We start from the raw sequence: 48,509 nt of genomic DNA on the forward strand, positions 1-48,509 counted from the left end.
CCCGGCGGGGCAGCGCGGACATGCAACGCATGTCCGCGCTGCCCCGCCCCGGCACAAGCGTTTGTCCTGAAAGCCCGCCTCTTGTCCAATTCCACCGACATCGACGCTCTGATCGAACTGATGGCCAAGCTGCCCGGTCTCGGCCCCCGTTCGGCACGGCGCGCGGTACTGCATCTGATCCGCAAAAGAGCGCTGTTGCTGACACCGCTGGCGGACACATTGGCGATTGTCGCGGAAACTGCACGGGAATGTCTGAATTGCGGTAATATCGGCACCACCGATATCTGCGATATCTGCCGTTCGGAAAAACGCGCCAATGGCGAATTGTGCGTGGTCGAGGACGTGGCCGATCTGTGGGCAATGGAGCGATCCGGCGTGTTCAAGGGGCGCTATCACGTTCTGGGCGGCACCCTGTCGGCCTTGGATTCGATCGGCCCGGACGAGTTGCGCATTCCGCGCCTGGTGAACCGGGTGGCCACAGAAGCCGTCAGCGAGGTGATTCTGGCGCTGAACGCAACCGTGGACGGGCAGACCACGGCGCATTACATCGCCGACCAGCTGGCAGGGCGGGTGCGCCTGACATCGCTTGCCCAGGGTGTGCCGATCGGCGGCGAACTGGACTATCTCGACGACGGTACGATCTCTGCCGCGCTGAACGCGCGCAGGGATGTATGACCGCTGGGATCTGACATCCTGATGTGCTGTCCGAGCCACGATGGGCATGGCTGGCGTTGCCGGTCCGTTTCCAGCCGGACCCGGCGCAATCGACAGGGGCTCTGGACGAGTTTGCGAAAGTATAGTTGCAGCGCCGTTTGGACCTGTCCCGGCTTCGGGCGCGGGAACTCAGATCAGGTCGTGGCCTGCTCTGTCCATTGATAGTCGGTTTCATTTTTCCAGAGCGTCAGCATGGGCACGGCGATTTTGCCGGCCGTCGCGACCGCCGCCTTGCGGAAACCGCGCCGTCCGGCCAGTCGCACGGCCCCGCTTTTCAACCGCCAGAAGCGTTTCACCCGGTGGCTCACGCATGACCCCGACGCAAGCAATAGCCCGCGCATCGCACCGTCACCGCATTTCGAGACGCGCCCCGACCAATCCCCCGCGCCAGACTTATGCCGCCTTGGCGTCAGCCCAAGAAAAGCGCCCACATCCGACGTCCGGCTGAACCGACCGGGATCATCAACCAGAGCGACGAAGCTGCGCGCATTGACCGAACCGACACCGGGGAGTGTCATCAGGCGGCGCGCGACAGGATGGGCCATGGCCCGCAGAACCGGGTCGGATTCGCCTGCTGCCGCCAGCTGATCGCGGAACGCCTGCCTCTGTCGCCCCTGGCCAATGCCGATCATACGGATGCCGAAGGTTTTGAGGACGCCACGGATGTGACCTACGAGGTCCTTGCGCAGCCGGATCAACCTTTCACGGGCACCGACAAGGCACCGCGGCCGGCCGGCCTCTGCGCTGCGGATATGCACCGCAGTAAACCAGCCGGTTCGGGCGCGCTGCGCCACCCCTTCGGCATCGGCGGCGTCAGACTTGTTGAGCCGGTCCGCAAGGCGCTTGCGCGCATCGATGCAGGTGGCCGGGAGCCCGAGCCGCGTCATTCCGCGCTGCGGCCGGATCGACCGCATCCCACCCTCATGCACGATCCGGCGCGGTATGAGCGACCGGTTTCGAAACCAGCCTGCCACCCCCTCGGGATCGGACGGGCAGGCACCGTGCGCGATCGTCTGGCCATCACGATCCACAACACAGATCGACATCTCTTTCAGCGAAACATCCAGGCCCGCATCGTGTTCCATAGGTCGTTCGCCTCACGGCTTTTATCCGCGAGGCCGACATACCGGACCGCGTTCGCCCCCGGAGAGCGGCCGCCGCAATCCCACCATGTCTTGTGAAGACCACCTTCCCCGGGCGCAGCCCGCCACCGTAAACCATTGCGATTGATGAAGATAACTCCGCTCAAAACGCGTCTGTCATCGACCCGAGGCTTGCCGTGGGACTTGGGAAGGAAAGGCGCCAGACGCGCCCTCTGCGCGTCCGTCAGCCGGAAAAGATCAGACATGTTCACCGCTCGCTTTTCAAACCGTGACTCACGCGGCCAGACGAAAACCAATGAGGCCTGGGTCAAGAAATTGCGGGCGTTCCATGTTCCCGGCGCTCAACAGGGGGCAAATTCGGCCAGGGTCCGCAAGTTGTGCTTGAGACCCGGTCGGACACGGCCCTGGCCAAATCGGGCAACGGCGCCGGGCCGGCCTTGGTCCGTTCGTGATTGCCGGCGACATCGGCAATTGCGGTGTTCCCGGGCACTTCCGGAGCGAAAACGGCATGCGGGCTCGCCATATCCGCGTTCGCATTGCACAATCCGGATCTGTTTGGGGGCACTTGTGGCGGCGACTGCAGCACCACAAGCTACGACAGGAAAGCTGGTGCGGGCCGTGCGGCGACGACACCTCTGGGACTGACCTTCGGTGAAACTTGGATGCTGGAGGACGAATATGCGCCAGGCACCCGCATTGGCGCCTTAACGCCGGTCTTTCGGACAGCCGGCGGCCATGACATCCGTTCAAAGGGGCATTCGTGCCGTTATTCCCTGACACCGCTTCACCCCGGACGCCGGCCCGCCGCCTGTCGGCAACGGGCCCGTTAATCCCAGAGCGGCGCGCACCGCATCAAACGCGAGGCTGATCGTCGTCCTCGTCGTCCTCGCTATCACCTGCCGGCAGGTTGAAGAAGCTGTCGGCATCCACGATGCCATCGTCCTTGTCTTCCTCGTCGTCGCCGTGATCGACCACATCCATCGACCCGCCGAGAGTAAAGGTTTCCAGCCCCTCGATGGCGGTCGGGATCTTCGGTTCGGTCTCCATGCCCAGCGACTGCTCGGTGCTGACCAGCTTGCGGCGCTCGTCATCGCTCATGACCACGCCCTCGGCGGCCTTTTTGGCGGCGGCCTTTTGCACGGCGGCGTCCAGCTCGGACTGTTTGCACAGCCCCAGCGCCACCGGGTCGATGGGCTGGATATTGGCAATGTTCCAGTGCGTGCGCTCGCGAATGGCCTGGATCGTCGGCTTGGTGGTGCCGACCAGCTTGCTGATCTGACCGTCGCTCAGTTCCGGGTGAAACTTGACCAGCCACAGGATCGAGGCCGGACGGTCCTGACGCTTGGACAGCGGTGTATAACGCGGCCCACGGCGTTTTTCCTCGCCCACCGCGGCAGCATTGAACTTCAGCTTGAGCTTGTGCAGAGGATTGGCCTGGGCGTTATCGATTTCCTGTTGCGTCAGCTGGTTGTTGGCAACCGGATCAAACCCCTTGACCCCGGCGGCAACGTCGCCATCGGCGATGCCCTGCACCTCGAGTTCGTGCATGCCGACGAAATCGGCAATCTGCTTGAAACTGATCGTCGTGTTGTCGACCAGCCAAACGGCGGTCGCCTTGGCCATGATCGGCTTTGCCATGCGCTTTTCTCCTATCTCCAAATGGCCGACAAATCTTTCCCGACGCCTGCCGGAGCAGGCAGCCTTGGCGTGCAAGGCGGGTTACCGTTGTCGGGGAACTTGCGCTCTATATAGTCAGCAGGACACCATAAGGGAAGAGCCGAATGCATCGCCTTGTTTACGTGCTGATCTTGGGCCTGTGGGCAGGAACCGCCCAGGCCCGGGACGACAAGGCCGGTCAGTTCGACTATTATGTGCTCAGCCTCAGTTGGTCGCCCAACTGGTGTGCGGTCACGGGCGATGCGCAACAGTCGGACCAATGCGATACACGGCACGATCACGGCTGGATCCTGCACGGGCTGTGGCCGCAATTCCACCGGGGCTATCCCTCGTATTGCCGCACCGTCGAACGACCGCCCTCGCGGAGCATGACCGCCGGCATGGCCGACATCATGGGCACTCCGGGTCTGGCGTGGCACCAGTGGAAAAAACACGGCACCTGTTCCGGGCTGTCAGCGGCCGCCTATTTCGAGCTGTCGCGGCGGGCCTATGGGTTGATCACCCGCCCCCGCGTCTTTCGCCAGCTTGACGAAACCGTGCGCCTGCCCGCGGCGGTGGTCGAAAAGGCGTTTCTGCAGGCCAATCCCGGACTGACCCCGGACATGCTGACCATCACCTGCAAGAACGGCCACATCCAGGAGGCCCGCCTGTGCCTGTCCCGCGCTTTAACGCCGGTGCCCTGTGGTCAGGACGCGGTGCGCGATTGCAGTGCACGGGATGCGATCCTTACGCCGGTGCGATAAGCTCAGAACTGGCCGTCCTGGCATTTGCGCGCATAATCCAATGCCTTGGCCGACCCGGAAAGATCGATCGCCATCACCGGCTGTCCCGCCGGGCTGTAGACAGTCATGCCGGCACTCTGGGCGATCGACCGGATGAACGCGCGATCCTTGAAAAAGACCCCGGCACCCGGCACCTTGTTCAGGTAAAATCCTGTCGCCACGGCAGGATAGCTCTTGCCGTCCAGCTCAAACCGGATGTCATAGGTCTTGCCATCCTCGATCTGACCCCAAGCATCGTTGAAGACCACGAAATAACCACGGTTCTCGGTGGCGTCATAGCCGATACGGACCACCGAAAGATCCTCGTACACGGTCTGGATCAGACAGCCATTGCCAAATGACGGGTCCATCATCACGTTCCAGCCGGACACGAACCCCTTGTCGATCAGACCCTGTGCGCCGGCCGATCCGGCCGCCAGAAACATCGCTGCCGCCGTCAGAATGCCAGTCAGGGTTTTCATCGCCGCTCTCCTCTGATGTGGCCGTTTCCTGCGGCCGGTCCGGTCCGGATATCACGGGTGCCGGTCCATGCCCACCGGGTTGCCGGCCCCTTTCGCGCCAATCTCGCCCCGCCTGTACAAGCGGCAGAAAAAAATCGGCCCTTGCAGGGGCCGATTTCTGAATGTCTGTATGTGGTCGGGTGCCAATCAGGCCTTTTTACGGCGGCGCAGCGCGGCGATGCCCCCCAGACCGGTCAGCAGCAGCAGGCCCGCAGCAGGCACCGGCACGGCAGAAACCGTCACCAGATCCTGACCGCTTTCCGAATCCAGGAAGGTGACCTGATATCCGCCCATGGCGGAACCACCATGCACGCCGCCCAGGAAATCATTGGCCGCAGCCAGAACGTCACCGCTGGCGGAATTCACTTTGAAATCTCCGCTGGTCAGATCGAAACCGTTATCGGAATCCTCGACGATTTCCCACAGCGCCAACTGGAAACCGGCGGCCGTGCTGGCATCGGAGATGCTGGAATACCCGGTGGTGAACAGCTTGTCGATATTCGCCACGACCGGGTTGGTGAACAGGGCGTTGTTAATCGTGTAGGGGCCGGGCAGACCATTGCTCAGGTTGTGGGCAAGGTCCACGCAAAACGCAACGAAATCGCCAAAGCCGGCATCGCCGGTCAAACGGAAGGCACCGGCACGGGCACTGATGGTGCGGGTGGGTCCGGTGACGTTGACGGCGCTGGACCAGTTCGGAGTTCCAAAGGCGCTCGAACCCTGCTTGGTCACGTTGACGGTGTTGGCGCTTGCCGCGCCCGCGCAGGATGCCGCGACGAAAGCCGCAGCCAGAATAGATTTTTTCATGATGAGTATCTTTCCCTTTAACGGCTGGAGCGGGCCAGCGCAGTCACTCACAAACACCCGACAAACATTGCCGGGTTCAGTTAGAGGTGCCACAGGTCTTTAACAGTTTCAAGAAAATTTTCCCTTTTCACGAACTTTACGTCGCGTTTTCATGGCATTGACAATGCCCTACAGCATGACTGTTGCCATTTCCCGACCAGTTCTCGGGAATTCCGCCGACAGTTTCCCGGCCATTCTCGGTTCTCCGGTTCTCCGGGAGTAAAGAGGGCCGCGACGCGGTCAATTGCCCGTTTCCGATGGCGCGCAATGCCAAGACGCCCGCCGCCATGCGCCCTCAAACTCCGGGCCACCATGTGGACCCGCCGAGCCGCCCGGCCTGAGCCCGCAAGTGCCGGCCAGCCTGCCCGGCCACGGCGAGCGCTGCCGCGCGCCCGTCAATCCGCGCAGGCGGCGGTGACGATGATCTCGACCTTCAGGTCGGCGCGGGCCAGCTTTGCCTCGCCGCAGGCCCGTGCCGGAGCATGCCCCACCGGCACCCAGGCATCCCAGACCGCATTCATCTCTGCGAAGTCCGCCATGTCGGCCAGCCACACAATCGCCTGCAACATGTCCTGCCGGGACGATCCGGCGCGGGTCAATAATGAGTCGACGCGTGACAGGCAATCTCGGGTTTGCTCGGCCACCGTGGCGCCGTCGCCGACTTGGCCGCACAGATACGCCACGCCGTTATGCTTGACGATCTTGCTCATGCGGGAACCGGTTTCGATACGTTCGATCATGTCTTGTCCTCTGTCAGCGTGCCGGGAGCTTGCGGGGCGGTCAGGGCCGCCAGTTCGCCCAACGTGACCGGTTTCAGCGGCGGGCGAATGCGGAAATATCCGGTTTCGTCCTGCGTGGCACCATTTGCCTCGGACAGCAAGTTGGTGACCGTCAATCCGCAATACCGCCCCTGACAGGGACCCATCCCGGCACGGCCAAAGGCCTTGGCCTGGTTCGGCCCGCGACACCCTCGCGCGGCCTGCCGGCGGATCTCGCCGGCCGTGACCTCTTCGCAGCGGCAGATCGTGGTCGTGTCCGCCGGGCGCAAGGCCTCTGGGGCGGGTGGATAGGCCGTGTCCAGAAACGGCCGGATCGCCCGCTCGCGATGCAGTGCCCGGCGCAATCCGACGGCTTGGTCATCCCGTTCCGCCAAGGTGATCCGACCCAGATCGCGGGCAATGTCCAATGCGGCCAGCCGACCGGCCACAGCCGCCACCGCGGCACCGCCAATGCCCGCACCGTCGCCCGCGACATGGACCGTACGCAGGTTGCTGCGGCCCCAGGCGTCGAGTTCTGGCACGAAACACGCCTGCTGCGCCTCCCAGCGATGGGCAATGCCGATCGAACGCGCGGCCTGTGTGTTGGGTACCACGCCGTGATGCAGCAAGACGGTCTCGCAATCCAGCCGATGCACGGCGCTGCCGGCGGTAAAGCGGACCGCTTCGGCGCGCTCTTTACCTTCGATCGTGATGCCGCTGACCCCGGTATAGCGGGGCACGCCGGCGCGACGGATTTCGCGCAGCATCGACACCCCCTTGAGCAGATACCGCCAGCCGCGCAGTGCACCGGCAACATGCCGCAGACCGCGCAATGTATCGGCGCGGGTCTGGGTCTCGACCAGCGCCACGGGCGGCACACCGGCCCGGACCATCTGGGCCGCGATCAGATAGAGCAGCGGCCCCGCACCGACCAGAACCGCCCGGCGCGGCAGGACGCCGGATTGCTTGAGCAGGATCTGCGCCGCCCCTGCGGTCATCACCCCGGGCCGCGTCCAGCCCGGCAGCGGCATCGGGCGCTCCAGCGCGCCGGTGGCAATCAGGATGTGTCTGGCCTGTATCGCGCCGCCGCCATCGCCGCCGGTATAGTGGATGCGGCAGCCCTCTTCGATCGCCCAGACAACGGCACCATGGATGTGATTGATCCTGTCCTGCGACAGCGCGGCGGTCAGGCGGCGGCCTGCCAGATAATCCGACCCCAGCAGATCGCCCCGCAGCGGGCCGACCCGGTCTACGTCGCGATAGATCTGCCCACCGGGCTGGGCCTGTTCATCCAGCAGGATCACGTTCAGCCCCGCCGCGGCAGCGGTATCGGCGGCGGCCATGCCCGCCGGGCCGGCGCCGATGATGACCAGATCAGTCTGCCGCATGGCGATTCTCGCGGTCGATACCGGGACGCGTCAGGCGCAGACCCGCACACACCTGCATCATACAGGCCTGCCGATTCACGCCCTCGTGCTGAACGAGACAGTCAAAACAGGCCCCCATCATGCAATAGGGTGCGCGCGGAGCGCCGGATACCGCAGTATGGCGGAACACCCCGACCCCGGCAGCCAAAAGCGCGGCGGCCAGATTTGCACCGTCGGGCAGCTGCAGATCCTGGCCATCAAAGCGGACCGGCACCAGCGGGCGGTTCTCGCCCAGTTCAAGAAATGGCGAATCGCTGTTCACTGAACACCTCCAGATCCGGGGCGGCGGGGCCGCGTTCCAGCCAGTCCGGCAGGAACCGCGCATGCGCCGCGGCCAGCGTGATGCCGCTGTGACAGGTAACCAGAAAGGCGCCGGGCATCTCGGAGCTTTCCTGATAGATAGGCAGCCCGTCGGGCGTGAGAATGCGCAACGCGCCCCAACTGCGCACGAGCTGCGCCCGGGCCAGTGCCGGATAAGCGGCGATCGCCTCGGCAGCGAGGCCAGAAAGGCCCGGCTGGCTGACCCCGTCATCCAGACCTGCCTCTTCGTTGGTGGCGCCGATCTGCACGCCACCCTCGTCGACCTGCCGGGCGATCAGCGAAGGGCGATTGATCAGTTTCGGCAGCTTTTCGGTAATCAGCACCTGACCGCGCTGCGGGCGGATCGGCGCCACAAAGCCCAGCTTTGGCCCCAGGGTCATGGCCCCCAGACCGGCGGACAGGATAACCCGGTCCGCCAAGACCCGGGCGCCGTCGGCGCAGGACACGGTAAAGATGTCGGACCGCGTGACGCCGGTCACGGTCTTGCCGGTCAGCACGCGCCCGCCCAGACGCCGGACATCTTCGGCCAGGGCACGCAACAGGCGCAGCGGGTTCACATGCCCGTCCTGGTGATGCAGGATCGCGCCAACGACCTTCCGTCCGATCTCGGGTTCCTCGCGGCGCAGCGCGTTGCGGCCCAGCACTTCGAACGGATAGTCCCCGCCCAGCTTGTCCTTGAGTACGCGGTATTTCGCGACCGTCGCCTCGAGCGTCGCCTCGGAGAAATGAAGATCGTAGCCGCCACGCTGTTCCAGCGCCAGATCGCTGCCGGTCGCGTCGCTCAGTTCGGTCGCGAACGCGGCCCAGGCGGCGGCGGATTGCTGGGACCAGCTGGCATAGCGCGGCTGGGCCATGCCCTTGGACTGAACCCAGACCAGACCGAAATTCCCCCGGCTGGCACGGAAACTGCCGTCATCACCATCCAGAAGGATGACGCGGCGCCCGCGTTTTAAAAGGCCCCACGCCACGGACAACCCGACAACGCCGCCACCGATGATTGCGTAATCTGCCTCCACGGAATGTTCCTTGTGTTGCGGGTTGACGGAATCCCGGCGGCAACGTGCCGCCGCCGGGCAGGATCGTGTCAGACCAGATTATTCGGCGATCTTGTCCAGAATGCCCTGGCCCCATTCGGCGCCGACATCTTCCAGAACCACGGGCCAGACCTCGGCGCGGACCTTTTCGGCCATTGCAGCCAGTTGTTCATCGGTCAGCTCGACCAGATTGGTGCCCAGTTCGTCCACCAGGCGCTGTTCCCATGCGCCCTGCTCTTCCTGAGCCACGGTCCAGCGGGTTGCCTCAAAGTCGATCGCAGCGGCCTTCAGAGCCTCCTGATCCTCGGCATCCAGCTCGGCCAGCGAGCCGTTCGAGATGATCATGTACCAGACCTCGAAATGCGTGTTCGCCGGCACATAGGCCTTGGTCACATCGCGGAACGAGGCATAATACCCCTCGGCCCCCGATCCGATGACCCCGTCGACGACCCCGGTCTGCACCGAGGTGAAGGCCTCGGAAAACGGGATCGGCGCCGGGATATAGCCCAGGGCTTCGCCGGTCAGCTGAAAGCTCTTGATGCCGGGCACGCGCACCTTGATGCCGTTGGACTGCGAGGGATCGCCGGGGCTGACCGGGTCGGTGTTCAGCGAAATGCCGCCGAAATAGACCGGATAGGCGGCCAGCATGGTGATGTCCTGGTTGGCATAAAGCTCGGCCATGGCCTGGCGCACGACGCCGTCCGGGCCATAAATCTTGTGCGCCTCCTCCCAGTTGCTGGCCAGAAACGGGAACGAACTGATCTGCATGCGGCGCTCAACCCCGGTGGCCGCCGGCTGGGTGGCCATGTCGATCGCGCCGACCGAGATGCGTTCCTGCACGGTGGTATAGTCACCCAGAGCCGAGGCCGCGAAGATCTTGATGTTCACATCGCCGCCGGTTGCCTCGGTCACCGTTTCCGAAAAGGCGTGCAGTTCCTTGTCGATGGTGGTGTCCTGGGGGCGCACGTGGCTCATCTTGAGGTCCGCAGCCGAAGCGACGCCCGAAAAGGCCAAAAGCGAGGCAGCGGTAGAGCAGAGCAGAAAACGTTTCATCGAAGTTTCTCCTGGTTGGTTCGTTTTGGGTGGGTTCAATAGCCGAACACGCGCGGCAGATAGAGCGAGAGATCGGGCCAGAGCGAGGTCAGAAACACGACCGGCACATAACCGGTGACAATCAACAGCATCGCCGGCGGGATGACCTTGGTCACCTTGACCTTGCCGATCCGGGCGCCGAGGTAGAGGATCGAGGCATAGGGCGGGGTGACACCGCCCATGGCCGTGTTGACCCCCATGATGGCCGCAAACTGGACCGGCGAGACACCGATGGCCTGCATTAGGGGCAGCAGCAGCGGCGCAATCAGGATGATGGCGGTCACGTCGTTCACCACCATGCCGACCAGAAACAGCAGGATATTGATCAGGATCAACAGGATAACCTTGTTGTCGGTGATCTCGAAGATCGAAGAGACGATGGCCTGAGGAATGCTTTCCAGCACGAACATCTGGCTCAGGATCATCGAGAACAGGATCATCAGCATGATCGCGCCCACTGCGGTCGAGGCCTCTTTGCCGGCCTGCAGAAAGCTCTCCCAGCGCAGACCCTTGTAGATCAGGAACCCGACGGGAATGGCATAGATCACGGCAACCGCGGCCGCCTCGGTCGGCGTCATGATGCCGCCATAGATACCGCCCAGGATGATCACCGGCATCAGCAGCGCCGGCGTGGCATTGAACCCACGCCGAGCGACCTCGCCGGAAAGCTCGCTGAAGGTCGGCTTGTCATCCAGAACCAGATCGAACTTTCGGCTCATCCACAGGTTCATCAACGAAAAATTGAACATGATCAGCAGGCCGGGACCCAAGGTGGCCAGGAAACAGGCCAGGATCGAGGTGTCGGTGACCCAGCCATAGACGATCATGGTGACCGACGGCGGTATCAGCAGGCCCAGGATCGACGAATTGGCAATCAGCGCGGTGGCGTATTCGCGGGGATAGCCGCGTTTCTCCATCTCGGGGATCAGCAGCGGACCGATGGCCGCAATGCCGGTCAGGCCCGATCCCGAAATCGCGCCGATGATGGCGCAGCTGACCGCCGCCACGACTCCAAGGCCGCCGCGTACATGGCCGATAAAGACGTTGACGAACCGCAACAGCGAAGCGGCGATGCCGCTTTCGGACATGATCGTCCCGGCCAGAACGAACAGCGGAATGGCCAGCAGAACCGGGTTGGACAATTGCTGGAACCCCCAGAGCATGTTGCCCTTCATGGTCACGTCGCCGGCGAAATACATCACCATCAACGCGCCGCCGAAACAATAGGGCAACGGCACACCCAGCGTCAGGAACAGGACCAGAATGGCGATGGCAAGCAGAGCGACTTCGATCATTGGACCTTCTCCCGACGCAGGCTTTTCAGGTGACGCCAAAGATGGCTGGCGGTGTAGAGCATCATCAGGGCCAGCCCGACGGTCAGGGCCACATCCGAATAAAAAGTGGGAATGTAGAGGGTCGGGCTTTCCTTCCAGACCCGCCAGGCATAGCGGGTGAAATCCCAGGCCCAACTGAGCAGCCACAGCCCGACGATCAGGCTGATCACCTCGCCGATGATCGCCAGGATCGTGTGCGCCCGGGTGGTGTCCAGAAAGATTTCCAGCACGTTGGCGCGAATATGGTTGTCCTCGCGCGAGGCATTCACGGCGCCCAGGATGTAGAGCCACAGGGTGGGATAGGCCATGGTTTCCTCAAGCCCCATCACCGGCACCTGCAACACATAACGGGTGATCACCTGCACGAACTGGCCAAAGGCCACGATGCAGATCAGCCCCGTCAGCAGGTATTTCGAAAATCTGTCCATCGCTTCCCCCCGCGCCACAATCCGGACGCCTGTCTATTCCTCCCATTTACAAGAGCATAAAATCAAATTAGAAAAACAGCTAAGTCCATAAGGAAATTTTATATGCCTGCGATGAACCTGACCTTTCGTCAGCTCAACACCTTTCGCGAGGTCATCCGCAGCGGGTCGATTTCACAGGCCGCGCGCCTTCTGGGACGCACCCAGCCTGCGGTCAGCGCGATGATCGCCGGGCTTGAGGCCGAACTGGGCTTTCTGCTGTTCCGCCGCGAGCATGGCAAATTGACCCCGACCCCCGAGGCGCGATATTTTTTCGAGGAATGCGAAGATATCCTGACGCGGCTCGAACGCACCAAACGCACGATGCGCGGTATTTCCCAGCTCGAGGCGGGCCGGCTGCGGATCGCCTGTCATCCGGCTGCGTCGGGCTTTTTCCTGCCGCGCGCGCTGACGGCGTTTCTGTCCGGCCGGCCCGGCATCGAGACCTCGCTGATGATGCGTTCGTCGGCGGTCATCGAAGATCTGGTGGCATCGCAGCAATTCGATGTCGGTTTCGCCGAGTCGCCAGCGCCGCGCACCTCGATCCGGCAACGCGATTTCGATCTGGAATGCGTCTGCGTCATGCCGCTGGACGATCCGTTGGCGACAGCCGGCACGATCACGCCGCAGGATCTGGACGGGGCCGATCTGGCGATGTTGTTTGCCGAACACGCGACGACCCGGCAAACCGTCAGCGCCTTTGAGGCGGCGGGCTGCTCTTTTCGCCGGAGATTCGAACTGCAGACCTATTTACCCGGCCTGCATTTCGTCGCGGCCGGTCAGTGCCGGATGATCTGCGACATGATCACCGCCCACAGCCAGCTTGATCGCGCCGAGGCCCCGCCCGGGATCGCGATCCGACCCTTTGCCCCGAGAATCGTCAACCCGGTGTCCATCCTGACCCCGGCCCATACCACGCAGTCGGTCGTCGCCCGGGCGTTCTGCGATCACCTTGCCGAGCAGATCGCACGCATGCAGCGCGAGATGCAGCACCGGCTGGCCCAGCGGGGCGCCACCGGTGGCCTTTCCTGACCTTTCGTCCGGCTCGCTTTGGCCCTCGATCTCATCCTCCATCCGACCGGCCACCGTCTCTGCTGCGTTTCCGCCCTGCCCCGCGCCGATGCGTGCCCGGAAAGCTTCGGGACCTTTTGGCGCCGCGCGCTGATACGGCGCGCCGCATGCCGAATGGGCTGAAAGACACCAGACGGCGGCATCCCCCCATTGTTGCATGGAGGCTCCGGTTTCGGATCGGGATCAGCCGCCCTGACCGGCCGCCTCGGCCCGGCGAAACTGCAGTTCCGGCGGCGCGTCGCCGAGCGGTGCAAGCTCGTGTACCATCGGCGTTCCATCCGCCAGCAGCCCGGACGCGTCAAAGTTCAGCCGCCGCCCCTGATGCAGGCGCGTCCAGCCCAGCAGGGCGCCATCATCGGACCATGAAAACCGGTCGCTCCAGTCCGCCGACCAATGCAGCACCGGGTCATAGGCGACACCGCGTCCCAGCGCGTCATAGTCGATAAGCTCTAGCCGCATGCGGCCATCCCGCCCGGCGCGGTACTGCCGGTGCTGATGCGTCGGAAAGCTGACCGAGACGATGGCCGGGGCACTGTCGCTGCGGCCGTTCCAGACAAAGACGCCGATATCGACCCGCGACGAGTCGCGTACCGTTTCATCGGTGGGGCCGCGTCGGGGCAGCACAAAGGGATCGTGCCAGCGCAGCGTGATGCGCGCACGCGCACCCCTCGCACCGATCGGTTCGATCTGCACCCTTTCAGGGTCACCGCGCAGCAGAACCCAGTCAAACCGCAGATCGCGGCCGTTCGGATCCTCGGTCGCCTCGGCGCTGATCAGCATTTGGCGCTGCCAGTCATAGCCGCGCCAGATCCGGGCAATGGCCGAGGGCGTGGTAAAAAGATGTTCGTCCCGCTGCGCCAGTCCGGCGCGCGTCTGGAAATCTTCCTGCAGGACCCGCAGGCGCACGACCGGCGGAATGTCTTCGGGGCGCAGTGCCGCAGCCTGTCCGATCATCCGCCCCGGGCGCAGCCATTCCGCCTGAAACACGGTCGGGTGGGCCAAGGCCGACAGGTATTGCGCGCGCGAACTCACCAGCGTCAGGTTCCGCCGCAGGATCATCTGCACCGTGGGCGCAACCAGCCCGGCCGCCTCGAGCGCCGTGCGCGTATCGGCGGGAAAGGCCGCCAGGGTCATCGCCACCGCCTGCAGAAAGGGCATGTCCGAATGCGACGAGCCCTGGCTGATGATCGTATAGGGCCAGTTGGCCGGGAAAAGATCGGTGGCGTCATGGTCGTGATGTTCGGGATAGATATAGATGCTGTTGGCGCGATAGTCGCGATAGGCCGCCGCAGCACCGCCATTCATCGTCATCGCCAGCCGCGCCTGGCTGCGCGGTTGCCGGCCCCAGGTCAGGGCTGTCGAGGAATTGCCGAAGACCAGGGCCGGAAACAGGATGCGCCCGGCCAACCCGTAATCCAGCCCCGCATCGATCAGGTCCTGATCATAGGTCAGAAAGGTCAGGTTGGGAAACATGTCCCGGGACAGGATCGAATGGCTCCGGTCGCGGTTTTCATAGAGCAATCCGCCAAACCCGGCGGAAATGCCGCGCGATACCAGCCCCTGCAACTGGCGGGCCGCGAGCGCCGTCAAACGGGGGTCGACCACCGGCAGCGCAGGATCGGCTGGCAACCCGGCGATATCCGGCGCGATCAGAGGACCAGAGCCAAGGCGCCGCAGGTCGCGTTCCGACAGGGTGACATCGGCGGCCCGGACCGTGTCGGCCGGCATCCAAACCAGCGACAGCACCAGCAGCACGCGTCCCACCCATGGCGATATCCCACCGCGGTCGCGGCGCGGCGCTGCTGGCGGTGTGGCCCCGGGATCGGTGCTGTTGCCCAGATCGGTCATGACAGAGTTGTGCCGCGAGCCGCCCAGCCGATGCAAGGGCCGCACCGGTGAATTCCGGCGCGGCACGGCCACGGTCGCTTCGCAAAAGGTGGCGGGTCGGACCGAAACCGGCTTGAAAACACACAGTTCTTTGCGCAACCCCTTGTCGTTTGCACGACCACGGGTCAAACAAATGACATGAACCGGCAGGACAAGACCGCGATTCGAGCCGAGCGCCAGCCTGCCGGGACCTGGTGGCCGGCGCTGGTCGTTCTGATCGTCCTGATCGTGACCTGCAGCGTCGAACTGACCCTGCAAGCCGCAGATCAGGGATGGATCGGCACGCCCCGTTGGCGCGGCCTTGCCTATCAGAACGGCGCTTTCTGGACCGGGTTGCTGGACAACTGGAAACCGAACTACAGCGCACAGCCCTGGCTGATGTTTCTCACCTACCAGGGATTGCATGCCAGCCTGGCGCATCTGTTGGGCAACATGCTGGTGCTGGTCCTGGTCGGCCGCATCCTGGTGCCCCGCGTCGGCCAGCTGTGGTTTGCCGCGATCTACCTGGTGTCGGGCATTGGCGGCGGGCTTGGCTTTGCCCTGCTGGCCGACAGCGCGCAACCGATGGTCGGCGCCTCGGGCGCGTTGTTCGGGCTGGTCGGCGCCTGGAAATGGCAGGATTGGTTTTTTACCTCGCAACAGGGTTTCAGCCGGAAATCGCTGGTGCTGGATGTGATCGGGCTGATCGTCCTGAACGTTCTGCTGTGGGTGGTTCAGGACGGACAACTGGCCTGGGAAGCGCATCTGGGCGGTTTTCTGACGGGATGGCTGGCAGCCACTCTGATCATCCCGCGCAAGGATTCGGGCAACGGCTGACAGATTCGCGCGCCGCCCGGTCCGGCAATCGCATTGTTGCGGCAAAAGGCGCAGTACTCACACTACTAAAGCATTGTTTCCAGAGTCGATACAGATTGTCGGAAAATCATGGTAAACATTTATACTTTAACGGTAATTACTTGAAAACCTCGCTTATCTATGCGCTATTTAGGTACACATGAACGCTCTCGAACGAAATGGCGTAGTACGTCGGAACACCAGGTAACGAATGGAATTGAGTATGTTTGAAGGACTGAAAAAACTTCGGTTGGCGGCCGCCGTCGCATTGGCAACAGTGGCGAGCCAGTCGGAAGCGCTGACAATCAAATTGTACGACGCCGGGTCGGACACGACTGTTAAGATCACCGACGGCAGCGCGCTGGACACGCTTGCAGAGGTCGGCAAGATCAGCACAGGGACCGTGTTCATCGGCGGCTCGTCGCTGCAGCTGTCCACGGCCTTTGTCAAGGATGCGGACGGAAAGTCCTCGCTGCGCATTACGGCGACGGACGTGGCCGCGTCTGATCTGGGCATTCTCAAGATCAACGTATTCCACGACGATTTCCAGGCAGCCGCGGCCAACCCGATGCTGTCCAACGTTCAATTCACGATGAACGCCAGCGATCTGTCGGACAACGGCAAGGTCAAGGGCATGGCGCTGGCGGGCGGTCAGGCCACCGGCCCCTACGAATTCATCGCCGCCACCAGCGACACGATTTCGCAAAAAACCATGGTCGCGCTGGACAACCCGTTCTCGATGCAGATCAACACGGTCATCTCCTCGGGAACGAACGTGACTTATGACGCGACGCTGGTCGCAGCCGTGCCGGTCCCTGCAGCGGGTCTTCTGCTGCTGACCGCGCTGGGTGGTCTGGGTCTTGCCCGGCGCCGCAAGGCTGCCTGAGCTCGGAGCGCATAATCCAAAACGGAAAGGGGCCACTGTGGCCCCTTTTTTCTGTGGCAAGCGCAGAAAGAGCATGCAGGCCCATTCCGGGCGGCTGTGCGTCCGCAGACCCCGGGTGAAACAGGAACTCATCCAGCTGATCGGCGGCATTTCTGACGCAAGCTTCGGCGGTTTTGGCTGCATGGGTCCTCAAAGAATACGCGACCCGGGGCGATGTCTAGCGGCTGACCTGCCACGGGATTTGTCCTCCACCGTCGATTAGAGCCCGCCCCAACTTGAGGACGGACAATGAAGCGAACGAGAGTCACGGACGAGCAGATTGCGGGTCAACGTTTGAACGACAGGCTCCATGCCTCATTCTGATTCACATGGGCCGGAAAATCAGCTAGATTGTTGGTGCGTCTGATACAAAGGGCCGGACTAAAACACCGAGCGCCCGCACCCGGCCTTGGATTCCCAGACCGCGGCTGACTACGCCCGAACCCTGATCACCGCAATCGCCCGCCCCGCCGCGCGAGATGAAAGCTCCGCGCGTCGGGCGATTGCTGAACCTGCGCCGATCGGCGTAAACACAAAACGGGCTCCGGTCGCGGCTGGATGAAAGTTCAGTGGCAGGTCACGGCAACGACGCTTCTGTGGGATGCGACGGCCAAGAAACTATCCTTAACGAGGCCAAAGGAGGGCGAAATGGTCTCCAACATCGTCCACGTTTCCAGGTCGTTGTTAGAAGCTGGAGTGATACCAATAAGATAACTGAAGTTCTGGTGCCCCCACACGGACTCGAACCGCGGACCTACTGATTACAAATGCCTTGGGCTAGACGCTAACCGTTTGTTGCCAAAGCATTAGTCTTCGAAGGCATTTGGCATTACAAGGATGTAACAAGTTTTCAGAAGCATCGCTTGCTTTGCTGGACCAAAGGCAATCATGGGACGCCGTTACAAAAAACCTAATTTTCGAACCGTCATGTCGGGCAACGTTACCGAAGAGGACGGGCGCGTCTACCTCTATGGCTCAGAGGAAGTTGGCCCAGTGCAACTAGAAAGCCGTTTTCACTTCTTCAAGTCCGAGTTGTCACCAGACGCGTGGGAACGTGTCCGGAAACGGCACAAGCTGTCAAAGAAGGTGAGGCACACCTGCTATTCTCACGGCGTGCGCAAAGGAGAAGGGCGCGGCGTTGGCCCGTGGGTGTCGCCGACGTTTCAAATTCAGTGGGCCTACCCACCGGAGAATTTCTGACCAATGTAATTTGTCGGTAGGACCGCACAAAGCGTTGAGCATCGCGGCATATTGTGTGCATATTGATGCTGAGGCACGATATGCAGCATGGACACTCTTTCTCGGCAAGAACGCTCGAAGCGTATGTCCTTGGTTCGCGGACGCGACACCAAGCCGGAAATGCGTGTCCGTCGCCTAACCCACGCATTGGGATACCGTTACCGTCTGCATCGTCGAGATCTACCCGGCAAACCAGACCTAGTGTTCGGGCAGCGGCGCAAGGTGATTTTCGTTCATGGTTGCTTCTGGCATCGTCACCCCGATCCCGTCTGCAAACTCGCACGCCTTCCGACATCGCGACTGGACTTCTGGTTGCCAAAACTGGAAGGCAACCGGGAGCGAGACGAGCGGAACAACGCGATGTTAACTGAGATGGGTTGGGATGTGCTGGAAATTTGGGAATGTGAGACTGCCGACGTGGATGCGCTGGCCAAGAAGATAAAAGGATTTCTGGGATGAGATCAGTCGAGTTGTTCGCGGGCGCGGGAGGCCTCGGGTTGGGGGTCGGCAATGCCGGGTTCACCCATGAGGCCGTCGTGGAGATTGATCGCTGGGCCTGTGACACGCTGGCCGAGAATACCGACTGGCCGCTCCACGGCTGGGACAAGGGCGACGTGCGGCGGTTCGACTACGCACCGCTCAAGGGCAAGGTGAACCTCGTCACCGGAGGCCCGCCCTGCCAGCCGTTCTCGATGGGCGGCAGGCATCGCGCCTTCCTCGATCCGCGCGACATGTTTCCAGAAGCTGCCCGCGCTGTGCGCGAGTTGCGGCCCGAGGCCTTCATCTTCGAGAACGTGAAAGGCCTCAAGCGTCAGGCATTCACGAACTACCTCGAATACATCCGCCTGCGTCTGCGCCACCCTGACCTGACGCCGCACGATGGCGAGGAATGGCTTGACCACCTCAAGCGGCTTGAGGACTACGAGACCAGCGGCGCAAGCGGTGGGTTGCTCTACAACGTCGTGATCCGCCTCCTGAACGCTGCCGACTACGGCGTGCCGCAGAAGCGTGAGCGGGTTTTCATCGTCGGTATCCGTGACGATCTCGCGACCGCGTTCCACTTCCCCGATGCCACACATTCGCAAGACGCGCTGCTTTGGGCGAAGTGGCGTAGCGGTGAATACTGGACGCGTCACGGCATCGCCCCCGTTCCGAACGAGCGGGAGCAGGCCCGTGCTGCGCGCTTGAAGGACAAGCCGCGCGAGTTGCCGTGGCAGACAGTGCGCGACGCCTTGCAGGACATTCCTGATCCTGAGTTCGACCCCAAGGAAGCGGCCAAGGTGGTCGATCATCGGTTTATCCCCGGCGCGCGTTCCTATCCGGGGCACACAGGAAGCCCGCTGGATGAACCAGCGAAGACCCTCAAGGCGGGCGTGCATGGCGTGCCGGGTGGCGAGAATATGCTGCGCCGTCCCGATGGTTCGATCCGCTATTTCTCAGAAAGAGAGAGTGCCCGCATTCAGACATTTCCCGACGATTTCCGTTTCCACGGATCATGGACGGAAACGATGCGGCAATTGGGGAATGCGGTGCCTGTTCGCCTAGCTGAGGTTGTTGCCAAATCAGTGCGGGAACAGATACTAAAGTCACATGAGAAAAGTGACGCCTTACAATCCCTTGGACAAGCAGCACCTAGCCGAAAGCGCGGCAGGCGCGCTGCTGAGGCAGGAACCTGAGGCGCTTCCACCAGAGCCGTTCGAGGGTGCGGGCATTTATGCCATATATTACCTAGGCGAATTCGACGCATACCAACCGCTTGCGGAAATCAATCGCGAGCGGATGGAAGCACCGATATACGTCGGCAAGGCCGATCCCAAAGGCGGTCGACGCGGCGGCGATTGGGACGCGCCCGCTGGTCCTGCTCTATCTGACCGGTTGCGAAAACATTCGACCTCGGTGACGCAGGCCGACAACCTCAACGTGAACGACTTCTGTTGCCGCTACCTCGTCCTAGACGATGTGTGGGTCAGGATGGCGGAACGGATGCTAATCTCGTGGTATCGCCCACTATGGAATGTCGTGGTTGATGGGTTCGGCAACAATGATCCCGGCAAACGCCGCGCGACTCAGTATCGGTCGCCTTGGGACATTCTGCACCCAGGTCGTCCTTGGTCAGTCAAGTTGGCCGAAGGCGAGACGACGGCAGACGACGTGCGCGCCAAGCTCGCCGCGCACTTCGACACCGTGAAAAATAAGTAGACCAACTCTAAGCGTCGCTTCTTCTCGAACGGTCGAGTAAAGTGTCGACCAAGAAACGAAGGTGACCAGCTGTGGAATACAAAATAAAGAAACAAATCGGGCAAGGGACATTCGGAATCGTCGAAGAGGCAACTGACGAAGTCGGTGAGCCATGCGCAATTAAGACGCTCAACCTAAATGCGTTCACCAAGGAACAGTCAGGCGACCTAAAGAAGCGCTTCGAGCGGGAAGTTCGATATCAGGCACAGATCGATCATCCAAATGTCGTGGAAATCATTGATCACAATTTAGACGACAAGACCCCGTGGTTCGTCATGCCGCTAGCGGATGGCAGCCTAAAAGACGACCTCGAAGCAGATAGGACGCTAGGCGGAAATCCTCAAAAGGCACTGTTTGATATTCTGTCCGGCTTGGAGGCCCTCCACAACAAAGGCTTCAAGCATCGTGACCTCAAACCAGCAAACGTTCTGAAATATGTCGATGACGAAGGTGAGGTCTCATACAAAATATCTGACTTCGGCCTCACGACCCCAGGAGCAGGCCAAACAACGACACTGACTGCCTCAAACATGGCGGGTGGAACGCCTCTATATGCCGCTCCTGAATGTGCAAACAACTTTAGGCGCGCAACTGCTCAAGCTGATATCTATTCATTCGGTGCAATATTGCATGATATATTCGGCGGTGGGGCCATGCGAGTACCCCATTCTCGGCTGACCCTCGGAGGGCCGATAGGTCCGATTGTCGAAAAATGCACAGAGTCGAACGCCCGGCGGCGATACCGTTCGGTTGCGGCGCTACGTGAAGCCTTGTTCGAGGTTTTGACAAATGAGGAAATCGAGTTTTACTCCGAGGAAGAAGAAGAGGTAGTAAAAATACTTCGGGAGAATGAAGAGTTAAGTGACGACCAATGGGATCGGGCATTCAATCTGATCGACGAAAACGCCGATAAAGGAGAATCGAATTACAACTTGATGCGCGCCATTTCTAGGCAGCACATAAAGCAATTGTTTGAAGTGGCTCCTGATATGGCGCAGGGTCTTGGCGAGGTATACTCCGACTTTGCAAAACTCCCGGGATTTGATTTTGATTATTGTGACATCATCTCCGACAAGGCACAGATCTTCTACGACTCAGGTGACCTGCAACTGAAAGCAATAATTGCTGTCGCTATGCTGGAATTGGGCACGAGCCATAATAGGTGGCGAGTGGAACGGCAATTCTTGAGAATGGCAGGTCCAGACATTAGTAATGCGCTGGCCGAGCGCATCAAAATTGAAATTGACGTCCAGTCAGTCAACTTCAAAGCGAGAATGAACCACATTGAATGGTCAATTGACGAAACACCCGAAGGCCTACACTCAATCCTAAGGAAGGCCTTGGAGGACGCATGAATTTCTCCTTCGCCAAATTCAGTCTGGGTGGCCCAAAGGGCGGAAACGACGATGACCTTTTGGAGCCATTCTCCAAAGGTGAAACAACATGGGTAGCAGTCGCCGATGGTGTCGGATCATCAAAAAACGGCGGGTTGGCGGCGCGAACATGCCTGAAAGTCATCCGGGAGAAGGCCACGGAAGAAGCGGACATGGACCTCCTTTTTCAACAGTGTTCAGAATCTCTTCGACGACTGTCCGACGATGAAGGCAATCTGGGAAAACTCAGTACTACCTTGACCGTTTTGGCGCTTAGAGATGGTCAGGCTACAGTCGGTCACACTGGCGATAGTCGAGTGACCCATTTTCGGGGTGGTGGTGTCATGGGCAGGACCAAAGACCAAACTGAAGTTCAGCGCCTTTTGGATGAAGGTGCATTGTCACCTCGTCAGGCTCAGCGGTATCCTCGGCGGAATGTCCTTTTGTCGTCGATGTCTTCTAAAGGTGACTACGAACTACTCCGTTCAAACTTCGTCGTCGAAACCGGGGATAGGATTCTGTTATCGACAGATGGCTTTCATTCCAAAATTCTGCGTAAAGAGATGGCGGGAGTGTCACAGAAGGCAGAAACTATTTCCGATTTTCTGAACCAGCTAAAATCTACTTTATTGGAAAGAGGTCTAGACGACGATGCAACGGTCGTTGGGTTAGAAATGCTGAACCCCTAACATTCTTTTCGATTGCCGAAATGAAGCTTACCTCACGGCCCCGCCCAGCAGCGCGTCGCTGACGCGGTTTGGTGGGCTGGCGGGTATGTCGTTGCCTGAAACATGGGGACGCCCAAGAGAGCCGCGAAAAAACCGGATCACTCGTTGAGTTCAACGGGCAATGACCGGCGCAGTTGAAGAGAGCACCAAGAGAGCGCGGGTCAGAACGGGGGTTTCGAGAAGTCTTCGGGCGAGGTCGGATGGCTTTCGGGTTCAGGTCTAGAGGTGTATCCGTAGTACCGTGCCAGTTCCTCTGGGATGTATTCGTGAAGGTCGAGAGCAAGGGCTTTCATGATCGTGTGTCGATCCTTCTTCCACTGCGACGTCCGCTTGGCTTTCGTTTTATCAGGCTCCACGTTACCGCCTAAGCCCGCGAGTAAATCAATCTGGACATGGTGACTGGCCTCGAATACCTCGCGCAGCTTGTTGACGCGGTTGAGCATCGCGGTTTTGCGTCGCCTGTCTTCTTCGGGGTCGCCTGTCAGGCCCCATTTGTTAAATCGTTTGCTGTCTGGTTCCATGTGACGAGCGTCGCACACAACCCAAGCGACAGCAAGGAGTCAGGCCCAGCCGTGCAGCCGATACGAGCCGCTGAGGGTCGTGTCCAGATCGGTTGCAGAAAGGTATGCGAGGGCCGTTGCGATGGCCCGGTCGGCATGGTGGCCTTTTCCACCTCCCTGCAACACGAGGTTGCCCGACGACGTACTGGCGAGTTCAAAGCTGGCGATCTCGTTGAGCAAGTCTTGCTTCCCTTCAAGGTCGTGGGCGACGGTGAGCGCGCCGGTCTCTAGGCCGACGGCCATATTTTCCAGAAGCATCGTTTTCGCAATCTTCACGTCCTTACCGCTGCGGGACATGTTCGCGCCTGCGGTCATGACAACGGCGTGATGCTCGATCCCTGCATTGTCCAAGGTGCTGCTGAATGGTGCGCCGAGGCCCGATGCGTCGATGGCGAGGGACCAGTGCGGAATCTGATTGAGACGCCGCGCGAGAAAATCGGCAAGGTCGGTGTAAGAGTATAGCTGGATGGTCTCTTGGAACACGACGGTGCATTTTCGCAATCCCAATTCCTGCTCGAACCCGCGACCCGTGAACTGCGGATAGCATTCGTCTCGGACCACCACGATTGCCGACGGATCGTTACGGCCAAGGTCCATTCCGACGTGGTGTTTCAGCCAGCCGTGAACGACCGTGCCATAGGCCGCGGGGTCGGCGTTCGATGGCAGGACAACGCGCCCGTCTTTCAGAAATTCGTACTGGGTCATGACAGCTCCAATGCGTTGACGTTCGGGTTGCTTGAGTTTTCGAGCGTGTCCCAAGACAAGAGCGGCGTGCCGCTTCCCACAAACTCGCACAGGTGTTCGCGCCGGAATGTGGTGTCTGACATGGTGGCTTTGTCGAAGGCGACTTGGGCCGCGCGTCGTGGGATGTCGATGGACCTCGCCATGATGCGGCGCACCTGCTTGTTGCCGGTCCACGTTTCATAGAAATAGCCGGTGCGCAGGTTCGGCGTAGACAACAGGAAGATGCGACCTGTCTCGCGCCTCATAGGGAAGAAGGCCGTCAGAGCATCGTCGTCGAGGAAGCACGCCTCGTCCGCAATGATAGTGTCCGCCGTCATCCCGCGTGCCTGATCGGTTGCAGGCACAACGATGATCCGGCCACCATGCGATGGGTGCGCCTCAAGTTCCGTCTGCGTCTGGCGCACGATGGGCGGGCAAAAGGGATCTGTGTTCTTGAATTCCAGGATCCGGCGGAACAATTCCGTCGATTGCCGCAGGCTGGGGGCCGTCAAGATCACCGTCTTGCCCTGCGAGAAATCGTCATAGCCGAGACCACCCGCAGAGGTCGATTTGCCCGACTGTCGCCCGCACAAGGCGAGCACCATTCGGTCCGCCTCGTTTAAACGCGGATCGGTGGACAGAAGCGTTTTCTGCCAAGGGTCCGGCTCACCGATAGCCAGACGGAACCGCTCGACCGGATCAAGGCTGACCGTCAGGCCTTGAAGGAAAGACAGAAGGTGCTGGTCCATTGTCATGGGCGTTCAGGACGACCCGGCCACCGCGTCGCGGGTTTCAGCATCCGTCGCGCGGCCAACTCGGACAGGAGTTTGACAACGATGGGCTGCGCGGAATCGAAGTGTTTGCGCACATCGCTCGGGCTTTCGAGATCGACCTTTTCGAGTTGGTTCACGATCCCGACGGCAGCTTTTGCAACTTGGGACGGCATTAAGCAGGCCTCCGGTCATCGACAAGGACGGGTTCCTGAATGACCCCCATAGCGTCCATCTCGTTCAGAAATTCGTGCTTCGCGGCTGGATGGTTGTTGAGCACTTTCAGAATTATCGAACGGAGTTGGATGAACTGTGGGCTTTCGTTCAGGTTCAGATGAATATCCATCTTCTTGTTCAGCTTGCCGTGCAGGTCGGCCAGCGACATGAGGCTCTGACGAAGCTCTTTCAGCGCGCCCAACTGCATCATGCGGTCTTCATCACCCTTGGCGGATTCCAGAAGTGCCTTTAGCTCACGCAGAACCCATTTGAGGTCTTTGTCGGTGTCCTCGCCAAACTCGTTGACGATGGCCGCGTGCTGCATTGCCGTTTTGACCTTGGCGTCGTGCATGGCGGTCGCGAGGATCGCCAGCTTTTCGTCTTCGGGAAGTTGGGTGATGTACCGGGCAACCGACGTATCAGAAATTCCAAGCTCTTTGCCCGCTTGGAACATCGACATGCGCCCAAGAACGATCTCCCGCGTGTAATGCTCCCGCTTTGCATCGGGGAGCATCGCCATTTTGTGCGGCTGAGTTTTCTTGCGCGGCGTGCCTTTCGGCGGACCGCGCTTCTTATGCACAGTCGGCACCGGCCCCTTTCCGGGCACCAGAGTGACCTTATTCATTGGCGACGATCTCAAGCGGCACGCCCTGTTTTTCGGCCAGAGCCTTGGCGTCGCGGTACGCCTTCACGTTTCGCGCATCGGACTTCTTGATTTTGATCGAGTCGCCGGGTTTGCGCCCCTGATACACGCCGTTGCCGTCGAGGCAGGCTTGGTATTGGCTTTCAGCGGCGGCGAGCAGCTTGCTGTGATTGTCGTCCGCTTTCTGCTTCGCGAGCTTGTCCAGAAGCTCGTCGTTCTTGGTGACAACGCCCTTGATCTGCGTTTCAACGGATTCCGTGATTTGGGGAAGGATCGCCTCTGCGATTTTCGGTGCGAGTGCGGCAATCAGGGCTTCTGCTTGCTGGTCGTTATCTGCCATTTCTGGTTCCTCGTGATTGGGGCGGGTCATGCCCAACCCGCCCCGTTTCCATCACAAGACCAGAAGGTTGAGCCTAACTCGCGTTCTGTAGATCGAATATCGGTGCTACGCCGCCGTTGCCGCAACCGGAGTATCAGGTACTCGATATGCGGCTCCATGTTTCTCGACTGTGCCCTTCTCAATCGCTTTGTTCAGGACTGTGCGGACCACGCCGTCGGAGAAGCCGGTTTCGTCAGACAGTTCCTTTACGGTGCGCGGTCGTTCCAGTAGCGCCATGACCTTGGGGCGCGCCTCCATGTATCGAACGCCTTGTCGCTTCGGTTTGACCTTGCGGCGGGTTTGCGCATCGGCACGTGCCTGTTTCTCACGTTCCCAAAGCTCGCGGGCCTCTGTGACGTGGTTCAGGGAACCACGCCCCTCGTAAACGTCGAGCGCCCTCGTATCGCCCTCCAAGACGCGCACAACACGTGACCGAACGTCGTCACCGTTGAACCCGATGGCGTCGCAAAGCTCCGTTCGCCGCTTCGCCCACGCGCCCGAATGGTCGGTCAGAAACCGCAAGGCTTCGTATCTCGACTTTCTCCCCTCAGCTTTATTGGACGCCAGCGTGGTGGGGCCAAACAGGTCCAAGATCGCGCGAGACAGGACGGCGTAGATCAGGAGTTCTTCGGGCGGCGTTCGTGAATTGTGCTGGCCAAAGTCGGGGTCGGTGAGCATCACGCAACCCCAGGCATCGGCAGCACGTTGTCATCCTCGTCGATAAGGTCGCGTTCATCGTCGAGGGCGCGGTTCACGTCCATTAGTTCGCCCTTCTTGAGGTTCATCAGGAAGGTATCGTGCGAGATCGCGCCAGCGGTGTATGCCTTGAGCAGGGCCGTGAGAATGGCCGGGTCCATCTGCGCGGTCACGAAGTCACGGTGCAGTTTGAAGACAACTTCGTCTGCGGTGCCGGGACGGGTCCATTCAGCGGCAAGGCGCAGGAGTTTCGTCAGACCGGCTTCGACCATGTTGACGCTGCTGTGAAGCAGGGAGAGTTCAGAGCGATGGCGCAGACGGGCCGTGTCGGTCGTCTCGTTGCGGCCTTTGCCGTCATAGACCATCCGTGCGCCAAGCGTCGCCATTTGGGCCGTGAGATCGTCGAGGGCCGTCTTTTGGGCGGCGATGCCAGCGCCCGTAAACTCGAGCATCCCTGCTTGCGCACCCTGAGGCAGAACCCAGAACGCACCGCTGCCGATTTGCCGCGGCTTGTTCTTCTCGTTGATCGCCCCGGCGACCCAAGGCGTCGGTTGGGACGTCAGGTAGAGCGACCAGTAGTAGTCGGCACTCACGCGCCAGTGCGCGAGGTTGACGTTCACGAGGTCGAGGAACGGAGGCTTTTCAACGTCGGCTTTCAGGTTGTAGGGCGACACGATCGCCGCCGGAATGTCGAACATGGGCGAGCCGTCGATTGTCGGCGTGATGTCTTCACCGATTTGCACCTCTTCAACGGTCTGAATGTCAGGGCCGTTGCGCTGCGATTTGACGTGGTAGCGTTTGACCGTATAGGCCGGGTCGAGTGTCAGGACGAGGTGCTGCTCGACGCCCGTGTCTTCAAGGTCGTGGTTGGTCTCGTGCAGCCGCAGGTAAGTCAGCTTTTGACGCCCGCCGACAAGTTCCTCTTTCCAGTCCAAGATCGACTCTGCGTCGAAGGTGGAAATGAACGGCGCAGAGCCGGGGGCCGCGCCGTCGGTCGGGTAGTCGAGCAGCATCGCATACCGACCAAGGGACAGGACTTCGCGCAGGGCGCTTTCCAGAAGCACGTCGAGCGAATGCCCCTCGAAGGTTGCCGCATCGCGCATTCCGGCGATCCGCTCGGGCAATTCCAAGACTGGCGCGTTCCGGGTGACAGCGCCGACCATACCGCGCAAGGTGCGCTCGGCAACCGCATAGAAGGATGAACCCTGAACATAGCGGGTGTATTGGGCAGTGGTCATACCTTCGGGTTCGGGCAGGTATCGAGCGCCTGCGTTTTTCAGGCGGTCTTCGCCAGCGATCACATCGCGGATTTTGTCATAGGCTTGGCGTTGCTCCTGATACGTGCGGTGCTTGATCTTGGTCATGTGCGCACCCCGCGCACGATCAGGGGCCACGGGATGTCGAAGTGGGCCGCATTGGCGACAACACGGATGCGGACGCCTTCGGGCGTTCGGTCAGCGATCACGCCCATGAGTTCGGCGCGCGGATGCAGGTCGTCGGATTTCGCGGCGGCGATGATCAATTGGTGGAGATCATCAGGAGGCAGCGGCACGTCCATGTGGAAGGCCGTGTGAATGTCTTCACCCAAGAGGCGGGAGCCGTGAGGCGTCGGCTGGATTGTGACGTGCAGGGGCATTCGATTTACTTTCTCTGTTTAGGTGTCGGCGGACAGGTGCGGGCTACCCGCCGACTTGCGAGCATAGTGAGAACATATCAGGAACGCGCGGCGGGCGTTCCCGGAGTTTCAGGTAGCGGACTGCGAAAAGCAGGTGGCGCGTATTGGCGGTTTGCGCAGGCTTGCAGAGCGCGTCAGAGACGGGCGGTTGTGGGGTATCGGGCATGACGGTGGGGCGCATGGGCAGGAACGCGTTGCTCGGGCGGTTTCGCTGCGGCTTTGATGCGGTGGCGGGGCACAGGGGGGATGTGCCCTGCGGGCGCGGTGGGAAAATCGTGGATTTGTGATCTTCTAAATGCGCCCGGGTCCGGGGATCGACGGCAGAGAAAGGGGGTGGTCGAGGCTAAATCGACGAAAACCTTGTAACATGCGGTGCGTTACAAGTCGCGAACGCAGAATGATGCTTTAAGTTCAATGAGTTGATTGGCTTGACCCACTGATAACCTATCAGTTGGGCTTGAGAGACGCCTCAAGGGGACGTCTTTCTGACAGGAGACAGGGCGACAGTGATGCACTGCATTGCGCGCGCGTGCGTATATGCAAGAAAATAATGATGCGAATGACCGCCTAAGTGCATCATTATTTTAATACAGATATATGTGCGCGCGCGAATAGACGCATCAAGAATACCGAGCGTCCTGCCTCAACGCCCCTGCCCCTATAACTCCCTTATCGTCACCTGCCATTACAGTCGGATACCGCCGCCCGCTGCCTGTATGATGCCACGCATCAACACCGCAACAGAGAGCACGTCTGACGTTCCCGAACCCAATCAAGAAGGATGACCCGAATGCCTTTTGACTTCCCACCGCGCACACCGCACATGGCTAAATACCTCGACGAGATAATTGCTGACGCGCAATCACGCTTCCAGCATTCCAAGCCCCAAAAACGGCCGGAGCTTGTGCGCGCTTGGATTTCGAACAATGTCCGAGGCGCAACGGCGCGTGCCGCCATGCTGCGCCTCGACGCTATCAGCTAATCGTGTAAGGCCCTCTTGGGCACTGTGGATCGTCCTGCTCAATCGGCTGCACAACATCTCTGAGCAGTTCACGGGGCGTTTCCACAGTGCCATCAACCATGGCAAATCCGAGCTTGATCGCCTTATCTCTGACTTCCGCATCGACGCGTGTGTCTAGATCGTCCGCATCACGCCACCGCCAGACGTATTCTGCGTATTCGTCAACGCGACGACCATCGACGTACTTCTTGGTCTTGTCGCGCAGGATTTCTTCGCCTTCCATTGCGTGGCGGGCATCACGCTTTACTTTGATCCTGACAACGCGCTCCGGTCCCGACAAGCATCGCAAAAACGGGTCCCATGCCTCGTGGCGTTCGAACTCGCAATCTGCCACCCATGCTGTCACCAGATAGTCGTCACAGAAGTTTGCAACTCCCAGTCGCCGACTTACTCGATCAGGTTTTGGGTCGTCAGGACGATAACGCGACCAACCGGCTTCCAGCCGCTCCTGATACTCGGGCAACCAATCGCTCTCTTCCATTTCCGTGAATGTGAATTGCTCTTGATCTGGTTTGGCCGGGTCAAACGAATTGTGCCCAGAATACTTGATGAAGTCATATTGCTTGAGACGCTTGAACTCGGCCCTTGCCGCGATTTCGCCTTCCTTGTCGAGCACATCCTTGACCCAAGTATCTATCATCTCCCGCGCGTGTTTCTTCTCGCGCAGTCGATGCTCCCAAGCGTCAAGGGCTTTCAGAGCTTTGTCACGCCATTCTACCGCGCGTTCGCGGACCTGCGGCCATGCTCTGGGTGTGCCTTCGCGTGAAAGTTGCGCCTGCCATGACGCGGGCTTGACCAAATCGGCCAGACCGAGGGTTTCATACCACCAGACGTTGGAGGCGTATTCGAGCGCCACCTTCCTGAACTCGTCGAACGTCTCAGGGATCGCGGGAGGTTCACAGTACGCCCTTGGCTCCTCGTCGATGGCACAATGCAAACCGACCAGCGTCTCAAATGTCGGGACACGCACCGTTTCACCTTTCAACCCGGCCCGTAGTGTCTCGTATGTCACTTTCTTCTGGATGCGCGGATGGTCCAGCGCGAACTTTTGTCCAGCCTCAACTGCTTTCGTGATCGACCCACGAAACACCCGCAGCACCTCGTCGCCGTCGGTGAATTGCTCGACGTCTTGTTTTGCCTCCTGATACTTCATCACCGATTCTCCTCGAGCCATGCGACCACGTCGTCGCGAAGGTATCGCACAACTCGGCAATTGGGCTGTGAATATGACGGTCCGAAACCGTCTTTGCGCCAGCGAAGCATCGTTTCATCAGACACGCCAAGAAACTCGGCGGCTTCGGCACTGGTCATTACCAGAGGTGGATTTGAACGGATCAAGTCCGCCCGGAGAGAGTCAATTTGTGACGCGATTTGGTCAATGGTCATGATTATAGGTCCTGTGATTGGAACCCACATGACCGAACCGCGTCTCCCGCTTCCTGAGTGGCAATGCCACTACTCTCACGCGTCGGCCTCACACCTATCCGGGTCACTACCTATAGGCATGGAGGTATTGGTGACTTCAATTTAGGCGGTGTTTCGGCGCAATTCAACAACGGAAGAAGGTGCTGCCTGAATTCGCTTTCTGATCGCCGCCGCAATCGCATTTGCCGCTGCCTTTTGTTCTTCATATGTCGGTTCGCCATAGTGGCCGAGCATCCGCAGGTCATTGTCGGTCATGGTCTGCTGCGCAAGCCACCTGTGAACGTGACGCGGCGCAACTTCCCGCGCAACGGTCATCCAGAAGTGGCGCATGTCACCCGGCTTCGTCAGAGGCAGTTTGTCCAGCACGTCTAGGTGGCCGCGAGCATCCCGGCGCACGACACGCGACGGGAACACCCAGTCGCAGTCATCATACCGAATTTCGTGAAGGCGTTTAAACAGCCAGAACACATCGTCCGCGAGAACGATGGTGCGCTCAACCTCCTGACGCTTGAGCCTGTCGAAGGTCACAACACCGGCGTCGAGATCAACTTGGTCCCACGTCAATGCGCGCAGCCCACGGCCACGGAAGCCCGTATACCAAGTGATCTTCCAACACAGGCGGATATGCTCATTATGGATTGCTTCGATCTCGTCCCAGCGATCCGCCCACGGGACATGCATGTCGAGTTTACCTGTCTCGACGCGCGACCGCATCTTGGTGCCTTCCAGAAGCGACGGGATCGGCAGGGCAAGTGCGCAGAGCTTGTTGATGAAGCGAACTGTGGCCCCGGCCACCGTTGCCGCAACATGGGCAGCGTTCGGGCGCGTGATCTGCACTGCATTCAGGTACTGATTGATCTCAAGGATCGGCAGCTTGTCCACATGCACGTCGGCCCACTGCGCCAGATGCTTGTTGAACGTCGCGCGGTAGTCTTTGGCAGTTGTCTTCATCATCCGCGCCTTGCCCGACTGCCTGCTTGTCGTGCGGTGTTCAATGAATTGTTCAAGCGCCTCGCGAAAGGTCGGCAGCGCGTTGGCCTGCTCGTCGGCCTCCTTCGCCCGTGTCTCGGCCTTGTTCAAGACGTCGCCTGACACGATGCCATGCGCGACAAGGCCGCGCTGATCCTTCGCCCATTTGCAGTGCGTCACCTTCGAAGCCCATTGGGCGAGCTTGACCGAGCGCACTTTGTTCGCTGTCGGGTCCCACTTGTTGACGTACCAAGTCTTGACGCCGGTCTTTGTCACACAAAGGCGCAAGCCTTTCTGCTCGGGGTCCGTGTACCACACAGTCTTGTCCGGCGTCGGAATCGCGCCGACATTGGTGTCGGTGAATTTGATATGGGGCATGTTGAAATCCTTGTAATGGCCTTCGCGTTACAAGGTTCATGTTATGTTCTAACCAAACTCAAACCCAACCACAGATTGCGTAAGCACCTCATTTCGTTGAGGTAATTGCTTTTAAAATCGGTGTTTAGCTGGTGTTTTAGTGGTGCCCCCACACGGACTCGAACCGCGGACCTACTGATTACAAATCAGTTGCTCTACCAGCTGAGCTATAGGGGCAAGCCTTTGAAAACAAGTGTGTTTCCGCGGCCACTGCAATCTCGACGGTCACCATCATTTCATTGCCATGCAATGGAACATGAATGACTCGACGGTCATCCCGAGGGCGTTTAAAGGATTGGCGAACAAAGCGCAATCCGTCACAACCTGCTCGAGTCCTGTTTTTCCTCGGGCCAGTTGCGTTAGTTCTTTCTGCTCGAACCCGACACGATGTGGCATCCTGCGGTCATGCGGCAGTTTCGAACGGCGTGTTGATGAGCCCGATTTCGCCCCTGACGCCGGGTTGCTTGTGGTGAACGCGACCGGGTTTGATTGTTCGGATCGTCTCTATTCCGCTCAGAATCGCTTTGGCTGTTCGCAATCCGCGGAAACCTTGACGGTATCCGGGAAGCCGTTTCATCGCGGCGTGATCGCCTCCTGTTCTGTTGTTGCCCCATTTTCCGTCAATCCGCCGGATGTCTGGCGTCAGACACCGTGGGACCAAATATCAGCCCTGGTCTTCTGCGGGTGCCGTGCCTCTTAGGAGGGGCAGCGGCTCTTTGAAGGTCAATGTCCGATACGGGAACGGGATCTCAATACCGGCGTCATCCAGGGCGCGCTTGACCTTTGACACGACTTGATCGCGAGACTCGCGGACTTCGACCGGCTTTGATCCGGTCCACCATGTGACTTCAAAATTGATTGAGGAATCTCCGAACTCTTGCGCAAAAATCTGGATGGGCTTGTTGTCTTGATCCACGCTTTCGCAAGCTTCGACAGCACGACGAATTACGTCCCGCGCGTCATCCACATCCACATCGTATGCAACACCGCAGGTGACAGTCATTCGCCGCACTGGCTGGTCAGTACGAATGATCACCGGATTCTTGAAGAGAATGGAATTTGGCACAATCACCAATTGCCCGTCGGTCTGACGTATATGGCTTTCACGGATCGCAATTTGATCAACTTCGCCTTCAATGCCTTCGCACTCGATGAAATCGCCAATGCGCATCTCGCGCCGAAACAGGATGATGATCCCGGCGAGAAAATTCTCGAAAACGTCCTTGAAAGCAAAGCCGATGGCAACGGAGCCCAGTCCAAGGCCAGCCAAGATACTGGCAGGTGTCAGTCCGGGAAAAACGATCACCGCAGCGATCATGAGGCCTATCACCCAGACCAGGATCGACATCAATAGGGTGAACAGCTCCTTGAGGCTTTGCCGAAGCTTGGTTCGTGCCAAAACACGCCTCACTGAAAAAGTCGCTGCTTTGCTCAGGCCGACCGTGAGAAGCAAGATGACAAAAGCGACAACAATATGAGGGAACATTTCGATTGTTGCGCGTGCAATTTCTCGTAGCTGATCCAACAGAATATTGACGGGTTCCAACGGGTTTCTCCTTCGCGTCTTGTCGCAGTTTCACGTACCAGGGCACTGGGCATTCTAGCGCGTTGATCGACCGAAATCAGATCTTGCGGTACAGTTCTTATTTTCCGGGCCGCCGTGACCAAGTGCCGGGAAATGCAAGAATGCTTGGTCGATCATGATGTTGAAGCGCAGTAACACAAGCGCATGACCATGCTGGCAAGCATTTTGACCTTTGGGGCGCTGGCGACAGGTGTGATCCTCTGGTTGCTCTGATCCGAAAATTCCTGGCAGCGTCTGTTAGTCCGGTTCGACTATTTCGTCGCGAACCTGCCCCCATGCCATGAGCGTGAAAATCACCGTACCCCCCATGATGTTTCCGGCGAGGACGGGCAGGAAAAAGCCGAAAACAGCATCGTAAAAACTGAGATTCCCGGTCACAGCGAGCAATCCCATTTCGACGGAACCGGCAACAACATGGGTGAAATCTCCGGCCGCAATGAGCCACGTGAATACAAGAATAATCAGGAATGAAGCACTTTCCAGCTGTGGCAACATCCAGACTATCGCCGCGATCAGAATCCCCGCGGGGATGGCCCTCATGAAACTTTCACCAGCGGGCATACCTACTGCATGCTCGGACAGAGACATCAAGGCTGGCATCAACTCAGGAGGGATTGCCGCGGTGTGCGCAAACATGGTTGCGATGGCAAAGGCCCCAACGACATTTGCCGCAAGAACGATCCCCCAGAGCCGGCAGACGCTGCCGAACATCTTCAAAGAAGGCTTGACCATAAACGGAAGGACAGTGGTGATCGTATTTTCCGTAAAAAGCTGCATCCGCCCGAGGATCACAAGCAGGAATCCAAGGCTATAACCAAGGTTCTCAATCAGATAGCTACTTGACGCATCTGGAAGATAGGTACGAAAAATCGCTTCGCCCAGTACGGAGAAACTGATCATGATGCCAGCGGCAATACCAGACCAGATCAGTGACCGAGTCGGTCGAGCCAGCTCTTCTTCACCGTCTCTTCTGATGACTTCGTAGATGAGACGAGGCGACAGCTTGGCTGCGTCTTCCACATCCTGTTCGTCAGACTGTCGATCGAGTGCAGATCGGGCCCCGTTCCTGCGCTTTTCGGCCATCATTTGCAGCAACTTTTCCTATCAGTCAGCAGTTTCAGATTTCATGCGGGCACGCGCTTATCTTAGAGACAAGAGGAAGTTACGACAGCACAGCAAGAAAATTTGGCGCCCGGTGGCGCACAAGCTAGGGCCGCTGGTACAGCGGGATGGTAGACAAGGACATTTTAGCTGATCCGTTTTGCACGTCCCGCGCATGGGAGATGTAGATCAGTGTCTCGTTCTCGGCATCAAAGATCCGCTTTACTCTCAGGGACTTCCAGATAACTGAACGACGCTCGGAAAAGACGCTCTCGCCTTCGTCGGACCGATCGATAGGACCCACAGTGATTTCGCCGGTCTGGCGACAGGAGATGGACGAGTTGGAGGGGTCTTCGAACCAGTTTCCCTTTTGGAGACGGTCGATCAGCCCGCGTTCAAAATAGGCAACATGACAAGTTACACCATCAACCTTGGGATCTGCGAACGCCTCGATGATGATGTCATTGCCCAGCCAATCGACGTCAACATTTCCAACTTTCTCCGCCTGAGCAAGCGAAACGCTCATCAGCAAGCTGAAGAGCGCTGCGGGACCGAGGCCCCGATTGCGATAAGCCAGTTCGCCAAAAGCGATCATCTCAAACCCAGCAGTCCAAGGACAAACAGAACGACAACGACAACACCGATAATGTAGAAGACACGATTCATGTATCTCTCCTGTTTTGTTGGTTTGCTTGCATTTGCAGCAGGCATTGTTGATGAGGGCCGCCCCGGCGGGGCGCCCCCCCCCTGTATCAGGAGTGTTCACTCAGGAAGTCGTCAACCTCCTTCTTGGCCTCTGCTTTGGTTTTCCCGTATTTCGCCTGGAGTTTGCCTTCCAGCGCTTCACGGTTGCCATCCATTTCAGCCAGTTCATCGTCGGTCAGATCGCCCCATTTGGCTTTGATCTTGCCGGACATCTCTTTCCACTTTCCTTCAACTTGATCCCAGTTCATGGGTTCTCCTTTCGATATAAAGACAACATTAGGTCAAAGACCAAGGTTGTCGACGGGTCGTTTCAAAACTTCCGCTCGGGCGCGGCGGATCAAGCGGCCTTCGTGCCGGCGCTCAGGTCTTGCGGCGAATCATCCGCGCCGCTGCAATCAAAAGACATGCCCCGGCAGCGGCGACGATCAGCTGCCCGATCCAGCAACCACGCGTCGTTTCAGGCACTGCAAAAGCAGCGCGTTCAGCACAACGGCACCCAGTATCCCGAACACGATGTCGCGCGATAACCCCATGTTCGATTTCATGATCACTTCAGCGATCCAACCTGCAAGCGCGCCGATGATCATTGGGCCGACGATACCTATTCCAGTCATCTTTCACCTTTAATATCGGCCCAATGATCACGCGGAGCCACCTTTTGTGGCTTCTTGTGCGTATCGCGGAAGAGAGCACATGCTCCCCTCCGCGACGTTTCAGTTCTTGTAGGTCGGCTGTGCTTCCAGCGCCTCCTGCGAAGCGTCGATGTAAACCTGCACGTCGTCGCCGCCGTCTTTGCGCAGGATCGTCAGTTCGTCAAAGGTTACCGCAACCGGCTTTTCCCCAATGCCAAGGAACCCGCCGACGTCGATGATCGCGCGGTCGATGGCCCCTTTGTCGTCCAAAAGAAGCGCACGGACTTCACCAACATCCTCGTCGCCAACCCCATAGACCCGCGCGCCGGTGAGCATCTCTGCGGTCAGTTCGGACCGCTCGGTCTTGGCATAGCCATCACGCTTGACGTCGGGCGGCATCAGCATCGTACGTTTGGATCCTGTTTCGGCGTCCATATCTGCTGTTTTCATGCTCCCGGAAAAACTTGGCGCGGCTTCAAGCGCGGCACTGGAGGATTTGATGACAAGGAAGACATCATCGGCGTCATCGGCTTCACGCATGACATGGATCTGCTCCATTTCCATGGCGACATCCTTTTCGCCAAGCCCAAGAAAGCCGCCAACTCCGACGATCACGGCACGGACAGTGCCATCATTTGAGATCACGAGCTCATTGATCTCACCGATGTCGTCCCATTCGGTCTGTGCGTCCGGAGCCAAATCGGCCGTTGGGTCAACATCGTCCTCACTGCTATAGACACGCATACCGATGAACTCGGAGGCCAAAAAATCACTGTCGGCGACAGAGTAGTCCAAAAAGTTGGCCATAGGCCCATCCGCAAATGCCGAAGTTGCCATGGTCAGGCATGCGGCAGTCGTCATCATGAGTGTTTTCATTTGATCGTCTTCCCTTCGTTGCGGCGCTACGGCTTGATGCCGATCATGTGCGCCCGGTTTTTACGTCTGCAACTCGTGTCTGTTCGTTGCGGAGAATTTGGGACCACATCGAATGACTGTGACCCGAGAAGGTCATTGGGAGCGCAGAGCCGGTGTTTGTCTTAACCGATGAGGGAAACCGCGCAGTATCCTATGACATACCAAGAGCAACTTTCGCGTGGGCATACCCTTACGTCATTTCAGGTGGGAACAGGTTTTCGGGTCCAGACTATCGGCAGGGCCAAATCCGTCGGGCCAGGCCGGACCTCCCGGCCCCACGCGAAAGCGTTCGCCCGGCGGGCGCGGCCTATTCTGATCCCGGAATAGACACCCCACCCAGATCAACGGGGGGCGCGATGAGCGCGCCTCCCACCCTCGATGCACTTATGAAAGCAGAACAGATGAAATCGAAATCATTCAAAGTTGGCCGCAGCGCAAAAACTGGCCGTTTCACTACGGTCAAGAAGGCGACTCAGCGCAAATCCACCCACGTGGTGGAGACGATCAAGAAGAAGTAGGGCGCACCAATTGAAATAGCCGTGTCCCGTTCAGGGGTACGGCAATCCATGGGAGAGCAAAATAGTAGAATACACCAACTTGCCGCCCGAGGCGGCTGAGCTGATTCAGCGTCAGTATGATATCGACCGCGCGGAAGCCGGCAGAAGGCCCCTATCTCAAGGTTCCGCTACCGGGGCGACCAGATTGAGAGCCGCTGGGCTGCGATGGAAGAGCTGGACACGATGCGCCGGATCATCGACGCGATGCCCGAGTTGGTGGCGCGCCGCCTCGAAACCATCTGGTGCGATTCAAACGCCGGGGCCTGCTACACGGTGACCATTCGGCCCGGCCTCTGGGTGCCAGACCTCCGGTGGGCAATCGCTGACGCTGTGATGGAGGCCGGGGGGGGGGGACACAACGGCATCATGGTCGAGACGGACGGCGGCAACGGCTGTCACATCGACCCGGACTGGGGGTGAGGAGGTGTGAATCGGTCTGGGGTAGCGCCGGTGTAACGCAGCGCTGCGGCGCCGCCGGTCCCGTAAATTCTTGATATTGTGGGGTGGGTNACGGCGGCAACGGCTGTCACATCGACCCGGACTGGGGGTGAGGAGGTGTGAATCGGTCTGGGGTAGCGCCGGTGTAACGCAGCGCTGCGGCGCCGCCGGTCCCGTAAATTCTTGATATTGTGGGGTGGGTGGTGCTGCTGGAGAGAATTGAACTCTCGACCTCTCCCTTACCAAGGGAGTGCTCTACCTCTGAGCTACAGCAGCGCCGTGCGCGCGTCATTAGACGCAATCGGGGTATCGTGCAAGGGCAATCTGGACCCTTTTACGGTGCTGCGATACAGAGGGGCATGACGGACAAGACACCTCCCCGCCGAGACAGGACGCAGAGCCAGAGCCGGGATGAGCGGCTTAAGGCCGCTCTCAAGGCAAATATGGCGCGCCGCAAGGCACAGGCGCGTGCCCGTGCAGCGGAATCGGGCGGCAAGAAAGACAAGGATTAGAGCAGATGGATTCCATAGTGGTGACGGGGAACGGGCCTTTGTCCGGTCAGATCCCGATTGCAGGGGCCAAGAACGCCTGCCTGACATTGATGCCGGCAACCTTGCTGAGCGATGAACCGCTGACCCTGACCAACGCACCGCGTCTCAGCGACATCCGCACCATGACCGACTTGCTGGGCTCGTTGGGGGCCGAGGTCAGCGAGTTGCAGGATGGGCAGGTGCTGGCAATGTCCAGCCACGACCTGAACAACCACACGGCGGATTACGACATCGTGCGCAAGATGCGCGCGTCGATCCTGGTACTGGGACCGATGCTGGCGCGGGACGGACACGCCATCGTATCGCTGCCGGGCGGTTGTGCCATCGGCGCCCGGCCGGTCGATCTGCACCTGAAGGCACTTGAGGCGCTGGGGGCAGAGCTGGAACTGAAGGACGGCTATGTGCATGCCCGCGCGCCAGGCGGATTGAAGGGCGGCACAATAGATTTTCCCTTTGTGTCTGTCGGGGCGACGGAAAATGCGCTGATGGCGGCCACGCTGGCCAAGGGCACCACGGTGATCCGCAATGCCGCGCGCGAACCGGAGATCGTCGATCTGGCCCATTGCCTGCAGAAGATGGGCGCTCAGATCGAGGGCGAGGGCACCGATACGATCACCGTGCAGGGGGTGGACCGGCTGCATGGCGCGACCCATCCCGTGGTCACCGACCGGATCGAGCTGGGCACCTATATGCTGGCCCCGGCGATCTGTGGCGGCGAGGTCGAATTGCTGGGCGGACGCCGGGACCTGGTTGGCGCGTTCTGCGAGAAACTGGACGAGGCCGGCATCGATATACGCGAGACCGAACAGGGGCTGGCGGTAAAGCGGCGCAGCGATCATGTGCGCGCGGTCGATGTCACGACCGAACCCTTTCCGGGCTTTCCCACCGATCTGCAGGCCCAGATGATGGCGCTAATGTGCACAGCGGACGGGGTTTCGGTACTGGAAGAGAAGATTTTCGAAAACCGGTTCATGCATGCGCCGGAACTGTTGCGCATGGGCGCACGGATCGAGGTGCATGGCGGTCATGCCACGGTCACCGGCGTCAAGCGGCTGAAGGGCGCGCGGGTCATGGCGACCGATCTGCGGGCCTCGGTTTCGCTGATCCTGGCCGGATTGGCTGCCGATGGCGAGACCACGGTCAGCCGCGTCTATCATCTGGATCGCGGATATGAACATGTTGTGCGCAAACTCGAAGGAGTGGGTGCCAGAATCGAACGGATCAAGAGCCAGTGACCAGAGACGCAACATTCCAGGACGGGGCCGAGGCGCCGCTGAATCTGGGCGCCATGGATGCGGACGACCTGCGGGTCGTGTCGGCGCTGGTGCAGGATTCGGTTTTTCCGATCACCGAGATGACCTGGCAGGCGCAGCAGCGGCGCTTTGCCCTGCTGCTGAATCGGTTCCGCTGGGAGGATGCGCCCGCGGCGCGCCAGCGCGGTCGCCCGGTCGAGCGGGTGCAATCCCTGCTTGTGGTTGACAATGTGCTGAGCGTTGCCTCGCAGGGCATCGACCGGCGGGATGCCGATACCGTTCTGTCGCTGCTGTCGGTGACGTTTGAGCCGGATCAGGACGGCGCCGGGCAGGTTCTGTTGACACTGGCCGGGGATGGCGCCGTGCGGCTAACGACCGAAGCGTTGGAAGTCACGCTAAAGGATGTGACCCGCCCCTATCAGGCGCCGTCCGGAAAGGCTCCGGACCATCCGGCCTGATCGTCAGGCCATCCAACTGCCAAGGAATCGCCGTGGCAACGTGGATTCAGGCCCACTTTGCGGGACAGAGCGTGAATGCGCCGCGGTTCTGGGACCGCCGCCTGCATTTGTGTCAGAGAAAACCTGTTGCGCTATGCACCGAGTTCCTTGCTTTCCCGCTGAATGGACCATTCGATCAGTTGCAGCCATAGCTTGCGCACCAGGTTCGGATCCAATCCTTCTTTGCAAGCGGTGGCGCTGACCTTGTCCAATACCTCTGCCACCCGATCTGTCGTTCGGGCTGGTAAGCGTTCAACCTTTTTGAGGTCTACGGCCCGGTCGATATAGCGGCTTCGGGTGACCAGCAAGTTGATGAGTTCAACGTCGATTGCATCGATTTGCACGCGAAGTTCCGCCATGGACTTGCAGGCTTTGGGGTCGAGAATTTTTTTCATACTGGCTTTGCGCATTATGTTGTTGAAAGGGATTTTCCTAGCCAAGAAGCCGACAGAGGTGACGTAGGGCGCGTTTCGACCGCTCTTCGCAAAAGGACCGTGAAGGACTTGGAAGGCGTCCAATGACGCGTCTGATCTGCTGGTCGCCGATCAGAAGGTCAAGGTAGAGTCCTGCGGCTTCGCCGGCGTCTTTAAAGTCAAGACGCCCCTCATTTCTGGCGCGCAGCAACACTTTTTCCAGCAACGGAAACACCGCCTCGCGCCCTGCCGTCGACAATGTCGCACCAAGTTCGCCGCTGCTGTCCGAGGCTGCAGCCCGGTTCAGGGCCACGGCCCTGTCGCCGGTCAGCAGAGCGAGCAGTTTCGGACCAAGCGTGTCCAGAATCGAAAGTGAATCGTGATCGGTTTTCAGCTCGGATTCCAGATGGTTCTTCACTTCCTCTGCATTCCGTGTGACGAGCGCCTTAAACAGGCCCTGCTTGTCGCCGTACCAGTTGTACAGCGTTTCATTCGAGGCACGTGCCTGTCTTGCAATGCCCAGCATCGACGTGCCGCCATATCCCTTGGCCTCCAGCACTTCATAGGCCGCAGCCTCGATCTGCCGTTGGCGGAGTGATCGGTTTTCTTCCCGCAATTTTTCTCTCCAGATTGTTGACTGTAACCGTAACAGTAATTACGGATGTCCTCAACCGTAATTTAAAATACGCTTTTGGAGAATCAGATGACCCAACATGACCGTTACGCCCTGGCCGCACTTGCGACGCTGATATTGCTGCAAACAATCATGCTTTCGGCGCTCTATGCGGGAATCAGACCGCATCCGCCGGCGGCCACAGTCTTGTTTGGCATCGCCCCGTTCCTTGGCGCCTCGGTGTCTGTCGCCCTGTCCGCGATTATCGTGCAGCCCCTCGCGACCCCTGTCGGAAGGAGCCTGAGTGTTCTGGCGGCGCTGATGGCGTTGGTGTCGTTCGGGCCGCAGAAATACTTTGATGCACAGTTTGGTCTGATCTGGCCCGCCGTTGTCTTCGGTCAATTTGCGACCCTGGTGATCTTTGTCCGGGTCCTGAATGCTGCCCGCCAGAAGGACGAGATCGGCCGGATGGCTGCGTCCTGCACTGGACGGACCTGATGGCCCGCCTGCTCTTGCCGCTGTCCTTGCTCTCGCTTCTGAGCGTCGGCGCCATCTTCGGCTTCTTCTACGCCTGGGTCTGTTCCACGATGTGGGGGCTGGATCAGGCCGATCCGCAGGTGGCGATTGCCGCGATGCAGGCGATGAATGCTTCGGTGCGCAATGCCGTCTTTGCCCCGGCGTTTTTCGGCACGCCGGTGGTACTGTGGGTCACGGCAACTGTTGCCGCGCGTGCCGGGGCGGGGCGTGCGGGGGTGTGGTTTGCACTGGCCGGAGCGGTCTATCTGGTCGGCGGCCTGAGCCTGACAATGCGCTTCAACGTGCCGATGAACGAAGCGCTGGCGCAGATCGTGCTGCCGCTGACAGACGACGCGGCGGCGCGCATCTGGGCCGAGTATTCGCCCACATGGCAATTCTGGAACCAGGTCCGGACCGTTGCCTCTGGGGGAGCCCTGTGTCTGGCCGGTCTGGGTTTGATGGCCGTGCCGCGGCGCGGTGCATAAATCTTGAGGCTCTCCGAGCTTGCGGATATGTCAGCCGCCAAAGGAGAGCTTTATGCCCCAGTTTCTGGATACCGCGTCGCCCGATTTCGAACCCGCCTTTGTCGCCTTGCTGAATGCAAAACGCGAAGACAGCCCCGACGTGGATGCCGCCGTGGCGGCAATCATCGCCGATGTACGTGCCCGGGGGGACGCGGCGGTGGTCGAGCTGACGGCCAGGTTCGACCGGCTGGACCTGACCCCGGAGCGGCTGGCCATTGAGGCCGACGAGATCGCCGCTGCCGTCTGTCAGATTGCGGACGAAGACCGGATCGCACTGGAGCTGGCCGCCGAACGCATCCGCGCCTATCATGTGCGGCAGATGCCCGAAAATACGGTATGGACCGATCCGGACGGGGCCACGCTGGGCTGGCGCTGGACACCGGTCACGGCGGCCGGGCTTTACGTACCGGGGGGCCTGGCGTCCTATCCGTCCTCGGTTCTGATGAACGCCATTCCCGCCAAGGTGGCTGGCGTGGGGCGGCTGGCGATCACCGTTCCGACGCCGGATGGGGTGATAAACCCGCTGGTGTTGCTGGCGGCACAGATCGCCGGGGTGGACGAAATATTTCGCATCGGCGGCGCGCAGGCGGTGGCGGCGCTGGCCTACGGCACCGAAACCATCGCGCCGGTGGACAAGATCACCGGCCCGGGCAACGCCTATGTCGCCGCCGCCAAGCGCAGGGTCTTCGGCAAGGTCGGCATCGACATGATCGCCGGGCCGTCCGAGATTCTGGTGATTGCCGATGCCGACAACGATCCGGACTGGATCGCGCTGGACTTGCTCAGCCAGGCGGAACATGACGAAAGCGCGCAATCGCTGCTGATCACCGATGACGCCGATTTCGGTCGCGCGGTGGCGGTGGCCGTCGAAAAACGTCTGCAGACGCTGCAGCGTTCGGCCATCGCCGGAGCCAGTTGGCGCGATTATGGGGCGGTGATCACCGTGCGCGATCTGGATCAGGCGGCAGAGCTGTCCAACCGGATCGCCCCGGAACATCTGGAACTGTGCGTGGCCGATGCCGAAGGGCTTGCGGCCAAAACCACCCATGCCGGAGCGATCTTTTTGGGACAGTGGACGCCCGAAGCCATCGGTGATTATGTCGGCGGTCCCAACCACGTGCTGCCCACCGCGCGGTCGGCCCGGTTCTCGTCGGGTCTGTCGGTGCTGGATTTCCTGAAACGCACCACACTGGCGCGGATGTCGCCCGAAGCGCTGCGGGCCATCGGCCCGGCCGCGGAACGGCTGGCCCGATCCGAAAGCCTGCAGGCGCATGGCCTGTCCGTCACCGCGCGGCTGCGCAAGCTGAACGGCTAGGCGCGGCCGTCCGTTCGTGACGGCGGAATCCGACCCGGGCGACCGGGCCGGATTTGGCCGGCCGCGCAAAGGGCGATGCGCCCTTTGCGCGCAGCGGATTGCAGCGCCGCCGCAGGCGCGGTAAGCGTGACGCAACCGCCAGAGGACAAGCCCGAATGAGCCATATTGCCCACATCGCCCTGGATGACGCCGGTTTGCCGACGCCCACGCCCGAGATCGAACAGGAGCGCAAGGTCGCCATGTTCGACCTGCTCGAAGAGAACAGCTTTGTGCTGCCTCAGCGCGATGACCGCCCGGTCCCCGAAGGACCCTATCATCTGAACCTGTCAATTCGCGACAAGCGGCTGGTTTTTGACGTGCGCACCGCAGACGAACAGACCGCTGCCGAATTTCATCTGTCGCTGTCGCCGTTCCGGCAGGTGGTCAAAGACTATTACCAGATCTGCGAAAGCTATTTCGACGCGGTCAAGACCATGCCGCCCAGTCAAATCGAAACCATCGACATGGCGCGGCGCGGTATCCACAACGAGGGCAGCCGGGTGTTGCAGGAACGGCTGGAAGGCAAGGCCGAGATCGACACTGACACCGCACGCCGGCTGTTCACCCTGATTTGCGTTCTGCACTTCGGGGCCTGAGGCTTGCGCGATCTGCCCCAGTCGATCCTGTTCTGCTGCGACCACAACGCGGCGCGATCGCCGATGGCCGAAGGCATCATGAAAAAGTTCTATGGCACCGGCACCTACGTGCAATCCGTCGGTGTGATGAACGATATGGAGATCGACGGTTTTTCCATTGCCGTCTGCAAAGAGATCGGTGTCGAACTGTCGCGCCACCGGTCACGCAGCTTTGACGAAATGGAGCAATGGGGCGATGATCTCAGTTCCTTCGACCTGATCGTCGCCCTGTCTCCGGCCAGCCAGCGCCGCGCGCTGGAACTGACCCGGTTCTTTCACCTGACGGTGGAATACTGGCAGATTCTCGATCCCACCGGGCTGGGTGAAACCCGTGCGGAAAAGCTGGCCAGCTACCGGCAGACCCGCGATCAGATCATCAAGCACTTGATTGCCCATTGGGGCGAGCCGGACACGGCCTGACCATCGCGCACAGCGGCTTTGCGTCCGGCGCGCGACAAGGGCGGCCTTTGCCGGTGGCTGGCCGGTAGTGACGATTTCAAACCCCGCCCGGGTGATCCGTGCCTGCCATCTGGCACAGGGCAAATGCGTTACATGCGGCATCGGGCTGGGCATTTTCGTCACCGGGACGAACGGGCGCAGCGGGCATTTTCCTTTGATCGGTCCACGGGCCGGAAAGCAACCACTCACCGGGTTTTAACGGCCGCCGTTCCGCCAAAGATCAACCGCATAGCCGCTGTCTTTTCCGACACAGCAAACCTGGTCTGACAAATGCTGCGACAGGGGGGCGAGATCGGCATGATGCCGGCTGATATGACCAAGGCTGCGCCGGGTATGCGCGGGGTCCGACCTGGCGGCGCTTGATCATCCGATCCAACAGCTGGCGTGTTGTGAACCACACACCCGACAGGTCCGTCACCTGCCGGTCAGGAATCCGTCAGCGCACCCTTTGCCGAGCGGGCCACAGATGCCGCCGCGCGCCGCCGGCTGAGCCATCTGTTCCCCCACCCGCAGGCCCCTTCCGGCGCGGCCGACAGTGCTGATCGGCCCGCCGGCTGGCCTGTCAGCGCAACTCGCGTCCAGATTGCGGCGATGGCCAGGGCGCGCATGGAATGCGAAATCTGACCCGGTTCTCGTTTCAAATCGGTCACAATACGGCGCATTTGAGGATTGTGCGCTTGAAATAAGGCCCGAAAAGCATCATCTAACCGAACGACTCGCCCGTGTGCGGGACCACAAGTATGGAGACAACATGGCCAAGGAAGACACTCTCGAATTCCCCGGCGTCGTGAAGGAACTCCTGCCGAATGCGACATTTCGGGTCGAACTTGAGAACGGCCATGAGATCATCGCTCATACTGCAGGAAAGATGCGCAAGAACCGCATTCGCGTTCTGGCCGGCGACAAGGTGCAGGTCGAGATGACCCCCTATGATCTGACCAAGGGTCGGATCAACTATCGTTTCAAATAAGGCGAAGCCTCGGCTTCGCCCCGCCCATGCCGGGCTACGTTGTGCGTCGCAGAACGTAGCCCGCATCCGGGTGAACGACTGGGCGCAACGATGACCGCAGTGGCAGCACAGCCTTTACCCCGGTTCATTCTCGGATCGGGCAGCCCCCGACGGCTGGACTTGTTGGCACAACTTGGGTTGGTGCCCGATGCCATCCGTGCCCCCGACATCGACGAACAACCGCAGCCGGATGAACGCCCGCGGCCCTATTGCCAGCGCATCGCGCGGCAAAAGGCATTGGCGGTTCCGGCAGAGGCAGACGATGTGGTTCTGTGCGCCGATACCACCGTGGCTCTGGGCCGGCGCATTCTGGGCAAACCCGCCGATGCCGCCGAAGCCGAGGCCTTTCTGCGCGCCCTGTCGGGCCGGCGGCACCGTGTCATTACCGCCGTCGCCCTGCGCCGGGGAGACCGCATCTGGCAGCGGGACGTCGTCAGCGCGGTGCGGATGAAACACCTGTCCACAGCTGAACTGGCCGCCTATCTTGCCACTGGCGACTGGCAGGGAAAGGCTGGTGCCTATGCCATCCAGGGTCCAGCCGGCGCCTTTATCCCCTGGATCAGCGGATCCTTCACTGGCATTGTCGGCCTGCCTCTGGCGGAAACCGCCCATCTGTTGCAGGCCGCCGGCATCGCCTTGTACCGGCAAGCTGCATGAAGGGCCGTACGATCATCCTGGACCATCTTCAGGACCGCGAGGCTGCGGCATTGCTGGTCGATGGCCGGCTCGAGGATCTGCTGATCGAAGGCGATGCTCCGGCCCCGGGCACCATCTATCGCGCCCGGGCCGACCGCCCGGTCAAGGGACAGGGCGGAATGTTCCTGTCGACGCCGGACGGCGCGGCCTTTCTGCGCCAGGTTCGCGGGCTGGCTCCGGGCGACCGGCTGCTGGTGCAGGTTTCGGGATATGCCGAACCCGGCAAGGCGATCCCGGTCACGCAAAAGGTGCTGTTCAAAAGCCGATATGCCATCGTCACCCCCGATGCGCCGGGACTGAACATTTCGCGCGCGATCCGTGATGAAGTCGAACGCGATCGATTGTTGGAGGTCGCGCATGAGTCGATGCGGGACCTGCCGTTTGGACTGATCCTGCGCTCGTGCTGCGCCGGAGCCGAAGCCGACGCGATCGCCGAGGACATTGCCGGGATGGCCGCCCTGGCGCGCCAGGTGGTCGGTGACGCGGGACAGAACGCGGAAACGCTGATCGACGGCGACAGCCCGCACGGGCTGGCCTGGCGCGACTGGACCGACCCGGCCGAGGTGGTGACCCGCTCGGGCGGATTTGCGGATCACGGCGTGCTCGATGCGATCGACGCGGCCCGCGGACCGGCCGAACCGCTGAGTGGCGGGGCCGGAATGTTCATCGAACCCACCCGCGCGCTGATCGCGGTCGATGTCAATACCGGCGGAGACGCTTCGGTCGCAGCCGGTCTGCGTGCCAACATGGCCTGCGCCCGCGGTCTGCCGCGTGCCCTGCGTATCCGCGGATTGGGGGGACAGATCACGCTGGACCTAGCGCCGATGCCGAAAAAGGACCGCCGGCCCTTCGAGACCGCGCTGCGGGCGGCCTTCCGGACCGACAGCATCGACACGGCGCTTGTCGGCTGGACCCCTCTGGGGCATTTCGAACTGCAACGCAAACGCGCCCGTGTGCCCCTGTCGGAGTTCCCGTCCTGAACCGCTGCGGTTTGTGCCGCGTTCGTTCGGATTCTGACGATTTGCGGCACTGGTTCCGGACCAGGTGAGATATCGGTACCAAGCGCGGCAAAATCCCTCTGGACACCACCGCACACACAGCCTAGAACGCGCCAACCCAAAGGTCGAAACCTTTCCCGTGCCCGGGTAGCTCAGGGGTAGAGCAGTGGATTGAAAATCCTCGTGTCGGTGGTTCGATTCCGCCCCCGGGCACCATTAAATCTCTTATTTTACAATGCATTATGCGCCGTCTTGGTGTTTGGGAATTTTTCCATCACATGCCGGGGTGTCGTTTGGGTGCTGCGTTGAACAAGGAGGTAACAGAAAGGGGGGCTGCGGCGATGCTGGGGTCTATCCCTCTTGATTGCTGAGCGAAAGTGTTGAATTGTTGATAAAAAATTCAACCATGAGCGTAGCGCGCCTCAGTTCAGGCGGGTTTCGGCGGGCGGCAATGTTAATAGCAGATCAACTTGAAAGTTTCTTAGGTAATTTTGGGCGATTGTATATTTGACAAACCCGCTACTGGGGTTCTTCAACGCTACAAAATATCCAGAGAAGCAACATTGCAGATACGGGGTTTATGAAGAGGGCAACGACCTGCCAAAGAAACCGATCTTGCCCCCGGTGCTCAGCCATATCACCAACCAAAGCGAACATCTGCCAGATGATCCAGAGAACCAAAATCAGGAAGAGAAGCGGTAAGATGGCCTCACTCATCTTGGGTATCGCGCTTTTCACCTTTCTGCTTCTGCTTCACCAGCTTCCGCAGTTTCTCGTTGAACCGTTCGTCGTCGTCGTCCGTCCCGAGTTCGCGGGCGGCTTCCTTGAAGCGCTCGAGTTGACTCTTTTTAGCGTCAGGTGTTGTCATAGCGCATGCCTAATTTAGAAGAACCCTACGAGTATATCCTATACATTGATGAGGCCGGTGACGATGGCTTAAAGCGCGTTCGCCCACTCGATGATGTTGGAGCGTCTGAGTGGTTGGTTGTCTCTGGGGTTTTGATCAGACACGACAATGAGAGCGACGTTGTCGATTGGGTTAGGGAAATCAGAGAAGACATTAATGCACGACAGGGGCCAGCGCTGCACTTCCGCAACTTGTCCCCGTCCAAGAAGAAAAGAACCTGCGAACTTTTGATCGAGAAGCCGGTTGTTTGCTTTGCAGTTTGCTCGAACAAAAAGAACATGCGCGGCTACAACGTAAGCGTCCGGTCTGA

At 60.1% G+C, this 48,509-nt stretch carries 59 protein-coding genes, 3 tRNA genes and 2 pseudogenes; 27 read left to right on the plus strand and 37 right to left on the minus strand.

Features of this window, described 5'->3' with window-relative positions; translation table 11 throughout:
- Positions 1–81 precede the first annotated feature (81 nt).
- The gene (recR, locus tag ACFMPD_RS06400) at positions 82–675 is read left to right on the plus strand and encodes a recombination mediator RecR (protein WP_380992965.1); all 594 of its coding nucleotides are present in this window, start codon (positions 82–84) and stop codon (positions 673–675) included.
- 173 nt (positions 676–848) lie between these two features.
- Here recR and ACFMPD_RS06405 read toward each other — a convergent pair whose 3' ends face one another.
- The 3 genes and pseudogenes from ACFMPD_RS06405 to ACFMPD_RS06415 form a co-directional block, all read right to left on the minus strand.
- Entirely contained in the window at positions 849–1,799 is a 951-nt protein-coding gene (locus tag ACFMPD_RS06405; protein ID WP_380992966.1) for an IS110 family RNA-guided transposase, read from the minus strand.
- 85 nt (positions 1,800–1,884) lie between these two features.
- A pseudogene (locus tag ACFMPD_RS06410) lies at positions 1,885–2,062 on the minus strand (transposase); the annotation flags it as partial.
- 607 nt (positions 2,063–2,669) lie between these two features.
- Entirely contained in the window at positions 2,670–3,455 is a 786-nt protein-coding gene (locus tag ACFMPD_RS06415; RefSeq protein ID WP_380992967.1) for a DUF1013 domain-containing protein, read from the minus strand.
- Positions 3,456–3,598: 143 nt separating this feature from the next.
- On the opposite strand from ACFMPD_RS06415, the gene ACFMPD_RS06420 reads away from it, so the two are divergent.
- Positions 3,599–4,237, plus strand: coding sequence for a ribonuclease T2 family protein (locus ACFMPD_RS06420; RefSeq protein ID WP_380992968.1), 639 nt, complete (start codon positions 3,599–3,601; stop codon positions 4,235–4,237).
- A gap of 2 nt (positions 4,238–4,239) precedes the next feature.
- Here ACFMPD_RS06420 and ACFMPD_RS06425 read toward each other — a convergent pair whose 3' ends face one another.
- From ACFMPD_RS06425 to ACFMPD_RS06465, 9 genes are all read right to left on the minus strand, one after another.
- The gene (locus ACFMPD_RS06425; RefSeq protein ID WP_380992969.1) at positions 4,240–4,737 is read right to left on the minus strand and encodes a hypothetical protein; all 498 of its coding nucleotides are present in this window, start codon (positions 4,735–4,737) and stop codon (positions 4,240–4,242) included.
- Between the two features lie 186 nt (positions 4,738–4,923).
- On the minus strand, positions 4,924–5,583 hold the full coding sequence (locus tag ACFMPD_RS06430; RefSeq protein WP_380992970.1) for a VPLPA-CTERM sorting domain-containing protein: 660 nt from the start codon (positions 5,581–5,583) through the stop codon (positions 4,924–4,926).
- A gap of 434 nt (positions 5,584–6,017) precedes the next feature.
- Positions 6,018–6,362: a RidA family protein gene (locus ACFMPD_RS06435; RefSeq protein ID WP_380992971.1), complete on the minus strand. Its 345-nt coding sequence runs from the start codon at positions 6,360–6,362 to the stop codon at positions 6,018–6,020.
- A complete protein-coding gene (locus ACFMPD_RS06440) occupies positions 6,359–7,768 on the minus strand; it encodes an FAD/NAD(P)-dependent oxidoreductase (RefSeq protein WP_380992972.1) in 1,410 nt (469 codons plus the stop codon). Before ACFMPD_RS06440 ends, ACFMPD_RS06435 begins: the two co-directional genes overlap by 4 nt.
- Entirely contained in the window at positions 7,755–8,069 is a 315-nt protein-coding gene (locus ACFMPD_RS06445) for a 2Fe-2S iron-sulfur cluster-binding protein (RefSeq protein ID WP_380992973.1), read from the minus strand. Before ACFMPD_RS06445 ends, ACFMPD_RS06440 begins: the two co-directional genes overlap by 14 nt.
- On the minus strand, positions 8,044–9,144 hold the full coding sequence (locus tag ACFMPD_RS06450; RefSeq protein ID WP_380992974.1) for an NAD(P)/FAD-dependent oxidoreductase: 1,101 nt from the start codon (positions 9,142–9,144) through the stop codon (positions 8,044–8,046). The genes ACFMPD_RS06445 and ACFMPD_RS06450 overlap by 26 nt, the downstream gene beginning before the upstream one ends.
- Before the next feature lie 78 nt (positions 9,145–9,222).
- Positions 9,223–10,215: a TRAP transporter substrate-binding protein DctP gene (dctP, locus tag ACFMPD_RS06455; RefSeq protein ID WP_380992975.1), complete on the minus strand. Its 993-nt coding sequence runs from the start codon at positions 10,213–10,215 to the stop codon at positions 9,223–9,225.
- 35 nt (positions 10,216–10,250) lie between these two features.
- Positions 10,251–11,549, minus strand: a complete 1,299-nt coding sequence (locus ACFMPD_RS06460; protein ID WP_380992976.1) for a TRAP transporter large permease — start codon at positions 11,547–11,549, stop codon at positions 10,251–10,253.
- Entirely contained in the window at positions 11,546–12,016 is a 471-nt protein-coding gene (locus tag ACFMPD_RS06465; RefSeq protein ID WP_380992977.1) for a TRAP transporter small permease, read from the minus strand. Before ACFMPD_RS06465 ends, ACFMPD_RS06460 begins: the two co-directional genes overlap by 4 nt.
- A gap of 102 nt (positions 12,017–12,118) precedes the next feature.
- Between ACFMPD_RS06465 and ACFMPD_RS06470 the strand changes: the two genes are divergently transcribed.
- A complete protein-coding gene (locus ACFMPD_RS06470; protein ID WP_380992978.1) occupies positions 12,119–13,084 on the plus strand; it encodes a LysR family transcriptional regulator in 966 nt (321 codons plus the stop codon).
- Positions 13,085–13,306: 222 nt separating this feature from the next.
- Here the strand turns inward: ACFMPD_RS06470 and ACFMPD_RS06475 are convergent, their stop codons facing one another.
- The gene (locus tag ACFMPD_RS06475; RefSeq protein ID WP_380992979.1) at positions 13,307–14,971 is read right to left on the minus strand and encodes a hypothetical protein; all 1,665 of its coding nucleotides are present in this window, start codon (positions 14,969–14,971) and stop codon (positions 13,307–13,309) included.
- 177 nt (positions 14,972–15,148) lie between these two features.
- On the opposite strand from ACFMPD_RS06475, the gene ACFMPD_RS06480 reads away from it, so the two are divergent.
- The 9 genes and pseudogenes from ACFMPD_RS06480 (at position 15,149) to ACFMPD_RS06520 (ending at position 22,308) form a co-directional block, all read left to right on the plus strand.
- Positions 15,149–15,826, plus strand: coding sequence for a rhomboid family intramembrane serine protease (locus tag ACFMPD_RS06480; protein WP_380992980.1), 678 nt, complete (start codon positions 15,149–15,151; stop codon positions 15,824–15,826).
- A gap of 241 nt (positions 15,827–16,067) precedes the next feature.
- A complete protein-coding gene (locus tag ACFMPD_RS06485) occupies positions 16,068–16,730 on the plus strand; it encodes a VPLPA-CTERM sorting domain-containing protein (protein WP_380992981.1) in 663 nt (220 codons plus the stop codon).
- A gap of 424 nt (positions 16,731–17,154) precedes the next feature.
- A pseudogene (locus ACFMPD_RS06490) lies at positions 17,155–17,331 on the plus strand (IS3 family transposase); the annotation flags it as partial.
- A gap of 326 nt (positions 17,332–17,657) precedes the next feature.
- On the plus strand, positions 17,658–17,969 hold the full coding sequence (locus ACFMPD_RS06495; RefSeq protein WP_380992982.1) for a hypothetical protein: 312 nt from the start codon (positions 17,658–17,660) through the stop codon (positions 17,967–17,969).
- Between the two features lie 87 nt (positions 17,970–18,056).
- Positions 18,057–18,467: a very short patch repair endonuclease gene (locus ACFMPD_RS06500; protein ID WP_380992983.1), complete on the plus strand. Its 411-nt coding sequence runs from the start codon at positions 18,057–18,059 to the stop codon at positions 18,465–18,467.
- Entirely contained in the window at positions 18,464–19,684 is a 1,221-nt protein-coding gene (locus ACFMPD_RS06505; protein WP_380992984.1) for a DNA cytosine methyltransferase, read from the plus strand. Before ACFMPD_RS06500 ends, ACFMPD_RS06505 begins: the two co-directional genes overlap by 4 nt.
- Entirely contained in the window at positions 19,626–20,207 is a 582-nt protein-coding gene (locus ACFMPD_RS06510) for an Eco29kI family restriction endonuclease (RefSeq protein ID WP_380992985.1), read from the plus strand. The genes ACFMPD_RS06505 and ACFMPD_RS06510 overlap by 59 nt, the downstream gene beginning before the upstream one ends.
- A 71-nt stretch (positions 20,208–20,278) precedes the next feature.
- Entirely contained in the window at positions 20,279–21,601 is a 1,323-nt protein-coding gene (locus ACFMPD_RS06515) for a serine/threonine-protein kinase (RefSeq protein ID WP_380992986.1), read from the plus strand.
- Positions 21,598–22,308, plus strand: a complete 711-nt coding sequence (locus ACFMPD_RS06520) for a PP2C family protein-serine/threonine phosphatase (RefSeq protein WP_380992987.1) — start codon at positions 21,598–21,600, stop codon at positions 22,306–22,308. Before ACFMPD_RS06515 ends, ACFMPD_RS06520 begins: the two co-directional genes overlap by 4 nt.
- A gap of 200 nt (positions 22,309–22,508) precedes the next feature.
- Here the strand turns inward: ACFMPD_RS06520 and ACFMPD_RS06525 are convergent, their stop codons facing one another.
- From ACFMPD_RS06525 to ACFMPD_RS06565, 9 genes are all read right to left on the minus strand, one after another.
- Positions 22,509–22,868: a hypothetical protein gene (locus ACFMPD_RS06525; protein WP_380992988.1), complete on the minus strand. Its 360-nt coding sequence runs from the start codon at positions 22,866–22,868 to the stop codon at positions 22,509–22,511.
- 39 nt (positions 22,869–22,907) lie between these two features.
- Complete coding sequence (locus ACFMPD_RS06530; RefSeq protein ID WP_380992989.1) at positions 22,908–23,612, minus strand: hypothetical protein; 705 nt, start codon at positions 23,610–23,612, stop codon at positions 22,908–22,910.
- Entirely contained in the window at positions 23,609–24,385 is a 777-nt protein-coding gene (locus ACFMPD_RS06535; RefSeq protein WP_380992990.1) for a terminase large subunit domain-containing protein, read from the minus strand. The genes ACFMPD_RS06530 and ACFMPD_RS06535 overlap by 4 nt, the downstream gene beginning before the upstream one ends.
- Positions 24,382–24,540: a hypothetical protein gene (locus tag ACFMPD_RS06540; protein WP_380992991.1), complete on the minus strand. Its 159-nt coding sequence runs from the start codon at positions 24,538–24,540 to the stop codon at positions 24,382–24,384. Before ACFMPD_RS06540 ends, ACFMPD_RS06535 begins: the two co-directional genes overlap by 4 nt.
- Before the next feature lie 35 nt (positions 24,541–24,575).
- On the minus strand, positions 24,576–25,241 hold the full coding sequence (locus tag ACFMPD_RS06545; protein WP_380992992.1) for a hypothetical protein: 666 nt from the start codon (positions 25,239–25,241) through the stop codon (positions 24,576–24,578).
- Positions 25,234–25,599 (minus strand): hypothetical protein, encoded by a 366-nt coding sequence (locus ACFMPD_RS06550; RefSeq protein ID WP_380992993.1) that lies wholly within the window; start codon positions 25,597–25,599, stop codon positions 25,234–25,236. The genes ACFMPD_RS06545 and ACFMPD_RS06550 overlap by 8 nt, the downstream gene beginning before the upstream one ends.
- A 105-nt stretch (positions 25,600–25,704) precedes the next feature.
- Entirely contained in the window at positions 25,705–26,316 is a 612-nt protein-coding gene (locus tag ACFMPD_RS06555; protein ID WP_380992994.1) for a hypothetical protein, read from the minus strand.
- Positions 26,316–27,698, minus strand: coding sequence for a DUF4055 domain-containing protein (locus ACFMPD_RS06560; RefSeq protein WP_380992995.1), 1,383 nt, complete (start codon positions 27,696–27,698; stop codon positions 26,316–26,318). The genes ACFMPD_RS06555 and ACFMPD_RS06560 overlap by 1 nt, the downstream gene beginning before the upstream one ends.
- Positions 27,695–27,970 carry a hypothetical protein gene (locus ACFMPD_RS06565; RefSeq protein ID WP_380992996.1) on the minus strand — a complete coding sequence of 92 codons (276 nt, stop codon included), beginning with the start codon at positions 27,968–27,970 and terminating at the stop codon, positions 27,695–27,697. The genes ACFMPD_RS06560 and ACFMPD_RS06565 overlap by 4 nt, the downstream gene beginning before the upstream one ends.
- An 829-nt stretch (positions 27,971–28,799) precedes the next feature.
- On the opposite strand from ACFMPD_RS06565, the gene ACFMPD_RS06570 reads away from it, so the two are divergent.
- On the plus strand, positions 28,800–28,991 hold the full coding sequence (locus tag ACFMPD_RS06570) for a hypothetical protein (RefSeq protein ID WP_380992997.1): 192 nt from the start codon (positions 28,800–28,802) through the stop codon (positions 28,989–28,991).
- Here ACFMPD_RS06570 and ACFMPD_RS06575 read toward each other — a convergent pair.
- The 11 genes from ACFMPD_RS06575 to ACFMPD_RS06625 all read right to left on the minus strand — a co-directional run bounded on the left by ACFMPD_RS06575 (position 28,984) and on the right by ACFMPD_RS06625 (position 36,740).
- Positions 28,984–30,183, minus strand: a complete 1,200-nt coding sequence (locus ACFMPD_RS06575) for a hypothetical protein (RefSeq protein ID WP_380992998.1) — start codon at positions 30,181–30,183, stop codon at positions 28,984–28,986. The genes ACFMPD_RS06570 and ACFMPD_RS06575 overlap by 8 nt on opposite strands.
- Positions 30,183–30,416, minus strand: a complete 234-nt coding sequence (locus ACFMPD_RS06580; RefSeq protein WP_380992999.1) for a helix-turn-helix domain-containing protein — start codon at positions 30,414–30,416, stop codon at positions 30,183–30,185. The genes ACFMPD_RS06575 and ACFMPD_RS06580 overlap by 1 nt, the downstream gene beginning before the upstream one ends.
- Before the next feature lie 141 nt (positions 30,417–30,557).
- On the minus strand, positions 30,558–31,802 hold the full coding sequence (locus ACFMPD_RS06585) for a tyrosine-type recombinase/integrase (protein ID WP_380993000.1): 1,245 nt from the start codon (positions 31,800–31,802) through the stop codon (positions 30,558–30,560).
- Positions 31,803–31,942: 140 nt separating this feature from the next.
- Positions 31,943–32,018 (minus strand) — tRNA-Thr (locus tag ACFMPD_RS06590).
- Between the two features lie 226 nt (positions 32,019–32,244).
- A complete protein-coding gene (locus ACFMPD_RS06595) occupies positions 32,245–32,502 on the minus strand; it encodes a DDE-type integrase/transposase/recombinase (RefSeq protein ID WP_380993001.1) in 258 nt (85 codons plus the stop codon).
- Between the two features lie 3 nt (positions 32,503–32,505).
- A complete protein-coding gene (locus tag ACFMPD_RS06600) occupies positions 32,506–33,387 on the minus strand; it encodes a mechanosensitive ion channel family protein (RefSeq protein ID WP_380993002.1) in 882 nt (293 codons plus the stop codon).
- A gap of 276 nt (positions 33,388–33,663) precedes the next feature.
- Complete coding sequence (locus ACFMPD_RS06605) at positions 33,664–34,509, minus strand: formate/nitrite transporter family protein (protein ID WP_380993003.1); 846 nt, start codon at positions 34,507–34,509, stop codon at positions 33,664–33,666.
- A gap of 124 nt (positions 34,510–34,633) precedes the next feature.
- Positions 34,634–35,053, minus strand: coding sequence for a CreA family protein (locus tag ACFMPD_RS06610; RefSeq protein WP_380993025.1), 420 nt, complete (start codon positions 35,051–35,053; stop codon positions 34,634–34,636).
- A 226-nt stretch (positions 35,054–35,279) separates the two neighbouring features.
- Complete coding sequence (locus ACFMPD_RS06615) at positions 35,280–35,480, minus strand: CsbD family protein (protein ID WP_380993004.1); 201 nt, start codon at positions 35,478–35,480, stop codon at positions 35,280–35,282.
- A 177-nt stretch (positions 35,481–35,657) separates the two neighbouring features.
- The gene (locus ACFMPD_RS06620; RefSeq protein ID WP_380993005.1) at positions 35,658–35,819 is read right to left on the minus strand and encodes a GlsB/YeaQ/YmgE family stress response membrane protein; all 162 of its coding nucleotides are present in this window, start codon (positions 35,817–35,819) and stop codon (positions 35,658–35,660) included.
- A gap of 126 nt (positions 35,820–35,945) precedes the next feature.
- Entirely contained in the window at positions 35,946–36,740 is a 795-nt protein-coding gene (locus tag ACFMPD_RS06625; RefSeq protein ID WP_380993006.1) for a PRC-barrel domain-containing protein, read from the minus strand.
- Positions 36,741–37,135: 395 nt separating this feature from the next.
- Between ACFMPD_RS06625 and ACFMPD_RS06630 the strand changes: the two genes are divergently transcribed.
- The gene (locus ACFMPD_RS06630; RefSeq protein ID WP_380993007.1) at positions 37,136–37,297 is read left to right on the plus strand and encodes a hypothetical protein; all 162 of its coding nucleotides are present in this window, start codon (positions 37,136–37,138) and stop codon (positions 37,295–37,297) included.
- Between the two features lie 204 nt (positions 37,298–37,501).
- Entirely contained in the window at positions 37,502–37,756 is a 255-nt protein-coding gene (locus tag ACFMPD_RS06635) for a hypothetical protein (protein WP_380993008.1), read from the plus strand.
- Positions 37,757–37,975: 219 nt separating this feature from the next.
- Here ACFMPD_RS06635 and ACFMPD_RS06640 read toward each other — a convergent pair.
- Positions 37,976–38,050 (minus strand) — tRNA-Thr (locus ACFMPD_RS06640).
- Positions 38,051–38,291: 241 nt separating this feature from the next.
- Here ACFMPD_RS06640 and murA point away from each other — a divergent pair.
- Positions 38,292–39,560, plus strand: coding sequence for a UDP-N-acetylglucosamine 1-carboxyvinyltransferase (gene murA, locus ACFMPD_RS06645; protein ID WP_380993009.1), 1,269 nt, complete (start codon positions 38,292–38,294; stop codon positions 39,558–39,560).
- Entirely contained in the window at positions 39,557–40,036 is a 480-nt protein-coding gene (locus ACFMPD_RS06650) for a DUF2948 family protein (protein ID WP_380993010.1), read from the plus strand. Before murA ends, ACFMPD_RS06650 begins: the two co-directional genes overlap by 4 nt.
- Before the next feature lie 131 nt (positions 40,037–40,167).
- Here ACFMPD_RS06650 and ACFMPD_RS06655 read toward each other — a convergent pair whose 3' ends face one another.
- Both ACFMPD_RS06655 and ACFMPD_RS06660 read right to left on the minus strand, forming a co-directional pair.
- Complete coding sequence (locus tag ACFMPD_RS06655; RefSeq protein WP_380993011.1) at positions 40,168–40,485, minus strand: chorismate mutase; 318 nt, start codon at positions 40,483–40,485, stop codon at positions 40,168–40,170.
- A 22-nt stretch (positions 40,486–40,507) separates the two neighbouring features.
- Positions 40,508–41,104 (minus strand): TetR/AcrR family transcriptional regulator, encoded by a 597-nt coding sequence (locus tag ACFMPD_RS06660; protein WP_380993012.1) that lies wholly within the window; start codon positions 41,102–41,104, stop codon positions 40,508–40,510.
- Between the two features lie 87 nt (positions 41,105–41,191).
- On the opposite strand from ACFMPD_RS06660, the gene ACFMPD_RS06665 reads away from it, so the two are divergent.
- From ACFMPD_RS06665 to ACFMPD_RS06705, 9 genes are all read left to right on the plus strand, one after another.
- Complete coding sequence (locus tag ACFMPD_RS06665; protein WP_380993013.1) at positions 41,192–41,599, plus strand: hypothetical protein; 408 nt, start codon at positions 41,192–41,194, stop codon at positions 41,597–41,599.
- Positions 41,599–42,102: an anthrone oxygenase family protein gene (locus tag ACFMPD_RS06670; RefSeq protein WP_380993014.1), complete on the plus strand. Its 504-nt coding sequence runs from the start codon at positions 41,599–41,601 to the stop codon at positions 42,100–42,102. The genes ACFMPD_RS06665 and ACFMPD_RS06670 overlap by 1 nt, the downstream gene beginning before the upstream one ends.
- 52 nt (positions 42,103–42,154) lie before the next feature.
- Positions 42,155–43,456 (plus strand): histidinol dehydrogenase, encoded by a 1,302-nt coding sequence (gene hisD / locus ACFMPD_RS06675; protein WP_380993015.1) that lies wholly within the window; start codon positions 42,155–42,157, stop codon positions 43,454–43,456.
- A 155-nt stretch (positions 43,457–43,611) separates the two neighbouring features.
- Positions 43,612–44,091 carry a UPF0262 family protein gene (locus ACFMPD_RS06680; RefSeq protein ID WP_380993016.1) on the plus strand — a complete coding sequence of 160 codons (480 nt, stop codon included), beginning with the start codon at positions 43,612–43,614 and terminating at the stop codon, positions 44,089–44,091.
- Between the two features lie 3 nt (positions 44,092–44,094).
- A complete protein-coding gene (locus ACFMPD_RS06685; protein ID WP_380993017.1) occupies positions 44,095–44,550 on the plus strand; it encodes an arsenate-mycothiol transferase ArsC in 456 nt (151 codons plus the stop codon).
- 790 nt (positions 44,551–45,340) lie between these two features.
- Positions 45,341–45,559 carry a translation initiation factor IF-1 gene (gene infA / locus ACFMPD_RS06690; protein WP_005978431.1) on the plus strand — a complete coding sequence of 73 codons (219 nt, stop codon included), beginning with the start codon at positions 45,341–45,343 and terminating at the stop codon, positions 45,557–45,559.
- A 90-nt stretch (positions 45,560–45,649) separates the two neighbouring features.
- Positions 45,650–46,255 carry a Maf family protein gene (locus ACFMPD_RS06695; protein ID WP_380993018.1) on the plus strand — a complete coding sequence of 202 codons (606 nt, stop codon included), beginning with the start codon at positions 45,650–45,652 and terminating at the stop codon, positions 46,253–46,255.
- Positions 46,252–47,274: a ribonuclease E/G gene (locus ACFMPD_RS06700; RefSeq protein WP_380993019.1), complete on the plus strand. Its 1,023-nt coding sequence runs from the start codon at positions 46,252–46,254 to the stop codon at positions 47,272–47,274. Before ACFMPD_RS06695 ends, ACFMPD_RS06700 begins: the two co-directional genes overlap by 4 nt.
- 159 nt (positions 47,275–47,433) lie before the next feature.
- A tRNA-Phe gene (locus tag ACFMPD_RS06705) sits at positions 47,434–47,508 on the plus strand.
- A gap of 493 nt (positions 47,509–48,001) precedes the next feature.
- Here the strand turns inward: ACFMPD_RS06705 and ACFMPD_RS06710 are convergent.
- Positions 48,002–48,160, minus strand: a complete 159-nt coding sequence (locus ACFMPD_RS06710) for a hypothetical protein (RefSeq protein ID WP_380993020.1) — start codon at positions 48,158–48,160, stop codon at positions 48,002–48,004.
- A 5-nt stretch (positions 48,161–48,165) separates the two neighbouring features.
- On the opposite strand from ACFMPD_RS06710, the gene ACFMPD_RS06715 reads away from it, so the two are divergent.
- Positions 48,166–48,509, plus strand: a 344-nt coding sequence (locus tag ACFMPD_RS06715) for a DUF3800 domain-containing protein (protein ID WP_380993021.1), incomplete at its 3' end; no start/stop codon positions are given.

This window comes from Sedimentitalea sediminis, assembly GCF_042687825.1.
In the GTDB taxonomy this organism is placed as follows: Bacteria; Pseudomonadota; Alphaproteobacteria; order Rhodobacterales; family Rhodobacteraceae; genus Sedimentitalea.

What these genes read in the sequence shown, in the direction of transcription:
- ACFMPD_RS06560 (WP_380992995.1), bottom strand. Translation starts at nt 27,698, where the DNA reads ATGACCAAGATCAAGCACCGCACGTATCAGGAGCAACGCCAAGCCTAT.
- ACFMPD_RS06655 (WP_380993011.1), bottom strand. Translation starts at nt 40,485, where the DNA reads ATGCGCAAAGCCAGTATGAAAAAAATTCTCGACCCCAAAGCCTGCAAG.
- ACFMPD_RS06440 (WP_380992972.1), bottom strand. Translation starts at nt 7,768, where the DNA reads ATGCGGCAGACTGATCTGGTCATCATCGGCGCCGGCCCGGCGGGCATG.
- hisD (WP_380993015.1), top strand. Translation starts at nt 42,155, where the DNA reads ATGCCCCAGTTTCTGGATACCGCGTCGCCCGATTTCGAACCCGCCTTT.
- ACFMPD_RS06630 (WP_380993007.1), top strand. Translation starts at nt 37,136, where the DNA reads ATGAGCGCGCCTCCCACCCTCGATGCACTTATGAAAGCAGAACAGATG.
- ACFMPD_RS06420 (WP_380992968.1), top strand. Translation starts at nt 3,599, where the DNA reads ATGCATCGCCTTGTTTACGTGCTGATCTTGGGCCTGTGGGCAGGAACC.
- ACFMPD_RS06535 (WP_380992990.1), bottom strand. Translation starts at nt 24,385, where the DNA reads ATGACAATGGACCAGCACCTTCTGTCTTTCCTTCAAGGCCTGACGGTC.
- ACFMPD_RS06585 (WP_380993000.1), bottom strand. Translation starts at nt 31,802, where the DNA reads ATGCCCCATATCAAATTCACCGACACCAATGTCGGCGCGATTCCGACG.
- ACFMPD_RS06460 (WP_380992976.1), bottom strand. Translation starts at nt 11,549, where the DNA reads ATGATCGAAGTCGCTCTGCTTGCCATCGCCATTCTGGTCCTGTTCCTG.
- ACFMPD_RS06485 (WP_380992981.1), top strand. Translation starts at nt 16,068, where the DNA reads ATGTTTGAAGGACTGAAAAAACTTCGGTTGGCGGCCGCCGTCGCATTG.
- ACFMPD_RS06405 (WP_380992966.1), bottom strand. Translation starts at nt 1,799, where the DNA reads ATGGAACACGATGCGGGCCTGGATGTTTCGCTGAAAGAGATGTCGATC.
- ACFMPD_RS06695 (WP_380993018.1), top strand. Translation starts at nt 45,650, where the DNA reads ATGACCGCAGTGGCAGCACAGCCTTTACCCCGGTTCATTCTCGGATCG.
- ACFMPD_RS06470 (WP_380992978.1), top strand. Translation starts at nt 12,119, where the DNA reads ATGCCTGCGATGAACCTGACCTTTCGTCAGCTCAACACCTTTCGCGAG.
- infA (WP_005978431.1), top strand. Translation starts at nt 45,341, where the DNA reads ATGGCCAAGGAAGACACTCTCGAATTCCCCGGCGTCGTGAAGGAACTC.
- ACFMPD_RS06625 (WP_380993006.1), bottom strand. Translation starts at nt 36,740, where the DNA reads ATGAAAACACTCATGATGACGACTGCCGCATGCCTGACCATGGCAACT.
- ACFMPD_RS06495 (WP_380992982.1), top strand. Translation starts at nt 17,658, where the DNA reads ATGGGACGCCGTTACAAAAAACCTAATTTTCGAACCGTCATGTCGGGC.
- ACFMPD_RS06605 (WP_380993003.1), bottom strand. Translation starts at nt 34,509, where the DNA reads ATGGCCGAAAAGCGCAGGAACGGGGCCCGATCTGCACTCGATCGACAG.
- ACFMPD_RS06480 (WP_380992980.1), top strand. Translation starts at nt 15,149, where the DNA reads ATGAACCGGCAGGACAAGACCGCGATTCGAGCCGAGCGCCAGCCTGCC.
- ACFMPD_RS06555 (WP_380992994.1), bottom strand. Translation starts at nt 26,316, where the DNA reads ATGCTCACCGACCCCGACTTTGGCCAGCACAATTCACGAACGCCGCCC.
- dctP (WP_380992975.1), bottom strand. Translation starts at nt 10,215, where the DNA reads ATGAAACGTTTTCTGCTCTGCTCTACCGCTGCCTCGCTTTTGGCCTTT.
- ACFMPD_RS06430 (WP_380992970.1), bottom strand. Translation starts at nt 5,583, where the DNA reads ATGAAAAAATCTATTCTGGCTGCGGCTTTCGTCGCGGCATCCTGCGCG.
- ACFMPD_RS06530 (WP_380992989.1), bottom strand. Translation starts at nt 23,612, where the DNA reads ATGACCCAGTACGAATTTCTGAAAGACGGGCGCGTTGTCCTGCCATCG.
- ACFMPD_RS06520 (WP_380992987.1), top strand. Translation starts at nt 21,598, where the DNA reads ATGAATTTCTCCTTCGCCAAATTCAGTCTGGGTGGCCCAAAGGGCGGA.
- ACFMPD_RS06425 (WP_380992969.1), bottom strand. Translation starts at nt 4,737, where the DNA reads ATGAAAACCCTGACTGGCATTCTGACGGCGGCAGCGATGTTTCTGGCG.
- ACFMPD_RS06665 (WP_380993013.1), top strand. Translation starts at nt 41,192, where the DNA reads ATGACCCAACATGACCGTTACGCCCTGGCCGCACTTGCGACGCTGATA.
- ACFMPD_RS06620 (WP_380993005.1), bottom strand. Translation starts at nt 35,819, where the DNA reads ATGATCATCGGCGCGCTTGCAGGTTGGATCGCTGAAGTGATCATGAAA.
- ACFMPD_RS06575 (WP_380992998.1), bottom strand. Translation starts at nt 30,183, where the DNA reads ATGAAGTATCAGGAGGCAAAACAAGACGTCGAGCAATTCACCGACGGC.
- ACFMPD_RS06505 (WP_380992984.1), top strand. Translation starts at nt 18,464, where the DNA reads ATGAGATCAGTCGAGTTGTTCGCGGGCGCGGGAGGCCTCGGGTTGGGG.
- ACFMPD_RS06570 (WP_380992997.1), top strand. Translation starts at nt 28,800, where the DNA reads ATGCCTTTTGACTTCCCACCGCGCACACCGCACATGGCTAAATACCTC.
- ACFMPD_RS06580 (WP_380992999.1), bottom strand. Translation starts at nt 30,416, where the DNA reads ATGACCATTGACCAAATCGCGTCACAAATTGACTCTCTCCGGGCGGAC.
- ACFMPD_RS06465 (WP_380992977.1), bottom strand. Translation starts at nt 12,016, where the DNA reads ATGGACAGATTTTCGAAATACCTGCTGACGGGGCTGATCTGCATCGTG.
- ACFMPD_RS06710 (WP_380993020.1), bottom strand. Translation starts at nt 48,160, where the DNA reads ATGACAACACCTGACGCTAAAAAGAGTCAACTCGAGCGCTTCAAGGAA.
- ACFMPD_RS06550 (WP_380992993.1), bottom strand. Translation starts at nt 25,599, where the DNA reads ATGGCAGATAACGACCAGCAAGCAGAAGCCCTGATTGCCGCACTCGCA.
- ACFMPD_RS06670 (WP_380993014.1), top strand. Translation starts at nt 41,599, where the DNA reads ATGGCCCGCCTGCTCTTGCCGCTGTCCTTGCTCTCGCTTCTGAGCGTC.
- ACFMPD_RS06525 (WP_380992988.1), bottom strand. Translation starts at nt 22,868, where the DNA reads ATGGAACCAGACAGCAAACGATTTAACAAATGGGGCCTGACAGGCGAC.
- murA (WP_380993009.1), top strand. Translation starts at nt 38,292, where the DNA reads ATGGATTCCATAGTGGTGACGGGGAACGGGCCTTTGTCCGGTCAGATC.
- ACFMPD_RS06415 (WP_380992967.1), bottom strand. Translation starts at nt 3,455, where the DNA reads ATGGCAAAGCCGATCATGGCCAAGGCGACCGCCGTTTGGCTGGTCGAC.
- ACFMPD_RS06565 (WP_380992996.1), bottom strand. Translation starts at nt 27,970, where the DNA reads ATGCCCCTGCACGTCACAATCCAGCCGACGCCTCACGGCTCCCGCCTC.
- ACFMPD_RS06680 (WP_380993016.1), top strand. Translation starts at nt 43,612, where the DNA reads ATGAGCCATATTGCCCACATCGCCCTGGATGACGCCGGTTTGCCGACG.
- ACFMPD_RS06475 (WP_380992979.1), bottom strand. Translation starts at nt 14,971, where the DNA reads ATGACCGATCTGGGCAACAGCACCGATCCCGGGGCCACACCGCCAGCA.
- ACFMPD_RS06435 (WP_380992971.1), bottom strand. Translation starts at nt 6,362, where the DNA reads ATGATCGAACGTATCGAAACCGGTTCCCGCATGAGCAAGATCGTCAAG.
- ACFMPD_RS06610 (WP_380993025.1), bottom strand. Translation starts at nt 35,053, where the DNA reads ATGAGCGTTTCGCTTGCTCAGGCGGAGAAAGTTGGAAATGTTGACGTC.
- ACFMPD_RS06500 (WP_380992983.1), top strand. Translation starts at nt 18,057, where the DNA reads ATGGACACTCTTTCTCGGCAAGAACGCTCGAAGCGTATGTCCTTGGTT.
- ACFMPD_RS06700 (WP_380993019.1), top strand. Translation starts at nt 46,252, where the DNA reads ATGAAGGGCCGTACGATCATCCTGGACCATCTTCAGGACCGCGAGGCT.
- ACFMPD_RS06615 (WP_380993004.1), bottom strand. Translation starts at nt 35,480, where the DNA reads ATGAACTGGGATCAAGTTGAAGGAAAGTGGAAAGAGATGTCCGGCAAG.
- ACFMPD_RS06545 (WP_380992992.1), bottom strand. Translation starts at nt 25,241, where the DNA reads ATGAATAAGGTCACTCTGGTGCCCGGAAAGGGGCCGGTGCCGACTGTG.
- ACFMPD_RS06635 (WP_380993008.1), top strand. Translation starts at nt 37,502, where the DNA reads ATGGAAGAGCTGGACACGATGCGCCGGATCATCGACGCGATGCCCGAG.